Origin of the sequence: Allomuricauda sp. TY007 (assembly GCF_010468565.1) — a bacterium.
Classification (GTDB): domain Bacteria; phylum Bacteroidota; class Bacteroidia; order Flavobacteriales; family Flavobacteriaceae; genus Flagellimonas.
In genome coordinates this window covers 346,029-403,699 of record NZ_WUEG01000004.1, presented here as the reverse complement: position 1 = coordinate 403,699, position 57,671 = coordinate 346,029, and the positions used below count along the sequence as shown (strand labels likewise).

The window sequence follows — 57,671 nt, the reverse complement described above, 5'->3', positions numbered from 1 at the left end:
AAAAATGAGTTTTTTGTTATCGCTCTGTTACAATGTCGTGGGATTGTATTTTGCCGTCACAGGTCAGTTACAGCCCGTTATTGCCGCTATTCTGATGCCGTTGAGCTCTATCAGTATTGTGGTGTTCACCACCTTGGCGACAAATTACCTCGGTAAAGATTTAAAAATTTTAGAAAGCTGATATATGTCATTTTTTGAGGAATACCATCACAGTAGTTTTACCCCTAAATTCAGGCAGGTATGAGTGTTATTTATGTGTTGTTGGCCATAAGCATAACGGTGGCCGTAATCTTTTTTGTAGCCTTTGTTTTCTCGGTAAAAAGCGGACAATACGATGACACCTATACTCCATCGGTAAGAATGTTGTTCGAGGATGAGGTGGTTAAGGACAAGGAAAAATCAAACCCAAATAAAAAGGAAATCAAACAAACTAAAAGTACAAACCAATAAATATGGAAATACAACAGTTCCGTTACGATAACAAAATCGTACAAAAGTTCTTATACGCCACCATTTTATGGGGCGTAGTGGGTATGTCGGTAGGCCTTTTATTGGCCTTTATGTTTTTGTTCCCCAATGTTACAGAGGGCATTTCATGGTTGAGTTTTGGGCGTTTGCGTCCATTGCACACCAACGCCGTGATCTTTGCATTTGTGGGGAACGCCATTTTTGCAGGGGTGTATTACTCCTTGCAACGCTTGCTTAAGGCGCGAATGTTCAGTGATGCCTTGAGCAACATCAACTTCTGGGGCTGGCAATTGATCATTGTCGCCGCAGCGATCACACTTCCATTGGGGTATACCACCACCAAGGAATATGCCGAGTTGGAATGGCCCATAGATATTGCCATTGCAATTGTATGGGTGGTCTTTGGATGGAACATGATCGGTACCATCCTCAAAAGAAGGCAAAGGCACCTGTATGTGGCTATCTGGTTCTACTTGGCCACGTTTGTTACCGTAGCCGTGTTGCACATTTTTAATAGCTTGGAGCTGCCGGTATCTGCGCTGAAGAGCTATTCGGTGTATGCTGGTGTGCAAGATGCTTTGGTACAATGGTGGTACGGTCACAATGCGGTGGCATTCTTTTTGACCACTCCTTTCTTAGGGTTGATGTACTACTTTGTTCCCAAGGCGGCGAACAGGCCCATTTATTCCTACAGATTGTCCATTGTCCACTTTTGGTCGTTGATATTCATTTACATTTGGGCAGGTCCCCACCACTTGTTGTATTCTGCCTTGCCTGATTGGGCACAGAACCTAGGTGTGGTATTCTCCATAATGTTGCTGGCTCCATCTTGGGGAGGTATGATCAACGGATTGTTGACCCTCCGTGGAGTATGGGACAAAGTGCGTACCGATGCTACATTAAAATTTATGGTGGTAGCTATTACGGGGTATGGTATGGCCACCTTCGAAGGCCCCATGCTTTCCCTAAAAAATGTAAACGCCATTGCTCACTTTAGTGACTGGATCATTGCCCACGTTCACGTTGGTGCCTTGGCCTGGAACGGATTCTTGACCTTTGGTATGATCTACTGGTTGGTGCCACGAATGTTCAAAACAAATTTGCACTCCAAAGGATTGGCCAATTTCCACTTCTGGATTGGAACCTTGGGTATTGTATTGTATGCCCTTCCCATGTACGTAGCTGGATTTACACAAGCATTAATGTGGAAAGAATTTAACCCAGATGGTACCTTGGTATACGGTAACTTCTTGGAAACGGTAACCCAAATCATACCAATGTACTGGATGAGGGCCATTGGAGGTTCGTTGTACATCCTAGGTATGTTCGTGTTGCTTTACAATATTGTGATGACCATTAGGGCTGGTAGCAAAGTAGAGGACGAAGCTGCGGAAGCTCCGGCATTGGAACGCGTAGCCAAAAGAAGAGTGGCGGGCGAAACCTTCCACAACTGGTTGGAAAGGAAACCCGTTCAGTTGACCATCTTGGCCACCATCGCTATTTTGATTGGAGGTATTATTCAGATTGTCCCAACCATTTTGGTAAAATCCAACATTCCGACCATTACAAGTGTTAAACCGTATACTCCGCTGGAATTGGAAGGTAGGGACCTTTATATTCGAGAAGGTTGTGTGGGCTGTCACTCACAAATGGTCAGACCGTTCCGTAGTGAGGTGGAACGCTATGGTGAGTATGCCAAGGCAGGAGAATTTGTGTACGACCACCCGTTCCTGTGGGGTAGTAAGCGTACAGGTCCCGACTTGTTGCGCGTTGGAGGCAAATACTCCGATAGTTGGCACTTAAACCACATGTACGATCCTCAAAGTACCTCGGCTGGTTCCATAATGCCTTCTTACGAATGGCTGGTTACGGACGAACACGATCGTAGCGATGTTCAAGCTAAAATGGAAGCTATGGTAAAATTGGGGGTACCATATACTGATGAGGACATTGCCAACGCTCCGCAATCCATGGAAGAGCAAGCGGCCCAAATAGAGAAGAGCCTGTACACAGACCCAGAATTTGAAAAAACCTACGAAGCGGATAAAAAATACGCAGAGGAAAACGGATTGGAATTTGTGGAAATGCGCGATCGCGAAATCGTTGCCTTGATTGCTTATTTGCAACGATTGGGTACCGATATTAAGATTGAAGGAACAGAAGAATAACATAAAAATAATGAACCAAGATTCAGGGGCGAAGACACATAAGATTTCAAAGTCTTGCATCTTGATTCTTGCATCTAAAATCTAACATAACCATGTTGAAATTTGTAAAAGAACATATGGAAACCATAGATGGGATAGCCAACTACCCCATGGTTTCCCTGCTCATCTTCTTTGTCTTTTTCGTTCTCTTGTTTTGGTGGGTATTTACCGCTACCAAGGAACACATAAGGGAGATGTCCGAACTGCCATTGGATAACGATGATCAACAACACAAACTATAACATTATGAGTACTAAAACACCTTGGTGGATACGAGTCCCGGTTTTATTCTTTTTGATCTTAGGATTGATGGAATTTTTTATAGACTCCGGTGACAAACCCGCAATACTTGAATACCCCATCACGCAGTTTTTTATGCTGTTGATATTGATGATCCTTATTGCCATTGAATTGATTTTGGCTTCCATAGAGAACATTATGTTCCAAACCCTGTCAGAAGAAGGCAAGCAACGTTACTTGGAAACCAAAAGCAAGAAATTTGAATGGACTTGGGCCAAAAACCTCATGAAAAAATTGACCAAGAGCCGAGCCATTGAAAAAGAAGGTGAAATTGTCTTGGATCACAATTATGATGGTATCCGCGAGCTGGACAATGTGCTCCCGCCTTGGTGGGTGTACCTTTTCTACGCGACCATTGTTTTTGCAGTTGTTTATTTAGTGCGCTTCCACGTTATTGGAGATTATACACAAGAACAGGAATACGAACAAGAGGTGGCCGCTGCCCAAGCAGCTATTGAAGAATATAAAAGAACTGCCAAAGACTTGGTGGATGCCAGTACGGTGGAGTTCCTTTCGGATGAATCCGACTTGGCCGCAGGAGAGAAAATATTCCAGACCAATTGTGTTGCTTGCCACATGGCCGATGGTGGAGGAGGAATTGGACCAAACCTGACCGATGAGTATTGGATTTTGGGCGGAGGCATCAAAAATGTCTTTACCACAATTTCCGAAGGAGGTCGCGATGGCAAAGGGATGATAGCATGGAAACAAACCTTAAAACCGGTCGAAATGGCCCAGGTGGCCAGTTATATAATTACTTTGGGCGGAACCACACCTGCCAATCCAAAGGAACCTGAAGGGGATATTTGGGTAGACCCAGATGCTCCTGATGAAAATTAAGCAAACCGAACCTGATACGAAAAGCTGTGTCCCAAGAATCATCGGGGCCGGGTTCAGGTTCTGGATAAGTTGCATCAAAACATTTATCCACAAACCACAAATGTGATGGAAGAGAATTTTAGGGATTCCATAGGCACAATTACAGAAGAAGGGAAAAGAAATTGGATTTTCCCCAAGAAACCCAGTGGACGGTATTACAATTACCGAAAGTACGTAAGTTACTTTCTGCTGATTTTCTTGATTGCAGCTCCTTTTGTCAAAATCAATGGGCACCAATTTTTGCTGTTCAATGTGTTGGATCGGCGGTTCAATATATTTGGACTTCCGTTTTGGCCCCAGGATTTTCACTTGATCGTTGTGTCCATGATCATTGGCGTTATTTTCATTGCGCTGTTTACAGTGGCCTACGGGCGTATTTTCTGTGGATGGATGTGTCCACAGACCATATTTTTGGAAATGGTGTTCCGTCGTATCGAATATTGGATAGATGGTGATCGAGGCGCACAGATGCGTTTGGCCAAAGCACCTTGGACGGGGAAAAAAATAAGGAAGAGAGTGTTGAAGTGGATTGTTTTCTTCATCATCTCCTTTTTTATTGCCAATGTGTTCTTGGCATACCTGATTGGAAGTGATCAACTCTTATCATACATTACCGATGGCCCCATGGCACATTTAGGTACCATGATCCCGTTGCTAATTTTCACTGGGGTGTTCTATTTCATCTTTGCTTGGTTTAGGGAACAAGTCTGTATCATTGCCTGCCCATATGGTAGGTTACAAGGTGTGCTATTGGACGATAAATCCATTGTGGTGGCCTATGATCACAAACGTGGCGAAGGTGAAAACGGACGTAAAAAATTCAGGAAAAATGAAGATCGGGAAGCACTGGGACATGGGGATTGTATTGATTGCCTCCAATGCGTGAATGTTTGCCCCACTGGGATAGATATCCGTAACGGAACACAATTGGAATGTGTAAACTGTACCGCTTGTATTGATGAGTGCGATCACATTATGGAAAGTATCAATAAACCCAAAGGGTTGATCAGGTATGCCAGTGAAGATGAGATCACCAATAAGAACAAGTTTAAGTTTACCGCCCGTATGAAAGGTTATACGGCAGTACTTGTTGTGCTAACGGGCGTCCTTATTGGAATGTTGTTTATGCGGAACGAGGTCGAGGCCAATGTATTGCGCCTGCCGGGCCAGTTGTACGAGCGTAAGGCAAACAATATCATCAGTAATGTGTACACCTATAAATTAGTGAACAAGACCACAAAGGATATCGAAAATGTATCTTTTGAACTGATGTCTCACGATGGAGAGATTAAAATGGTCTCGCAAGATACCTTTACCGTTCCTGCGGAAGAGTTGACTGAAGGTACCCTGTTCATCGAAATAAATGCATCGGCATTAAGCGGCGACAAGGATAAGTTGAAGATCGGTGTGTACAGTGGCGATAAGCTCATAGAAACTACGGTGACCCAGTTTTTGGCACCGAGGAGTTATAATTAAAAGGTAGTAAGATGAAAATTAATTGGGGAACTGGAATCGTATTGGCATTTATAGGTTTTATCACCTTCATCCTATACTTTGTCTTTAGGATGAGCACGGATGATAGTGCCAACCACGATTTGGTGACAGAGGAATATTATAAAAAAGAATTGTCCTATCAGCAGGAGATAGATGCATCAAAAAAGGCTACGGAAATGAATGCCAACCTAACGATTGAAAAAACAGATGAAGGCTTGGTGGTCTATTTTCCTGAACGTTTCGACCCCAAAAAAATAAGTGGAACAGTGTCCCTATACAGACCGTCTAACAAGCACTTGGACACAGACTTTCCTATAAGTTTGTCCAACACACATTTGCTCATACCTGACAATCGCTTGGTAGACGGTCGCTGGGACATTTCCATAAACTGGGAATACGAAGGTAATTCCTTTTTACATAAAGAAAAATTAACATACTGACCATGTTGACATCCGCATTGGTACTTGGGCTTTTGGGAAGTCTGCACTGCTTGGGCATGTGCGGGCCAATAGCCTTTATGCTGCCTTTGGACCAAAGCAGCAATGTGAAGAAGACCGCACAATTGTCCATTTATCATTTTGGACGATTGTTGGCCTATGGTATCATTGGTGTTCTATTTGGACTTTTGGGCAAGGGATTGTCCCTTTTCGGAATTCAACAAAAACTGTCCATTGGAATAGGGGTTTTAATGATAGTCCTTGTTCTGATCCCAGGGAAATACCTGAATGGCCATAAGATCTTATCGCCTATTTATTCCTTGATAGGAAAGGTGAAATCCAAACTCGGTGCCGAACTCAAAAAAAAGACACCCGATACCTTTTTGACCATTGGTTTTTTAAACGGTTTTTTGCCCTGCGGCCTGGTTTATATGGCCCTTTTGGGAGCCTTGGCCATGGGAAGTGCCATGGAGGGCGGACTTTACATGATGATATTTGGCCTGGGAACCGTGCCCTTAATGAGCTTGGTGGTATATTCCAAAGGAATGTTCAGCACCTCCATTAAATCTAAAATACAGAAATTGATACCGGTATTTGTGGTCATCATTGGTATATTGTTTATTGTACGTGGGCTGGGATTGGGAATACCCTATGTTTCCCCTAAAGTTGCACCTGCAGATTCAGTATCGGCGACCATTGAATGCCATCAACCCTAAAAATAAAAATCCAAAATGAAAATAACATCAGCGGAAGAAGCGGTAGGAATAGTTAAATCAGGAGACCGGGTCTTTTTCCAAGGAGCGGCCATGACCCCGAACGAATTGATCGATGCGCTTTGTGAGCGTCACAACGAATTGAAGGATGTAGAGATTATTTCCATCCACACCGAAGGGGATGCAAAGTATACCCGAAAACCCTATTGCGAGGCCTTTACCTTGAATGCCTGTTTTGTGGGAGGCAACGTTAGGACCTTTGTAAACACCTATATGGGTGACTATATTCCGGTTTTTTTAAGTGAAATACCATGGTTGTTCGCCGATGAATATTTGCCGCTGGATGTGGCATTTGTGCAAGTTTCGCCACCGGACAAACATGGATATTGTTCCTTGGGAGTATCCGTGGATGTGGCATTGCCAGCGATTCGAACTGCCAAAAAAATTGTGGCACAGATAAATCCACAGGTGCCCAGAACCCATGGTACTGGTATCGTTCATGTGGATGAGATATCTTATGCCATAGAGGTCGATAGGGCCATTCACGAACATAATCCGACCGAAATATCGGAAGTAGAACACCAAATTGGAAAACACGTAGCATCCTTGATTGAGGATGGCGCTACCTTGCAAATGGGAATTGGGAACATACCCAATGCAGTGCTGTCCAACTTGGGAAACCATAAAAACTTGGGGATTCATACCGAAATGTTTTCTGATGGGGTATTGCCCTTGTTGGAAAGTGGTGTTATCAACGGAAAAGAAAAAACGGTTAAGCGAGGTAAAATAGTGGCTTGTTTTGCTGTAGGCTCCCGAAAACTGTATGATTTTATAGATGATAACCCCATTTGTGATTTTAGAGACTCGGGGTATACCAATGATACGGCCAGAATTCGAAGAAACCCTAAAGCAACGGCCATTAACAGTGCCATAGAAATTGATCTCACGGGTCAAGTCTGTGCAGATACCATCGGAGGATACCAATTCTCTGGAGTGGGTGGGCAAATGGACTTTATGAGAGGGGCATCACTTTCTAAAGGTGGAAAGCCCATCATAGCCATGTCGGCCACTACCAAAAAAGGCGTTTCCAAAATAACACCTTTTTTAAAGCAAGGTGCAGGGGTGACCACCACACGAGCCCACATGCACTATGTGGCCACGGAGTATGGTGTGGTGAATCTTTTTGGGAAAAACCTGCAACAGCGGGCCAAAGCCTTAATTTCCATAGCGCATCCAGACCATAGGGAAGAACTGGAAAAGGCGGCTTATGCAAGATTTCACGGTTAAAGATTTATAGGTTTAAATGCCATAAAAAAGGGACAATTTTAAAATTGTCCCTTTTTTTGAATCGCATGAAACCATTCAAAAATGCAATCCGATTAAATTTTAAAGGTTATTACAGGAGCTTCGGAATGGTTGACAATATCCTCGCCTATACTTCCCATGAAAAAGTGGGATAGGCCTCTTCTCCCGTGCGTTGGAATACCGATAAGGTCAGCAGATATTTTCTCGCAGTAATTGATAACGCCTTTTTCGACAGTGTAGTCGTTAAATATTTCCACTCCAATATTTATTTTGGCCTCGTCCAGGAATTTGGAGATTTTTTCAGCGGCATCATTGGTGCTCATAAACTCGTCTCCAGGAGTGTTTATATACACAAGGTGCAACTTGGCCTTTAAAAGCCCTGCCATTTCTTTGGCTTTTTTTAGGGCAGGAACACTCTCTTCCTCAAAATCACAGGCAAATACAAAATGCTTTGGGTTAAAGCCATTTACCTCGTTGCCTTTGATCACCAATACAGGAACATCTGAAGTTCTGACTACACGTTCGGTGTTCGACCCTATAAAAATTTCTTGTAAGCCATCTGCGCCATGTGACCCCATAACAATAAGGTCTGCCTTATGTTTTTCAGCTACTTCGGCTACCTCGCTGAATACTTTATAATGTTTGATTACGGGTATTACCTTTACATCTTTTAAATAAGGTTTGTCCAAAAAGTCGGTAAACCTTTGCTCTCCCAGTTTAATAAGGTGTACTACTTGTTCTTGGGAAATATATCCGGATTCCCCCATAATGGCTGGAGAAAGTTCTAACATATGCAGTACATAGAGTTCTGCCTTGTGCTCTTTTGCTAAAGAAGCTGCGACCCTGAGGGCTTTTTCGGATTGATTGGAAAAATCAACCGGTACGATTATACTTTTCATTTTTATTGTTTTTTAGGTTAAACGGTCATGGAAAATATTCGGGTGTCTGGTTTTTTTCGATGCATTTTAAGATCAAATGCCATGCTAATGTTTCTTACAAAAGGTCTTCCCTTATCGGTTACTTTAATGTTAGGGCTGTTGATCTCGACCAGTCCGTCCGCCTCTAGTTCGGATAAATTGGCCAGAATGCTTTCAAAATCGACTATTTCCTCTTCTTCAGCGTTCCAAGTGGTCTCAAATTGGCACATAATATTAAGGATGTGCCTTCTTAAGATTTCATCCTCTGTATTGAGGATGTGTCCCCTAAAAATAGGAATAACCCCGTGCGAAACCAAATTCTGATATTCTTCCACACTCTTTACATTTTGGGCAAATCCATACCAACTGTCGCTAATACTGGATGCCCCCAAACCAATCATAAGTTTGGTTTTTGAAGCAGTATAGCCCATAAAGTTTCGATGTAGGGAACCATTTTCCAGTGCCTTGTACAAACCGTCCGTTGGCAGGGCGAAATGATCCATGCCAACATCTTTATAACCAGACTCCGTGAGCATTTTTTTGCCCATTTCGTATTGTGCCTTTTTTTCTTCTGAGGTAGGAAGGTCCACATCTTTATAACCACGCTGGCCATTTCCTTTTAACCAAGGCACGTGGGCGTAGCTGTAAAAAGCAATTCTGTCGGGTTTTAGGGCATTGGTTTTATTAATGGTTTCCATTACATTGTCAAGGCTTTGGAAGGGCAATCCATATATAATATCGTGTCCCACAGAGGTATATCCTATCTCCCTTGCCCATTCGGTAACATTTTTCACATTCTCAAAGGGCTGTATCCTATTGATGGCACGTTGAACGGTAAGGTTGTAATCCTGTACACCATAGGAAACCCTCCTGAAGCCTACATCGAATAGGGCCTGTAAATGCTCTTTTGTGGTGTTGTTGGGGTGTCCTTCAAAACTGAACTCAACTTTGTCTGCCTTTTTGCCTAAGCGTACAATTCCATCAATGAGCATTTTTAAATGTTCGGGCGAGAAAAAAGTAGGGGTACCACCGCCCAAATGAAGCTCTTTTATAACAGGTCTGGATCCCAACAGGTCGCAATACAGTTCCCATTCCTTTACTACCGATTTTATATAAGGCAGTTCAACCTCGTGCCTTTTGGTAATGCGCTTGTGGCACCCGCAAAAAGTGCACAGGTTTTCACAAAAGGGCAAGTGTATATATAAACTGATTCCCTCGTCTGGACTTTCCCGATATGCCTTCAGTACGCTGGAATTCCATTTTTTACCGGAGAAAGTCTCCAAATCCCAATATGGAACGGTGGGGTAGCTGGTATATCGTGGCCCGGGAACATTGTATTTCTGAACTAATCCGCACATAATTGTATGTATGATTTCATTATACCCCAAAAGTACCTTGGGCAGATAGCATAAAACATGATAATTGTCAGGATTGGAACATAGAATGGTGAAAAATGAAGTTTAAAGTCTGATAGGTATCATATTTTTCGTTCCCTTGACATAGTACCTTTAAAGGATTCTGATTTTTAATCAATTCAAACCCTATGGGAGAGCATATCGGAAAAAGTACGTTTAGCGAAGTGGAACGGAAATCGTTTGTGCAGCATCTTATTGATGATATATGGGCCTTGGAAAAAATGATGGAAGGCGGATTGATAGAGAACGATATTGTCCGCATCGGTGCAGAACAGGAAATGTGCCTGGTCAATGGCGATTATAGACCTTCTCCAAAATCGTTGGAGATTATCAAAGATGTCAATGATGGCCATTTTACCACCGAATTTGCCACTTACAACATAGAAGCGAACCTCGACCCATATAAGTTGGACAGGGATTGCTTTGCCAATATGGAACGGCAACTGGTTAAATTGTTGGACAAGGTGAAACAAACGGCTGACGAACATGGTGTCAAGATTATTTTGACCGGTATTCTTCCCACCATAAGCAAAGAAGAGCTCGGAATGGATTTTATGACCCCAATCTCGAGGTACTATCGCATAAATGAAGTCTTGAAGGCTTGGAGGGGCGATGATTTTACAGTAAGGATCAAAGGTGCGGATGAGTTGTCCCTTAAGCATGATTCGGTTCTTTTTGAAGCCTGCAATACCAGTTTCCAACTCCATTTGCAGGTTCCCCCCGACGATTTTATCAAAAGTTATAATTGGGTACAGGCCATTTCAGGACCCGTTTTGGGAATATGCTGTAATTCTCCATTGCTCTTAGGGAAAGAGTTGTGGAGAGAGACCCGAACAGCCCTTTTTCAACAAAGTTTGGACGCTCGGGTTTGGACCAAGGCGGTCAAGGAGCAAGTGGCCCGGGTAGGTTTTGGCGAACATTGGCAGAAAAATTCCGTGGCCGAGATCTTTAAACAGGACATTTCCACCCATCGGATTTTGCTTACCAAACCCATTGAAAAAAGCTCGTTGAAACAACTTGAAGAAGGAACCGTGCCAAGATTGGAAGCGTTGAGCCTCTTCAACAGTACGGTATATCGGTGGAACCGCCCATGCTATGGAGTGGGCAACGGAAAACCACATTTACGTATTGAGAACCGCTATATACCTGCAGGCCCTACCGTAATCGATGAAATGGCAAACTTTGCATTTTGGGTGGGACTGATGGCCGGAAGGCCCAAAAAATACGATGATATGCCAAGCTTGATGGATTTTAGAACCGCCAAACTAAACTTTTTAAGGGCAGCAACAAGTGGTAGGCATGCCATGTTTTCTTGGATGGGAAAGGCCATGACAGCGGATAGGATTGTTATGGACGAACTCCTGCCCATCGCTTACAAGGGACTCCGCAAGTTCAATGTTGATGAAATGGATATCACAAGATTACTGGGGGTTATCGAAGCTAGGGCAAAAGGCGGTACAGGTGCAGAATGGCAGATCCATAATTTTAGGGAATTGCAAAAGCAGATGAAGCTGGACAGTGCCATTGTACAATTGACCCGATCAATGTACCAAAACCAGCAGATCAACATCCCTGTGCACCAATGGAAGCCCATTGGGGGGGTGAAGAAGGCCAAGGAATCGTTCCAATGGGTAAGACAGGTCATGTCCACCAAACTCATGAAACTCTACGAAGATGATTATGCCAATTTGGCGTTGGCCATTATGCAATGGAACAATATCCATCATATTCCTGTGGAAAACGGAAAAGGGGAACTCGCTGGGCTGCTTACGTGGAGCCATATCGAAAAGTTCGAAAAACTGGACAAAAAAGAGGTCAGGGTATCGGATATTATGGTGAAAAATGTGGTAACGGTAGAGCCAAGAACAGAAATTGAAACGGCTAAGAAAATGATGGAGAAACACCAAATCGTATGTTTGCCGGTTTGTGTTGGTACCCATATTGTGGGCATTATCAGTAAAGTTGATTTATAATTATGACCTTAGTGCAAAGTATGACATTGGAAAAAAACACTCGATCCAATAGGGTGATCGATCATATTAAAGGCAAGAAAGGAGGCCCCACTGTAGTTTTTTTTGGAGGTGTCCATGGAAATGAGACCGCTGGAGTTTTTGCCCTAAAAAATGTTTTTGGTGAAATCAGGTCCCAAAAAACCCAGGTCAACGGTGAACTGTATGCCATTTCGGGAAATTTGGGCGCCCTGGAAAGTAGACAGCGTTTTCAAGATGAAGACCTGAACAGAATCTGGTTGCCCGAGCGGATAGAGCGGATAGTTATAAATAATGAGATTCATCATAACGAGGAAAACGAACTGAACCAACTTTATCTTTTGGTGCAGGACATCCTTAAAAAGAGCAATCCCCCATTCTATTTTTTGGACCTTCATACCACATCGAGCGACACCTCACCTTTTATAGTCCTCAACGATAGTTTACTGAACCGTAAGTACGCATCGAACTATCCTTTGCCCATAATTTTGGGAATAGAGGAGTACCTAAAAGGCGCATTGTTGAGCTACATTAACGAGCTTGGCTATGTTTCCCTTGGTTTTGAAAGTGGCCGGCATGATGACAATAAGGCCATCAAAAACAGTATTGATTTTATTCGATATTCCTTGACTTTGACGCAATCTTTGGATGCTTCGGGGCGCGAAGTAAAAAGATTGATGGGTGAAATCGCCAAATCGAGCAAGGTTTCCCAAAAGTTCTATGAAATTTATCATCAGCATGATATAGAGCCTGAAAATGATTTTGAAATGTACCCAGGATTTGCCAACTTTCAAATGGTGCCAAAGGGGACAAATTTGGCCCTTGTTGATGGTGTTGCCCTAAAGGCAACCAAAAAACGACAGATTTTTATGCCTTTGTATCAAAAACAGGGCAGGGAAGGATTCTATTTTATTAGACCCATACCCAAAACTTGGTTATGGCTGTCCAAAAAATTGAGAAGGTTCAAAGTAGACCATATTTTAGTGAAATTGCCTGGTGTGGATTGGGAAACGGATAAGAAAGATACCCTGATGGTTGACCAAAGGGTGGCCCGTTTTTTTACCAAATCATTTTTTCACTTGTTGGGTTACAGGGCAAGAAAATTGGATAAAAACCATTTAGTGGCCAAAAATAGGGAAAGTGCTTCAAAACATGAAGAGTACACCAAAACCTTGTGGTTCAATCAATAGAAAGGCCCAAGGATTACCTCGGGCCTCTTTTTTTGGTATGCCTGGTGTTTTTAATTTTGCATTACAAAGTTTATAGGTATGCTATACTTTACACTTACTTTTTTGCCACGTTGTTCGCCTGGCTTTACTTTGGGCAAAGATGCAATAATACGTTCGGCCTCTTTTTCCAACAGCTTATCCGGGCCTCTTTTTTGTATGCCGGTCACCTGACCGTTTGAATCGATTACAAACTGTACGTAGACTTTGCCCGTTATTCCCATTTCCAAAGCCGATGGTGGATAATTGAAAGTAGCTTTGATATGCTCCTGAACTTTTTGGTTAAAACAATTTTTGCGCTCTGTTTGAGTTTGTAGATGCTCGCATCCAGGGAATACAGGAACATATTCAATTACTGCAAAGGGCACTACAATTTCTTCCTCAACTTCTTCCACTTCAACGTCCTCGATTTTTACCACAACATCCTCGATATAGGTTTCTTGACTGCTTTCGGTACTTTCAATTACGGTTTCTTTCACATCTTCCACATCTTCCACAATTTCAATTACATCAGGTGCAGATGGCGGAGGTGGGGGTGGTGCGGTCCTGATTATCTCGGTAATGGGTACATCTTCCTTAAGTTCGTCGGTTACCTGCACAACTTCCGAAACTTTGGATTCCTCTTCATAGAACTTTACTTCAAAGGATTGCCATGTCATGAACAATACCGAAGTAAGTCCTATCATAAAATATAGACCGCTGTTGCGTCCAATTTCTGCGTTTGGGTTCTTTTTTGGTTTCATGACTGCTACTATTTAACTATGTTAAAGGTAGCGTTCTCCAAAATCAGAAAACATGACAATAGTCAGGTTTGAATGGAGGTCGAAACAGTTTTGTTTTCCGAGTAACTGATGTTTGTATTAAGTAGTTGTTCTGGGATATATTTTTTTTGGAGGGATAATGCTTGTAGTGGATTCACCTTTTTCAATAAAAACTGGTTTTTAAACAATTTTCTTCTTTTGGTTTTCCCAGATAAGGGCGGCAGCACCACAAATGGCGGCAGTTTTTCCTTCCATACTGGAGTGTAGGAGCTTTACTTTTCCTTTATACACATCCAAAAGGAACCCGTTAAAGTATTTTTCCAAAGGTGTCATGATCCATTTACCGCTATTGGTGAGCCCTCCCATTAAAATAAATGCTTCGGGCTGGGTAAATGCCGTAAAGTTGGCCAGCGCCTGTGCCATAATTCGAGCTGTATAGTCAAAAGCTTTAAGGGCAATTTCGTCCCCTTCTTCCGCTGCTTGGGTAATGTCCTCCCCGTGGAGGTCGTTATAGGCGATGCTCCTAAACCTACTGTCCACCAAATATTTACTCTGCATGTACATAACGGTTCGCTTTAATCCGGTAGCGGATACATAAGCCTCCAGCCCTCCTTTTACGCCGAGTCCGGTCAACCTGCCATCTCCCATGGTCATGTCCACATGGCCCAATTCGCCTGCAAATCCATCATATCCATCAATAAGTTGGCCATTGGCCACTATCCCGGCTCCAAAGCCGGTACCAAGTGTAATTACAATAAAATCGGTCATATTTTTAGCGCCTCCAAAGAGCATTTCGCCCAATGCGGCGGCACTGGCGTCGTTCATTATACGAATGGGCATGTCCGTATCCATTCTTTGTTTCAGGAGTTTAACCAAGGGAACACTGCCTTTCCATACTAAGTTACTGGCGTTTTCAATAGTGCCGTTTTTGCTGGATGCATTTGGAGCGCCAATACCACAACCTATAATATTGGCATCCTTTCCAAATTGTGCCAAAAGCTCATCGGAAGTAGCTTTTATTTTATCAAGGTAAGCATCCAGATTTGGGAATTCCTTGGTTCTAAAAAAAGTTTTTTCATGACATTTACCAGTTTCATCTACCAATCCGATCTTGGTTTTGGTTCCTCCAATATCTATTCCGATTACTAAATCCATATTTAAAATCACATTGTTTTACGGCTTTTAAATATAACTATTATGGAGGCAATAAAATAACCTCCTTGACTTTTATGACCGCTGATTTTTTGCTAATATCAAGGAAAAGTTGAAAACCCTGACTTCTGTCATGTTTTAGATCATAGAGTGGTTCTACTTTTGGAAACAAGAATTGAAATCAATAAAATAGAATAGGTATGAGCAGTTTAAATAAAATATTAGTTCCGTTTGATTTTTCCGAGGCATCCGTAAACGCCTTGGAGTATGTGGTCAATTTTGTGGGTACAGAGAGAGCTATACATATCTTGGGCCTTTATGTAGGCGTTATGGCCATTAGTGAATCCGATAGTGAAAAATTAAAGAGAGATTTTTTAAAAGTGTTGGATTCTTTCAATGTAACATTAAAGGTCAGCCCCGAATTCACCACCGATACGGGCAAAGTGACCAGCACAATTCTTTCAGCCCAAGAAAAGAGCAAAGCAGATTTGATTATGATGGGCACTATGGGCGATAAAATTACGGACGAAGCCATTACAAACACATCAAAATTGGTATTGGAGGCCAATTGCCCTGTAATATCAATTCCTTATGGAACCGCCATTAAAGAGCCCAAAAACATTGCTTTGGTAATGGGTGGCGAAAAAATTGATGATAAGAACGTTTTGGGAACACTATTGGAAGTTGCCAGAGCATTTGACGCCCGTGTCCATGTGCTTACCATTTATAAGGATTCCGTTTTTGATGAAGAAGCCATCAAAGACTCCAATGAAAATCTGTTGGAATACTATTTGGAACACTTTTATGCCGATCATACCTTCACTAAAAATGAAGATGTGGAACAAGGCATTTTGGATTACATCAACGAAAAAAACATTGATCTGTTAGCCATATTGCCCCGTAACCATGCCGAAAAAAGCTCACCTTCGGAAGGAAGATTGACAAAATTGTTGACCCTGCACTCCGAGATACCGGTATTGGCCCTGGATTAAATCTTTACCTTTGAAGATGCTGTCGCTGCCGATACATTCGCGCCACAGTTTGTCCGAACATCTTTAAGATCCAATAAAAGTGAACGATAACAATAGATTTTATATAGAAAGCCTGGGGGTGCCTCAGTATTCATCTCCGCTTGAGCTCAGTACCGTTAAGGGAGATCGCATATTCAACTTTGTAAGCGAGTCGGATAGATTGGTGTTCGATCCATCCGTACAATATTACAATCAATGTTTAAATGATGGAGAGGCACCTATATGTATGGAAAAAGCAGGCCCAAGACAAAACATCTTTTTTGATGCTAAAAACACCACTGCGGCAATAGTTACCTGTGGTGGTCTTTGCCCGGGAATCAACAATGTAATCCGTGGATTGGTCATGGCCCTGCATTATTTCTATGGCATTAAAAAAATTATTGGAATACCTTACGGATATGAAGGCCTTAACCCAGAGAAAGGGCATGATTTTGTGGAGTTGACACCGGACAAGGTGAAGGATATCCATCAATTTGGAGGCACCTATTTGGGTTCGTCGCGCGGAGCACAAGATGTATCCGTAATGGTGGACACCCTTGAGAAAAACCATGTGGATATGCTATTTGCCATTGGCGGTGATGGAACCTTAAAAGGAGTGAATGCCATAGGTGAAGAAATTGCAAAAAGAAACGGTAAAATCAGTGTAGTGGGAATCCCCAAGACCATAGACAACGATATTGATTTGATTGATGAGTCCTTTGGATTTGAAACCGCTTTTGACGTAGCGAGTCCCATTTTGCGCGACGCCCATAATGAGGCTACAGGAGCCTACAACGGCATTTCCATTATTAAATTAATGGGCAGGGATAGTGGTTTTATTGCAGCCTCGGCCGCTTTGGCCATGCCCGTGGTTAATTTTGTGCTGATTCCGGAAATGGATTTTTCCCTTGAGGGTGAAGAAGGTTTCTTAAAAGTTTTGGAAAAACGCCTACAAGAAAAAAAGCATGCCGTTATTGTGGTGGCAGAAGGTGCGGGACAACAACTTTTTAAAGATAGAAAGATGGTAAAGGATGCATCGGGCAATGTACAGCACGAGGATATCGGTGTTTTCCTAAAGGAAAAAATTATAGAATTCTTCAAAGGAAAAAGGCCAGTGACCATTAAGTACATTGATCCTAGCTATATTGTACGGTGTGCCCCGGCCAATTCCAGGGACAGTGTTTATTGCAGTAGATTGGCATACCACGCCGTGCATGGTGCCATGGCCGGAAAAACCAAGTTTGTGGCCAGTAGGATAAATAACCGTTATGTTTACGTACCCATTACAGAGGTCACAAAAAAGAGAAAAAAAATTGATGTGGAAGGCGAGTTTTGGTTCTCCGTACTCCAAAGCACAGGCCAGCCCTTTTTCTTGGGATAAGAATCGGTTTTTTAACTGACAATTATCATTATATTTTAACTACAACAGTCATAGATTTGAATATAATCAAAACAATAATCATGGAAGTACATGTTCAATATCAAAAGATGAAGACCAGTGAGTCGTTGACCCAATTATTAATGAAAAAACTGGAAAGTTTGGAGCAAAAATACAGTTGGTTGATCAAGGCCAATGTATTGTTTAAAACAGAAAACGATAAAACAGGAGAAGGCAAGATCTGTGAAATTGAGCTGAGTGCCCCGGGACCCAGAATATTTGCCAAATCGGATACCGACGATTTTGAAAAATCCATGTCCCAGACCATTGAGGATTTGAGAAGACAGTTGGAAAAAAGACAGGCTACCTTTGCCACCCGTTAATAGAAATATAAGATCTTTGCTGCGCACAGATTTTTAAAGATTAGGATAATGAAACTCAAATTGATCGGCATAAGTTTACTGCTCCTTATTGGATGCTCTTCAACTAGATTGGTGAGTACTTGGAAAAATCCCGATATAGTGCTATTTGATGCATATCAAGTGCTGGTAGTGGGCATGGTGCAGGACGATAGCGCCCGAATGGAGTTTGAATCCAGGTTTGCCGATGCTTTAAAAAATCAAGGAGTGGATGCTATGCGCAGTATTGATCTTTTTGATGTGGAATTCACCTCTTCCCAAAGATCTGAACAGGAATTGGAGGAAGTGGAACAACAGTTGCTGGACAAAGGGTTCGATGCTATTTTGTTTACCAAGGTCGTAGGCACAGAAAACCGAAGAACGTTTAGGGAACACATTAACGAAGTGGATAAAATGCTTATGAGGTTCAGTACGGATTATTTGGAACATCAAGAAATTTACTATGATCCCGAATACTACGATACTTTTAACATATACCATGCAGAAACCTCCCTATACTGTATATGTGTTGGAAAGGAGATAGAGCTTGTTTGGAGGGGCGAAGTGGACGTTACGGAGCCAACGAATGTCGATAAAGCCATAGATTCCTACGTTAAGTTGGTAACCAAATCAATGGGGGAAGAAGACGTAATTTTTTAAGAGGATAGTCCTATTGCCTCCAAAATTCCCAAAAAGTCCAATGCAATCAAAACGGGTATTGCAATCAATATTACGATCAATACAAAGACCATGATTCGTAAAAAACCTACTATAAGTCTGTTTCCAAAGCTAATTTCATCTGCCATAATAGAGTAATTTTCATCAATTTACGGAATTATTTGCGTATTACCCTTACAGTAAAAACCAATATTCGACTAAAGGATCCATTTATACCACATGCCGTAAACCGATCAATTGGATCTATCCTGTTTTCTGCTGAGCAGTTTTCCCAACTCCTCCAAAGAGATTCCCTTGGTCTCTGGCATCATAAATAGTACCCAGAGCAATTGCAATACCATCATTACGGCAAAAAAGATAAAAATAGGCCAAGGGTTGTCCTTGAAGATGCCTATTTCAGCATCCAAAAAAGTAGGGGTGAGCAAGGTGATCAAAGCAGCGAATACCCAGTGCGTCCCAGTACCCCACGATTGCCCGTAAGACCGGACCTTGTTCGGGAAAATTTCCGAAATAAACACCCAGATCACCGCACCTTGCCCCACGGCATGGGAGGCAATAAAAATCAAAATAAAAGTGAGCAACAACACGGAACTGGCACTTGAATAGAAACACCAGCCCACCATGGCCAAACTCACAATATAGCCAATGGAACCGATATACATTAACTGCTTGCGACCCAGTTTGTCAATAAGGGAGATTCCCACAAAGGTGAAAATCAAATTTATGACCCCGATGGATATGGAACTAAAGAGCGATTCACCGGAAGCGAGACCTGCACGTTCCAAGATTTCTGGAGCGTAGTACAGTACAAAATTGATTCCCGAAAGTTGATTGAAGAAGGCAATCAAAAAAGCCAGTACCAACGATTTGTTATACTTGCCCGAAAACAAACTGTCTTTCTGTTTTTCGGTAGTTTCGACCAAGGCAATCTTGATTTGCTCCAAATGGATGGAAGCCTTGTCTTTTGCAATGCCTAAAAGGGTAATGGATTCCATGACAACGGTATCTGCTCGCTCTTTCATTAAAAGCCATCTAGGGCTGTTCGGGATTTTGAACACCATAATCGTATATATCAGAGCAGGGAGGCCCTCAATGCCCAACATCCAACGCCAAGCTATGCTTTGATCAAAAATTATCCCGATGAGGTAATTGGAAATGAACGCAATCAAAATCCCAAAAACAATATTGAACTGGTACATGGCCGTTAACCTACCACGTGTTTGGGCAGTGGAAATCTCAGAGATATAAACGGGGGCGGCCACCGATGAGGCTCCTACACCGATACCCCCAATAAACCTAAAGAGCGAAAAACTATAAGGTTCGGGAGCAAAAGCCGAACCCATCGCCGATGCAAAATAGAGTACACCTATCCAGAACAGGGTCTTTTTTCTTCCCAAACGGTCGGTTGGTATACCTCCAAAAAGCGAACCCAGAACGGTTCCCCAAAGCGCCATGGACATTATAAAGATGCCGTGGAAAGTAAAAATGGAATCGCCCAAAAACCAGTTGGTGTCCCATATTTCCTTTATGGGTTGGTTGGCACCGGAAATAACAACGGTATCAAACCCAAACAAAAAGCCCGCTAGGGCTGCCGTCAATGAAATTCTAAAAATACGCTTGTCCATATAAAAGGTGAATTTTGCTAAAGCTAACCAAAATTTACATAATCTTGGAAATGTGTTCCATGATCAAATCGGCAGCACCTCTGTTGGAATTGATATAATTGGAGTTGATTGCTCCAATATTTTTAATGGTAACGGGGTTGTTCAAAAGGTCGCTCACCAAATCGCCAAAACTATCTTTGCTCGAAATGGGCAGTATACCACCTTCGTTAACAAGGTCCTCTGCTTCCTTGAAGCCTTCAAATTTTGGCCCGATGATGATGGGTATTCCAAAAACAGCAGGTTCCATGGTGTTGTGGAGTCCCGTGGCAAAACCGCCCCCTACGTAGGCAATGTTGGCATAACTGTATATTTTGGTCAACAGGCCAATGGTGTCCACCACAAGTACATCGAACTCCTTTAAATTTTGATTGCCCATCGTGGAATAAAGTACCGTCCTTTTTTGAAGGGACGAGGTGATTTTCTCAATATGGGCAGGTTTTATTTCGTGAGGGGCGATTACAAATTTCACCTTTTCCTTGCTGTTGTTGATGTAGCTGATGAGTATCTCTTCATCTTCGGGCCAAGTACTGCCCGCTACCAAGCAAAGTTGGTTGTTTTTGAAACGATCCATGAAATCCAATTGATTGTTGCGTTCCAAAATTTCTGAAACCCGGTCCAAACGAGTGTCCCCGCTAATGCTGCTAGTTGTAAATCCGATGGATTCCAATAGCTTTTTGGAGTTTTTATCTTGAACAAAATAATGGTCGAATTTCCCGAGGCTCTTTCGCATAAACCTGCCATAAGGCTTAAAATAAATCTGTCTACCCGAAAAAATGGCCGATACCAAAATAGCGGGAATGTTCCTTTTTTTAAGGTGATACAGATAATTGGGCCAAACCTCGTACTTTACAAAAATGGCCAACTCCGGGTCAACAAGGTCCAAAAAGTGTTGAACCTTGGAATTACTGTCCATAGGCAGATATACCACTACATCAGCAATCGACGTATTCTTTTTTACCTCATAACCAGAAGGTGAAAAAAAGCTCAGGACCAGTTTGTGTTCGGGATACTTGGAGCGTAATCGTTCCAAAATGGGCAGCCCTTGTTCAAATTCGCCCAGCGAAGCCACGTGCATCCAAATAGTTCTGTCTTCGGAATCGAATCTATCCTCAAGTGTGGGAAAAGTTAACTTTCTGCCTTGAACGAACAATTTGATCTTGGCATTGAAAAGAGCGACCACCTTTAGCACGAGCCAAGCTATGTTGATGAGGATGTTGTAAAGAAAACGCAAGGGCATCATTTTTCGCTAAAATACATTCTTTCGGTCAGAGACCATTATAGCATCTTAATTTCTTAATTTTGATCCATTAATTTATTTGGATGAAAAAAATACAGATGGTTGACCTAAAAGGTCAATATGAAGGTATAAAAACCGAGGTCAACGAAGCCATTGCAGAAATCTTGGATTCCTCTGCGTTCATAAACGGACCTCATGTACAGGCTTTTCAAAATGAGTTGCAGGAATATTTGGGCGTAAAACATGTGATTCCCTGTGCCAACGGGACGGATGCTCTTCAAATTTGCATGATGGGGCTCGGGTTGAAACCGGGCGATGAGGTAATTACGGCCGACTTTACTTTTGCCGCAACGGTTGAGGTGATAGGTCTTTTACAATTGACCCCAGTTTTGGTGGATGTGGAACCCGATACTTTTAATATTGATGTGAAGGCCATAGAAAAGGCCATTACACCAAAAACAAAGGCCATTGTGCCCGTACATTTATTTGGGCAGTGCGCCAATATGGATGAGATTATAGCCTTGGCCAAAAAACACAATCTGTATGTAATTGAAGATAATGCGCAGGCCATTGGGGGGTCTTATTTCTCCAAAGATGGTTCCAAACAAAAGGCTGGGACAATTGGACATGTAGGGGCCACTTCTTTCTTTCCGTCCAAAAATTTGGGCTGTTATGGAGATGGCGGAGCCATTTTTACCAACGATGATGATTTGGCACATACCATTCGTGGTATCGTGAACCACGGTATGTACAAAAGATATTATCATGATGTGGTAGGTGTGAATTCCAGGTTGGACTCCATTCAAGCGGCAGTTTTAAGGGCAAAGCTGCCCAAATTGGACTTTTACAACCAGAAACGATGGGAGGCAGCATCAAAATATTCAACGGCATTTAAAGGACAGGAGCATATTGTAGTGCCAAAAATATCATGCGGTTGCGATAGCGAGAAAAGTGTGTGTGATTGCCACGTATTTCACCAATATACATTACGGATTACCAATGGCAAAAGAGATGCACTCGTGCAACATTTAAATGATAACAACGTTCCTTGTGGTGTATATTATCCGGTTCCGTTGCATAAGCAAAAAGCCTATGCGGACGACCGTTACAATGAAGAAGATTTTCCTGTGACCAATCAATTGGTGGAAGAGGTTATTTCGCTCCCCATGCACACGGAGTTGGACGATGAGCAAATTGATTTTATAACCAAGTTGGTTATTGATTTCGTAAACAAATAAAAATGAAAATACTCGTAACAGGCGGTTTGGGCTTTATTGGGTCCCATACCGTTGTTGAATTGCAAAATGAAGGCTTTGAGGTGGTAATTGTCGATAACCTCTCCAATTCTTCCATAAATGTTTTGGACGGTATTGAAGCCATAACGGGCAAAAGACCCATTTTTGAAGAATTTGATCTTCGGCACAAGCCAAAAGTCCAAGATTTCTTTCAAAAGCACGCCGATATCGCAGGGGTAATCCATTTTGCGGCCTCCAAAGCGGTCGGGGAGAGTGTGGCCGAACCATTGTTGTATTATGAGAACAATCTTGGGGTATTGGTCTACATCCTTCAAGAGTTGAAGAAAAAAGAGGGAGCAAACTTTATCTTCAGCAGCTCTTGCACCGTTTATGGACAGGCGGATCAAATGCCCATTACCGAGGCTGCTCCCGTAAAGCCGGCAGAGTCTCCCTACGGGAATACCAAACAGGTGGGCGAAGAGATTATTAGGGATACCTGCAAGGTAAACCCAGAGTTGAAAGCCATTGCATTACGTTATTTCAATCCGATCGGAGCGCACCCATCAGGAAAAATAGGGGAATTGCCCATTGGAGTGCCACAAAATTTGGTGCCCTTTATCACCCAAACAGGTGTGGGATTGCGGGAACAACTTTCGGTCTTTGGAGATGATTATCCCACCGAAGATGGGACTTGCATTAGGGATTATATCCATGTAGTGGATTTGGCGAAGGCACATGTGGCAGCATTGCAACGTCTTTTGGAAGATAAGAACGAAAGCAATTACGAGGTGTTCAACTTGGGTACCGGAAAAGGAAGTTCCGTTTTGGAAGTTATCCATAGCTTTGAGCGCGTTTCTGGAGAAAAGTTGAACTATAAAATAGTTGGTAGAAGGCCAGGGGACGTAATCCAAGCCTATGCGGATACCCAAAAAGCAAATAAAGTTTTGGGGTGGAAGGCAAAGTCCAGCCTTGATGATGCCATGAAATCCGCTTGGGAATGGGAAAAAATCGTAAGAAGTTCAAACTGAAAAAATCCCAAAGCATATTTTGATCGTAAATAGCATATGCTGCCCAACTTTAATACTAGTATGGAGTTGCTGGAAGGTGTCCAGCAACAACAACTCTATCAAAAATTATTGCAACAATTAAAAAAGGATTTTGAATTGGCCAATGTGCCCATCAACATCCCTTTGGATATATCTCCCGAAGAACTCAAAAGTACCATCCACGAAAAAATTTATTATTTGATTGTGGAAAAGTTCCCGGAATATCTCAACCTATTATATGTAGTGGATATCTCCGAGAACGAAGTCAAAAAGATAGTTCCGTCAGATGTCGTTGATATTTCGGCGGAGGTATCTTTTTTACTATTGAAAAGAGAATGGCAAAAAGTATGGTATAAAGCCAAATATAGCCGCTGACCTTAGGTCATACCTTTACGTAAATGCCTCTTTTGTCCATAATATAGCCCACGAGCCAACAAGTCAGCATAATCCAAAGGGCAAATAATAATGAGCCCGTGTATCCACCTGACCAAGATATAAATATGTTGTCGGCAATCCATCTGTATAGGGATTCTCCGTTGAGGTCAATGGCAAAAAGAGTGATTATAAATAACTCCGACAATAAATAAATAAACAAGGTGTTCTTGCCAAAAACTTCAAAAAAGTAGCTCCAACTTTTCGCCTTTTTCATATCCAAGATATAAATAAGCGTAGCGATGGCAAAAAGGTCAATACCGCAAGTGAGCAATACAAAGGAACTCGTCCACAATTTTTTGTTGATGGGCAGAATAAGGTCCCATGCCAAGCCCGCAAATACCAGGGCAAAACCGAACATCATCAATTTGGCGACGGTCTCAAAATTTTGACCGTTGTTTTGGATGAATCGACCAGCCAAGTAACCAATAATCACATTTACAATGGCGGGAAGGGTGCTCAACAATCCCTCGGGATCAAAAGCAATGCCTTCGCCATGGTACATATGGTCGGCTCCGATAAGCCACTCATCCAGTTTAAGAACGGCATTTCCCGATAAGGTAAGGTCGCCAAAACCAATTAAAATAAGATGGTAGCCCACCAAAAAGACAGCGCTCAGCCATATAGCGGTTTTGGCCTTTACAAAGTGAAGGATGATGGAGGCAAACATATAGCACAAGGCAATACGTTGCAAAACCCCGAAAACCCTGGTCTCCGAAAATGGCTTTAACTGTCCGTCATCAAAAAATGGGTACCAGTACATTAAAAAGCCCAAAAGAAAAATGATGGCAGTTCGCTTCAGGACCTTCTTAAAAAATGCAGGGTTGCCCATGCTTTCATACTTTTTCATGCTAAAACTCATGGAATTTCCCACCACAAACAAAAAAGTGGGAAAAACAAGGTCGGTCAATGTAAATCCGTTCCAGTCGGCGTGCAATAATGGAGCAAAAGTAGTGGAACCATTGCCCGGTGAGTTAACAATGATCATCAAGGCGACATCCAGACCCCTGAAAACATCCAAGGAAAGATATCTGTTTTTAAGTTTGGACATGTTTGGTTGGTTTAACTGGGCGTTCAAGTTAAATTATTTTTAGTTTCTACTGTTAATTTCAGTTAAAAATTTCATTTTTATCGCTTTCCTGTTCATTCTGTGATTTAGTTGTAAATTTGAATAAGAAATTAAAGGGAATGCAAGCATATAAATGCTAAAACCCGTATTTTTGACAAAATTTTCCATAAAGTTTTTGGAGAAACATAAAGAATGGACAAATATTCATTTTTAAATGCTGCGCACACTTCGTTTTTTGCGGAGCAATACGAAAAATATCTAACGAATCCCGATACTATAGAGCCCAGTTGGAGGGCTTTTTTTCAAGGATTTGATTTTGGTTTGGAAGGTTCCCTTGAAGATTTGGGGATTGAATCCGATAAAGGGGGAATGGTGGTGCTTTCCAATGGAAGGAAAGTGGAAATGCCCGAAGCCCTTCAAAAGGAGTTTCAGGTTATACGCCTTATTGATGGTTACCGTTCCCGCGGACACCTTTTTACCGAAACAAACCCTGTAAGGGAAAGGAGAAAGTATGTCCCTACCTTGGGTATAGCCAACTTTGGCCTGACCGAAGGGGACTTGGAGACTGTTTTTGATGCTGGAAAAATTCTTGGAATAGGTCCAGCCCCTTTGAAAGAAATTATACGACACCTCGAGAGTATTTATTGTGATGCGATAGGAGTGGAGTATATGTATATCCGTACCCCGGAACGTATTCAATGGATTCAGGATTGGCTCAATAAGAACGACAACCATCCCGATTATAGCCCTGAGGAGAAGAAGAACATCCTTAGAAAATTGAACGAAGCCGTTTCCTTTGAAAGCTTTTTGCATACCAAATATGTGGGGCAAAAACGATTTTCGTTGGAAGGTGGCGAATCTTTGATTCCAGCTTTGGATGTGATTGTTGAAAAAGCGGCGGACAAAGGCGTGAAGCAATTTGTGGTAGGTATGGCCCACCGAGGGCGCTTGAACGTTCTGACCAATATTTTTGGGAAATCGCCAAAGGATATCTTTAGCGAGTTCGATGGTAAGGATTACGAGGAAACCATTTTTGATGGGGACGTAAAATATCACTTGGGATGGACCTCTAAACGTGAGACGGATTCAGGTAAAATGGTCAATATGAACATTGCCCCGAACCCTTCGCACCTGGAAACCGTAAACTCCATTGTTGAAGGTATAGCCAGAGCCAAGCAAGATCGTGATCACAGTGATGAAATCTCTGAAGTACTGCCGATTTTAATCCATGGAGATGCTGCTTTTGCTGCACAGGGAGTGGTGTACGAAGTGATTCAAATGGCCCGTTTGGATGGGTATACCACAGGCGGTACCATCCACATTGTTGTGAACAACCAAATCGGGTTTACCACCAACTATTTGGATGCTAGATCCTCCACCTATTGTACCGATGTTGGGAAAGTCACCCTTTCGCCGGTACTTCATGTAAATGCCGATGATGCCGAAGCTGTGGTGCATGCCACGACCTTTGCGCTGGAATACAGGATGCGATACAAGCGTGATATTTTCTTGGATCTGTTGGGCTATAGAAAGTATGGCCACAATGAAGGTGATGAACCCAAGTTTACACAGCCCTTGTTGTACAAATCCATTTCCAAGCATAAAAACCCGAGGGATATTTACGCAGAGAAATTGATTGCCGAAGGAGTCATCGATGAGAACTACGTAAAAGAGCTCGAAGAAAAATATAAGAACGATCTTGAGGAGGACCTTTTGGATTCCCGCAAAATCGAAAAGACCAGAATAACCCCTTTCATGCAAGATGAATGGGAAGGGTTTGAGCAGGTGACCGAAGAGGTGATGCTGAAACCCATGGATACCACCTACGACCTTAAAAAGTTGGATGAGGTTGCCCAAAGCATTACCAAGCTTCCAGAGGATAAAAAATTCCTGAGAAAATTGGAACGATTGGTGGAAGGCCGCCATAAAATGTATTTTGAGGACAATAAGCTCGATTGGGCCATGGGGGAACTTTTGGCCTATGGGTCATTGATCGAGGAAGGGTACGATGTTCGCATGACGGGCCAAGATGTGGAAAGGGGAACCTTCTCCCACAGGCATGCCGTCATCAAAACGGAAATGCACGAAGAAGAAGTGGTGTTGTTGAACGAAATGGGCGATAACCAAAACGGAAAGTTCCATATCTATAACTCACTGCTATCGGAATACGCCGTAATGGGATTTGATTATGGTTACGCCATGGCAAGCCCTAAGACATTGACCATTTGGGAAGCACAGTTTGGGGATTTCAGTAATGGAGCCCAGATCATAATAGACCAATATTTGTCATCAGCGGAAGACAAATGGAAACTGCAGAACGGCTTGGTCCTTTTGTTGCCACATGGTTACGAAGGTCAGGGAGCGGAACACTCTTCGGCGCGTATGGAACGGTACTTGCAACTTTGTGCCAAGGATAATATGTACGTGGCAGATGTGACCACCCCGGCGAACCTGTTCCACTTGTTCCGTAGACAAATGAAGGCCAAGTTCCGTAAGCCATTGGTGGTATTTACGCCCAAGAGTTTGTTGAGGCACCCTAAAGTAGTGTCCACTAAAGAAGAAATGGCCAACGGTAGTTTTCAAATGGTGATTGATGATGCAGATGCAAAAGCAAGTAAAGTAAAAACATTGGTCTTTTGTACCGGTAAATTCTATTACGATCTTTTGGATAAACGTGAAGAATTGGAGCGGGACGATGTGGCTTTGGTACGTGTGGAACAATTGTTCCCATTACCAGCAAAAGAAATGCGAAGCATCATCAAAAAATACAAGAACGCAGACGATATTGTTTGGGCTCAAGAAGAACCGCGAAACATGGGGGCTTGGAGCCACATGTTGATGCATTTGGACGAAGCCAAACAATTTAGGGTGGCATCCCGTAGGTTCTACGGAGCGCCCGCTGCCGGTAGTGCCGTGCGTTCAAAAAGGCGTCATGCTCAAGTGTTGGACTATGTTTTTGACAAGAGTAAGGATAATATGCAAATAAGATAATACAAGTATAAACTACAATAAAGATGGTTTTAGAAATGAAAGTTCCCTCACCAGGGGAATCCATTACAGAAGTAGAAATCGCCGATTGGTTGGTTGAGGATGGAGATTATGTGGAGAAAGACCAAGCCATAGCCGAGGTGGACTCGGACAAGGCAACATTGGAGCTTCCTGCAGAGGCGAGTGGAATTATTACCCTTAAAGCTGAAGTGGGAGATGCAGTAGCTGTTGGCGAGGTGGTTTGCCTCATTGATACAAGTGCGGAAAAGCCTGAAGGTTCATCTGGTGGTTCCGATAAAAAAGAGGAATCCAAAAAGGAAGAGCCTAAAAAAGAAGCACCTAAGAAAGAGGAGCCTAAAAAGGAAACTTATGCTTCCGGGACTCCATCTCCAGCGGCCAAGAAAATATTGGACGAAAAAGGCATCGAGCCTTCATCCGTTTCCGGTAGTGGGCGTGATGGACGCATCACCAAAGATGATGCTGTAAAAGCTAAGCCATCCATGGGAACCCCAACAGGTGGCAACCGTGGCGAAAGCCGTTCCAAATTGTCCATGTTGCGTAGAAAAGTGGCCGAGCGCTTGGTGTCTGCAAAGAACGAGACCGCGATGCTGACTACCTTCAACGAAGTGGATATGTCCGCCATCTTCGAACTGCGTAAACAGTACAAAGAAGCGTTCAAGGAAAAGCACGGGGTAAGTCTTGGATTTATGTCTTTCTTTACGAAAGCAGTAATTCGTGCCTTGCAAATGTACCCTGCCGTTAACTCCATGATCGATGGTAAGGAAATGATCACCTACGAATTCTGCGATATCAGTATTGCGGTTTCAGGACCAAAAGGTTTGATGGTTCCCGTAATCCGAAATGCGGAGAACCTGACCTTCAGAGGAATTGAATCCGAAGTAAAGCGTTTGGCTATCCGTGCCAGGGAAGGTGAGATAACCGTGGATGAAATGACTGGAGGCACTTTTACCATCACCAACGGGGGTGTATTCGGTTCCATGTTGTCCACTCCGATCATCAACCCACCGCAAAGTGGCATCTTGGGGATGCACAACATTGTGGAGCGTGCCATTGTTAGGGATGGTGCCATTGCCATTGCACCTGTAATGTACGTTGCACTTTCGTATGACCACAGAATTATTGATGGTAAGGAATCCGTAGGATTCTTGGTCGCTGTAAAAGAAGCTTTGGAAAGTCCAGAAGAATTGTTGATGGACGGAAACGTGAAAAAAGCGTTGGAATTATAGAATATTGTTGCCTCAAGAGTGGTCGCTGAGCGTAGTCGAAGCGCAATCCAGAGGTTTTGGAATAAATGCCTTTACTTTTTTAAGTAGAGGCATTTTTTATTGTAATCGATTACGGCTTTACCTTTTTTGAGCACATCAGCGCCAATAATGCCATCTACAGGTAAAGCATTATGCGCTGTCAACGCTTGGTTTACATGGCTGAGGTCGAACAGAACTACTTTTTGCTTTTTCTTTTTCCAGTCCCCGATCTGGATCTTGTTTTTGATGGAGATCAACGTTTCCATTTCCGTGGCGCCTGCTCCAGCAGCTTTAATGTCCGTAGCTTCGGAAGCCATTTCAAAAAACTCGATTTTATCCATCCCCACACAAGTATTGGAAGCTCCAGTGTCCAAAATAAACTTGCCTGTGACCCCATTGATACTGGCCACGAGTTCAAAGTGGTTGGTTTCGGTCAATACCAAAGGTATTGTGATGTAGTCTTTGGATTTGAGAAATTTTTTGAGTGATGCCATAGGGAAATATAATCTTGAAGGGCTTTAATCAGTAACAAAGTTTTGGGACATCTAAGATAAGCCTATTTTTGCGATATGATTATTACAGACACCCATACTCATTTATATAGTGAAGCCTTCGACGAGGATAGAAGTGAAATGATGCAACGAGCAATGGATGCCGGGGTGCAACGCTTTTTTATCCCCGCCATTGATTCAACCTACACCCAATCCATGTTGGATCTTGAGGCCAGCTATCCGGACCATGTGTTTTTGATGATGGGCCTGCACCCAACCCATGTCAAAGAAAATTATAAGGAAGAGCTTGCTCATGTGGAAGAGTGGTTGACCAAGAAAAAGTTCTATGCTGTGGGCGAAATAGGGGTGGACTTGTATTGGGACAAAACCTTTTTGAAAGAGCAACAAGAAGCGTTTGCCTTTCAAATTCAATTGGCAAAAAAGCATCAATTGCCCATTGTGATTCATTGTCGTGATGCCTTTGATGAGGTGTTCGAAGTGTTGGAACAGGAAAAAGACGAGGGCCTTTTCGGGATTTTCCATTGTTTTACAGGAACATTGGAACAGGCCCATCAAGCCTTGTCCTATAATATGAAGTTGGGCATTGGGGGAGTGGCCACCTTCAAAAATGGTAAAATAGATCAGTTTTTGAACCAAATTGACTTGAAACATATTGTTCTGGAAACCGATGCCCCGTATTTGGCGCCGGCACCCTATCGTGGAAAACGGAACGAGAGCTCGTACATCATCAAGGTATTGGAAAAACTATCCTCCATATATAGTATGCCCGAAGAAGAGATTGCAGAAATCACCACGGAAAACTCCAAAGAAATATTCGGAATCTGATCTATGAAAAAGAAAACCAACATACTATTGATCTATACCGGGGGTACCATCGGTATGGTGAAGGATTACAAAACGGGTGCACTCAAGGCGTTCAATTTTGAAGAACTTGTGAAAAATATCCCGGAGCTAAAACAATTGGACTGTAACCTGAGAGGGATTTCATTCGATGAGCCCATTGATTCTTCCAATATGAATCCACATTATTGGTCGGTAATCGCATCCATTATCGAGGAGCACTATGTCGATAATGATGGTTTTGTGGTGCTTCATGGCAGTGATACCATGAGTTATTCCGCATCGGCCTTGAGCTTTATGCTGGAGAATCTGGAAAAGCCCGTCATTTTTACGGGATCACAATTGCCCATTGGGGATTTGCGCACCGATGCCAAGGAGAACTTGATTACCTCCATCGAAATTGCCGCGCTACAGAAAAAAGGGAAACCCGTGTTACAGGAAGTTGGACTGTATTTTGAGTACAAGCTCTATCGTGGCAACAGAACCACCAAAATAAATGCGGAACATTTTGAGGCTTTCGATTCCTTGAACTATCCGCCTTTGGTGGAATCTGGCGTTCATTTAAAGGTACATCATAATTATCTGATCAAAAAAGTGACCAAAAACAAGTCGCTCCAAGTACATAAAAAAATGGACAATCGAGTGGCGATTCTCAAGTTGTTTCCGGGAATCAATCAGAATGTCCTGCAGTCGGTCCTTAATATCCCCGATTTGAAGGCATTGATTTTGGAAACCTACGGTGCAGGGAATGCTCCGATGGACAAATGGTTTTTAGAAGCCATAAAAAAATCGGTGGAAAATGGATTGCACATTATTAATGTGACACAATGCTCTGGAGGGAGTGTTTCCATGGGTCATTATGAGACCAGTGAAAAACTTAAGGCGATGCAACTGGTTAATGGCAAGGATATTACAACGGAGGCTGCCATAACAAAAGCGATGTACCTATTGGGGACAGGGGTTCCCGACAAATTGTTCAAGACAATTTTTGAGACACCACTCCGTGGTGAAATGGTGTAAAATTAACGCTTCAAATTTCTATAACTAATTATTTTTTTGTTTATTGGTCGCCCTAAATGAAACAATAGAGAGGTGGCCGAGTGGTCGAAGGCGCACGCCTGGAAAGTGTGTATACACCAAAAGTGTATCGAGGGTTCGAATCCCTTCCTCTCTGCAAGGTATTTTAGTTTTTCTATTATAAAATTTTTATATCTTTAACATTATTAACTAACTAAATTTAAGTTTAAGTAAAATGAAAAAAATATCCTTTACTCTGGCTGCTGCCGGAATGTTTGTGATGGGAACTACAACTGCATCTGCAGCAATGTTGCAAGAAGAAGCTGAAGCCAGCAAAGGTTTCACCCAGGTATTGAAAGAGCAATTTATCCAAGGGGGACCTGCCTTCATGGGAATTGTATTGCTGTGTTTGATCTTGGGGTTGGCGGTTGCCATCGAAAGAATCATCTATTTGAATTTGGCAACTACAAATTCCACCAAATTGAAGCAACAAGTTGAAGATGCTTTGGCCTCAGGAGGTGTAGAAGCAGCCAAAGAAGTATGTAGAAACACTAAAGGACCTGTTGCGTCTATCTACTACCAAGGTTTGGATAGAGCTGATGAAGGTTTGGAATCAGCTGAAAAAGCTGTTGTTTCCTACGGAGGTGTACAAATGGGCCAGTTGGAGAAAAACGTTTCTTGGTTGTCCCTCTTTATTGCTATTGCTCCCATGCTAGGTTTCATGGGTACGGTAATAGGTATGATCCAGGCCTTCCAGAAAATTGCAGCTGTAGGTAACTTGAGTGCTTCCTTGATTGCGGGAGATATCCAGGTGGCGTTGTTGACAACCGTATTCGGTTTGATCACGGCGATTATCCTTCAGATTTTTTACAACTATATTATTGCTAAAATCGATAGTATCGTAAACGACATGGAAGACAGCTCAATCGCATTGATCGACATGTTGGCTGCCCACAAGAAGTAATTACGAATTAAAAACTATCGAGAATCATGAATAAAATAGTAAAAATATTGCTCATCGTCATCGGATTGGTTGCCGCCGTTCTTTGGTTCTCCCTCCCGTCTGCCGATGATCCAAGTGCCATAAATAGTGGAGCAATGAACTTCATGTTCATTATTATGTACATCTTGTTGGCTATTGCAGTTGTAACTACAGTAGTTTTCGGGTTTGCAAAATTGTTTACCACAAAAGGAAGTATAAAGAAAGCTCTTTTTGCCATTGGTGGATTGGCCATCGTAGTGGCTATATCTTACGGGCTTTCTTCAGATAACATGGCTGTGGTAGAAACAATGTCTGAAAGAGGTATTGAGACTACGGAAGGAACTGTGAAAAACATTGGAATGGGATTGAATGTATTTTTTATCCTTACGCTAATTGCGGTAATTCTAATGATAGTACCAGGTTTGAAAAGAATGTTTGTTAAGTAAAAAGTTGAATTATGCCTAGAAGAAAAGGAGCACCGGAAGTAAATGCCGGTTCCATGGCGGATATCGCTTTCCTCTTGCTTATCTTTTTCTTGGTGACCACCACCATAGAAACGGATGCAGGACTAGATCGTATGTTGCCGCCTGCTGAACCGCCAAATGAAGAACCGCCCGTAATCAAGCAGAAGAACATTTTCACTGTTAATATCAATAGAAATGGGCAACTTTTGGTTGAGGAGAGCTTAATGGATATTAAGGATCTTAGAGAAGCGGCTATCAAATTCCTTGAAAATGGTGCGGACGGAACATGTGATTACTGTAAGGGTAGAAAAGACCCAGCTTCATCAGATAACCCGACAAAGGCCATTATCTCGTTAAAAAACGATCGGGAAACCAAGTACAGCACTTACATTACAGTTCAAAACGAACTGGTAGGTGCTTATAACGAGTTGCGTAATCGTGAAGCACAACGCTTGTACGGCAGGGACTTTACCAAAATGGAAGCAGAATACCTGAATCCAGAGACCCCGTCGAGCGTAAGAGATGACTTGAAAGAGAAAGTGAAGCGTATTCAGGATATGTTCCCACAAAAGCTTTCAGAGGCAGAAACAACAACCAATTAAAAACTATTTAATATGGCTAAGTTTACCAAAAAGAAGGATGGCGATTTGCCAGCGGTATCAACAGCTTCGTTGCCCGATATCGTTTTCATGCTACTGTTCTTCTTTATGACCGTAACCACAATGAAAGATAGTTCGTTAATGGTTGCCAATACCCTTCCCAATGCTTCAGAAATTAAGAAATTGGAAAAGAAGGATCGCGTTATTTACATATATGTAGGAACACCAACGCAAGAATATCAAAAAGTTTTTGGTACCGAACCAAAAATTCAATTGAATGATAAATTTGCCAATGTGGACGAAGTAGGTTCATTTATTTTGGCAGAACGTGCAAAAAAACCGCAAGAACTTCAAAATGTATTGACTACTGCTTTAAAAGTTGATAAGGATGCCAATATGGGTCTTATCACCGATATTAAGCAACAATTGAGAGAAGTAAATGCCCTTAAAGTGAATTATACCACTTATGAAGGGGACGCTTTTAACAATTTACAGTAGGCAATAGCTTAGATTTAGTGGGAAACGCTCCAAATTTTTAATTTGGGGCGTTTTTTGTTTTAAATTGTTACCATGATGCGTATCGTACTTCAATTTATAGGCAATGCTGTTTGTTTATTGTTTGCCATATCCGTTTTGGGCCAAAACGGAATGGATAGCACCATAGTATCCGATAGTCGGTATCTGGAAGATCAGTTTTATATCGGACTTGGCTATAATGTATTGTTGGATACCCCGGACGAAGTGGGCCAACAAAACCTATCTTATAATCTGCAAGCTGGCTTTATAAAGGACATTCCCTTGAACCAAAGAAGGAATTTTGGTGTTGGTTTAGGGCTTGGATATGCTGTGAACTCTTATTATTCAAACGTCGTTTCATCAGAAGAATCCAATACGATTGTTTACCAAGTAATGGAAGGCTCCAATTTTAATAGGAGCAAGTTCGAAACCCATTCCATAGAACTTCCATTGGAACTAAGATGGCGTACATCGACCGCAGAGGAATATAAGTTTTGGCGGATATACGCTGGTGCCAAATTGGGTTATGTGTTCTCGGGTAGGTCAAAATTGGTAACAGATGACGGTAATGATTCATTTTCCAATAATGATATTGAAAAGCTCCAATATGGCCTTATGCTGAACTTTGGTTATAATACCTGGAACATTCATGCCTACTATGCGTTAAATCCATTGCTTAAAGAAGATGCTACGCTTAATGGAAACCATATCGACTTTAGGGTGCTGCGTATTGGATTGATTTTTTATATCCTATAGCCAGTATTTTAGAATAATCAACTGGGAACAACACCCCAGAATAAAACCTATCAACAGTTCATTTTTAGTGTGAGCCTTCAAATATAATCTTGAGGTGGCCACCAGCCCCGTAAAAAGGGTGAACAAGCTTATGGCAATGGTAATGTTGGTCTCAAAATGAATGCTCAATGCTACCATAAAAGTTAAGATGCTTCCCATGCCCAACAGGTGCATACTCGTCTTAAATTTAAAGAACAACAGAATTAAAGTTGCGCTGGTCGCTGTCAGAAGTCCTGTAAAATAGTAAAAAAGTTCGTGTACGTAATTATTGGGGATAACCTTGTACAATATCATTAAAAAGATAATACAGCTTATGTAAAGCGGATATTTGCGTTCCTCTAATGTGGGCAGGAATATGGAACTGATGATACCAAGGTTCTTCAATATCAAGAAAAAGATAATGGGAATGATTACCGTAAGGATAAAAATGGGAAGTATATTTCCGCTCTGGGTTTGCAGGGTACTATAGGGTGCCACCATAAAATAAATCGCCGTACCACCAATTGGTATAAACAATGGGTGGAACACATAGGAGATTATGTTGTATACGTGGCGCATTAAATCTCTTTTCGTAGCCTTGCCACTGGAATGTCTAGTTGTTCCCGATATTTGGCAACGGTCCGCCGGGCTATGGGATACCCTTTTTCTTTTAGAATTTTTGCCAACTTTGCATCGGTCAAGGGCTTTTTTTTCTCCTCATCGCGAATAACGGTCTCCAATATCTTTTTTATTTCCCTAGTGGACACATCTTCCCCTTGTTCGTTCTTCATGGATTCTGAAAAGAAATCCTTGATCAGTTTGGTCCCATACGGTGTATCCACGTATTTGCTGTTGGCGACCCGCGACACGGTGGAAACGTCCATATCTATTTTATCGGCAATATCCTTTAGAATCATGGGGCGCAATTTTCTTTCGTCCCCCGTCATAAAATATTCTTTTTGATATTCCATAATGGTGTTCATGGTGATGAAAAGGGTTTGCTGACGTTGTCTTATGGCATCTATAAACCATTTGGCAGCATCCAACTTTTGTTTGATGAACATGACCGTGTCCTTCTGGGATTTGGATTTTTCCTTGGCATTTTTGTACCCCTCCAGCATATTGCTGTAGTCTTTGGAAACATGAAGTTCCGGGGCATTTCTACCGTTAAGGGTAAGTTCCAGTTCACCATCTACTATTTTTATGGAGAAATCGGGAACAATATGCTCGATCATACGGGTGTTGCCGGAATAGGAACCACCTGGTTTTGGATTGAGTTTTTCTATTTCCGAAATAGCCTCTTTTAGCTGTTCTTCGGAAACATGGTGTTTTTGTATAAGTTTGGAGTAATGCTTTTTGGTAAAATGCTCGAAAGAACGCTCAAGTATATTGATGGCCAGTTCCACAGAAGGCTTTGGCTCCTTGCGCTTCAACTGTATAATCAAGCATTCGTCCAATGAACGGGCAGCAACCCCCGGAGGGTCTAGATCTTGAACGATCTTCAGAACCTGTTTTATTTTATCTTCCTCTACGTAAATGTTCTGTGTAAAGGCAAGGTCGTCCATAATGTCTGGAAGCGGTCTTCGTATGTAACCGCTTTCGTCCACGCTGCCCACCAAAAATTCGGCAATGGCCCACTCCTGATCATCCAAGTAAGTCGTGTTCAACTGATTGATCAAGTATTGGTTGAATGATGTTCCAGCGGCATACGGAACCCTTTTATCCTCATCGTCCGCACTATAATTATTCGCTTGGGTGCGGTAATCGGGAATTTCATCATCACTCAGGTAATCATCAATATTGATTTCTTCGGTGTCAATGTTTTCATTGTCCGCCGAATCATCGTAGGTATCCTCGTAAACATCATCCAAGGTATCGGTTTCCTCCTTGCCACTTTCCAAAGCAGGATTTTCTTCCAGCTCTTGTTTTAACCTTTGTTCAAAAGCCTGCGTTGGCAATTGAATAAGTTTCATGAGCTGAATCTGCTGTGGAGACAGTTTTTGTGAAAGCTTAAACTGTAGATGTTGTTTCAGCATATTGATTGATGATTTACAATCGTAACCTTCTTAAAATAATAAAATCAAATTAAAACTCAGCATTCTGTGGCGTCCTGGGGTAGGGGATTACGTCCCTGATATTGCCCATTCCGGTGGCGAATTGCACCATGCGCTCAAAACCAAGCCCAAAACCACTGTGCACCGCGGTGCCAAATTTTCTCAAATCCAGATACCACCAAAGCTCTTTGGCATCAATATCCAGTTCCTTTATTTTTTGTTCCAGTACATCCAAACGTTCTTCCCTTTGGGAACCTCCAACAATTTCTCCGATACCCGGAAAAAGTACATCCATGGCACGTACGGTTTTCCCATCCTCGTTCAAGCGCATGTAAAATGCCTTGATGTTTGCGGGGTAATCAAACAGGATTACGGGACATTTAAAGTGTTTTTCTACCAAAAAGCGTTCGTGCTCGCTTTGCAAGTCGGCCCCCCATTCGTCAATAGGGAACTGGAACTTTTTCTTTTTGTTCGGCTTACTGTTCTTTAAAATATCAATTGCCTCGGTATAAGAAACCCTTTTGAAATTGTTTTCTACAATGAATTTCAATTTTTCGATCAAAGCCATTTCAGAACGCTCGTTCTGAGGTTTGGACTTTTCTTCATCCAACAAACGTTTTTCCAAAAACTCCAAATCATCTTGGCAATGGTCCAGCACGTATTGGATAATGTATTTGATAAAATCTTCTGCCAAATCCATGTTGGCATCCAAATCATAAAAGGCCATCTCGGGCTCGATCATCCAGAACTCGGCCAAGTGACGTGATGTGTTGGAATTTTCAGCTCTAAAAGTAGGCCCAAAAGTGTACACCTTGCCCAAGCCCATGGCGTAGGTCTCGGCTTCCAACTGACCTGAAACGGTCAGGTTGGTCTCTTTTCCAAAAAAGTCCTCGGAGTAATCCACTTCACCATTGCTATCTAAAGGCGGGTTCTTGGCATCCAAAGTGGATACACGGAACATTTCCCCGGCACCCTCGGCGTCGGAGCCTGTGATGATGGGTGCGTGCATGTAGTAAAAACCATTTTGCTGAAAGTAGCTGTGAACGGCAAAAGAAAGTACCGATCTTACCCGCATTACCGCGGAAAAAGTATTGGTCCGTACCCTAAGATGCGCTTTTTCCCTTAAAAACTCCAACGAGTGTTTTTTGGGTTGAATAGGGTAGGTCTCCGGGTCTGCGGTACCGTGCACGAATATATCCGTAGCTTGGATTTCCACACTTTGCCCTCGGCCTTGGCTTTCTTCCAAAGTCCCTGATATTTTCAGGGCGGCACCTGTTGAAATTTGCTTCAGCAATGCTTCGTCCAAATTTTCAAAATCTACGACACATTGCAGGTTATGTATGGTAGAACCGTCGTTCAATGCAATGAATCGGTTGCTTCTAAATGTTTTTACCCATCCATTTACTTCAACGGAATCTCCTACGGGTTGCTTTTCTAGCAATTCTTTTATGGAATAAGACATCATTCTAAAACTATCGTAATTTAGTTGGTAAAGATAGGTTTTTGATAAAAAACGATGGCAATGGAATAGCCTAATTTATGGCTGTTTCAAACACTATTTGTCCTTGGGATTGTCCTCGTCCTTGGGCAAAATGTCGATTTGAGGTTTTTTGAGCACCTGTTTGTTGGCAATACTTCTTTCCAAGGAGAGGAGAAGTGATGGCAACAAGATCAAGTTGGACAGCATGGCGAACAACAAGGTGGCCGAAACCAATCCCCCCAATGCTTTGGTGCCCCCAAAACTGGAGATGATGAATACCGAGAACCCAAAGAACAAGACTATGGATGTGTAGAACATGCTCACTCCGGTCTCGCGCAAGGCGGCGTACACCGATTTTTTGATGTGCCAACGGTGTGCAGTGAGTTCCTGCCGGTATTTGGCCAAAAAGTGAATGGTATCATCCACCGATATGCCAAATGCGATACTAAATACAAGAATGGTGGATGGTTTTATGGGAACACCCAAGTATCCCATTACACCTGCAGTAATAACTAAAGGCAGTAAGTTGGGTACCAAGGATATGATGACCATTCTAAAGGACCGGAAGAGGTAGGCCATAAATAGCGAAATGAGTCCAATGGCCAATGCAAGGGACAACAACAGGTTTTTGACCAAGTACTTTGTTCCTTTTAGGAACAAGAGGGCTTTTCCGGTCATAAAAACATCGTATCGTTCCGATGGAAATTGCTTTGTGATCGCTTCTTGCAGGTCTTTTTCAATTTCCTCCATACGGTCGATTTTTACATCGCGCATGTAAGTCGTTAAACGGGCTGTTTGTCCCGTACTGTCCACAAAGCTTTGGAGCAGTTCATTGGTTCCATCAGTTGATGACTTTTGAACAGCGTTCATAATGAATGTGTTCTCTTGACTGGTGGGCAGTTGATAGTATTTTGGAATTCCGTTGTAAAAAGCCTGTTTAGAGTATTTTACCAAATCAACTATGGAAATAGGTCGCGATAGTTCTGGAATTTCATCGATTACAGCGCCCAATTGGTCCATTCGTTTAAGTGTGGCAGGCTTTACCACCCCATTTTTGCGTTTGGTGTCCACCACAATTTCCATGGGCATGATACCGTCAAACTCAGCCTCAAAAAATTGGATGTCCTTGTAAAAGTGGCTTTTCTTGGGGAGGTCTTCAATCCTACTTCCAGTGATTCGCATCTGGTAAATCCCGATAATGCTCAATACCAAAACTGCAACTGTGGTAATGTAAACGCCAATCCTGTGGTTTCTTACCATGTTTTCCATCCAGTTCACAAAAATGTCCATCCATTTTTTGTTCAGGTGCTTTAGGTGCTTGGTCTTAGGAAGCGGCATAAAGCTATAAATGATGGGTATAATCAACAGGGAGAGAATAAAAATCCCAATGATGTTGATAGAGGCGACGATACCAAATTCCTTGAGCAGGTCACTGTCCAAAATAATAAAGGTAGCGAAGCCTGATGCGGTGGTAATGTTCGTCATTAAGGTGGCATTGCCAATCTTGGAGATTACCCTTTGTAAGGAAAGTGCTTGATTTCCGTGTTTTTTTACTTCTTGCTGATATTTGTTGATCAGGAAAATACAATTGGGAATACCGATTACAATAATCAATGGCGGAATCAAAGCGGTTAGAATCGTAATTTCGTATTGTAAAAGCCCAAGTATTCCAAAGGCCCACATTACCCCAATGATCACAACGCACATGGATATGAACGTGGCCCTAAAACTTCTAAAGAAAAAGAAAAAGATAATCGAGGTAACAAGTAGGGCACCTACGATAAAAAGCCCGATTTCATCAACAATGGATTTTGTGTTCCATGTACGTACGTAGGGCATACCGGAAATACGTACATCCATGCCGGTCTCTTGCTCAAAATCTTCAACAAGTTCGGCTAGATCATTGAGTATAAACTCGTTTCTAACCGCCGTGTTCATTATATCCTTGTCCAGATAAACAACAGTTTGGATGGTTCCACTTTTGGGATTGTAAACCAAATTATCGTAGAAAGGAAGTTCTGTGAACAAATGGTTGGTAAGGGAATCTATTTCCTGTTTGGTCTTGGGAGGGTCGGCTATTAAAGGCTCCATGGAGAACGTTTGGGTGTCCTTGTCCTTGATGAGCTCTTTTAGATTCTCCAAAGAGATAACGTAGTCAACCTCGGGAAAAGCATCGAGCTGTTTGCTCAAGGTGTTCCATCGGTTAAAGTTTTTTGGGGTAAACAGTGAGGAATCCCTAATGGCCAAAACTATGGCGTTGCCTTCTTCGCCAAATATTTTGGTAAATGCATTGTATTGAATGCTCGCAGGGTGATCGTTGGGCAGAATATTGGCCTCGGTGTTGGAAAACTGCATGTTTTTCCATTGCATGGCCAAGAAAACGGTAAAGCCGACAACCGCTAAAAGAATGAGGATTCTATTGCGGAGTATAATTCTTGCGACCTTTGGCCAAAATCCTTTAGTGAGCTTTGCTACCATCTGGGTTTTGTTGGGCGCAAAGGTAGAAAATGATATGTTGTGTTCCTAGGAAAGGGGCCGCTCAAAATCCAAATTTTACACCTTCATTATTTCAGCCTCTTTTGTGGTCAAGATGGCATCAACCCTATCACTGTACTTGTTGGTTAGTTCTTGCACATCAACTTCGGCGTTTTTTAAAAGGTCTTCGGAAATGTCCAATGCTTTTAATTCCTTGTTGGCTTCTTGCCTGGCACTACGGATACTTACTTTAGCGTCTTCGGCTTCGGCCTTGGCCTGTTTTGTCAGTTGTATTCTCCTTTCCTCTGTTAATGGGGGTACGTTAATGATTACCATTTCACCATTGTTCATGGGATTGAAGCCCAAATTGGCGTTCATGATGGCAGTTTCAATCTCGCCCAGCAGGTTTTTTTCCCAAGGTTGAACGGAGAGCGTTCTTGCATCGGGGGTATTGATGTTGGATACTTGGGAAAGTGGGGTTTGAGAACCGTAGTAATCCACCATTACAGTAGAAAGCATCATAGGACTGGCTTTGCCTGCCCTAATCTTTGTCAATGCCTTTTGCAAGTGCTCAATACTTGCCTCCATACTTTCTTTTGTACTATCAAGAATAAATTTTACTTCTTCGTCCATAACTTTCAAATTTATAAAACTAAAACCAAAGTATATGCCAATTTAAACATTGACCACGGTTCCGATATTTTCTCCAGATACTATTTTCATTAAGTTACCTCGTGTATTCATGTCGAACACCACAATGGGCAGCTCATTTTCCTGACTTAATGTGAACGCTGTCGTATCCATCACTTTAAGTCCTTTGGAAAGTACTTCGTTAAAGGAAATGGAGTCGAATTTAGTGGCGTTTTTGTCTTTTTCGGGATCGGATGTGTAAATACCGTCAACACGGGTACCTTTTAAAATCACATCTGCCTTTATTTCGATGGCTCTCAAAACTGCAGCGGAATCCGTGGTGAAATATGGATTTCCTGTTCCACCGCCAAAAATGACCACTCTTCCTTTTTCCAAATGGCGGATGGCCCTTCTTCGGATAAAGGGCTCGGCGACCTCATTTATTTTGATGGCCGATTGCAGCCTTGTCTGAACTCCTTTTATCTCTAGGGCGCTTTGCAATGCCAAACCATTGATTACCGTGGCCAACATGCCCATGTGGTCTCCTTGTACGCGATCCATGCCTTGGCTGGCTCCTGCGAGGCCCCTAAAAATGTTTCCTCCACCAATTACGATGGCCACTTCAACACCTTTATCGATTACAGATTTTATTTCTTCGGCATATTCATCCAACCGGTTGGCATCAATGCCATATTGTTGTTCGCCCATTAAGGCTTCTCCACTTAATTTTAATAAAATTCTTTTGTAATGCATTGAGAGTTTCTTGAAGTCCGGACAAAAATAATCAAAATTATTTATGGGAAATGAAGAATTTCGGGTTTGATATGGACATAAAAAAACCGCTTCCAGACAGAAGCGGTTTTTGAATTTATTGTTGTGGTGAATTAGCCCAATGCTACTCTTGAAAAACTGGTAACTTCCAAGCTGGAGTCCACCGACTTAACGTATTGGGCAACACTTTGTTTGCTATCCTTAATGAAAGCTTGGTTCACCAAAGTGTTGTCTTTAAAGAAACGTTGTAATTTGCCTTGGGCAATTTTGTCCAACATTTCCTCTGGTTTGCCTTCTTCGCGCAATTGATCTTTCGCAATCTCGATTTCTTTGTCGATGATGGATTGATCAACACCTTCCTCGTTAAGGGCAACCGGGTTCATTGCGGCAGCTTGCATAGCTACATCTTTTGCAGCTTCTGCAGCGCCATCAACATTGGCGGACAAACCTACCAAGGTTGCAATTTTATTACCCGCGTGGATATAAGATCCAACGAAAGGAGCATTTAATCTTTCAAAGCTTCCGATTTCGATTTTTTCACCGATAACGCCGGTTTGCTCTGTCAATTTATCGGCAACGGTCATTCCATCAAAAGAGGCAGCTAGGAAATCGTCTTTGCTATCGAAACCAAGTGCCAAATCGGCTAAATCGTTTGCAAGTTTTACAAAGCTATCGTTCTTGGCAACAAAGTCAGTTTCGCAGTTCAAGGAGATAACAACACCTTGTGTACTATCGCTATTTACTTTTGCGATGGCTGCACCTTCTGAAGATTCCCTGTCAGCTCTTTTTGCTGCAACTTTTTGACCTTTTTTTCTAAGGATCTCAATTGCTTGGTCGAAATCACCTTCGGCTTCGACCAAAGCTTTTTTACAATCCATCATTCCAGCTCCAGTGGCCTTTCTTAATTTATTTACTTCTGCGGCGGTAATCTTTGCCATTTTCTTTTCTTTTTTAAATTTTACGTAAAGTAAAACACTGTAAAAGTGTTTTTGTTTAGGACAATGTTAAATCAGCAGGTTTATTCAACGCCACCTTTTACGTTGTCTTGCCATTCTTTAAGTTCGTCCCATTTTCCATCGGCAGCCATTTTAGCTTGTTTTGGCCAAGATGTTGGATCCAAGTGGGCTAAAGTTGAGCTGGCCTCGGTCAAGATTTCCTTAACTTTTTCGGCATCGGCATCGGCTAGGTCGGCGTAAGTTTTTACTCCGCTGGCTACAAGAGCTTCGGCAGCTTTTGGTCCAATACCTTCAATTTTGGTAAGGTCGTCCGGTTTTGCCTCTTCTTTTGCTTCTTTTTTGGGAGCTTCGGCCTCAGCTTTTTTGGCTGGTTTTTCCTCAGCGGCTTTTTCTTCCTTTTTTGGAGCGGCCTCAGCTTTTTTCTCTTCTTTCTTAGAATCTTCTTCTTTGTCTTTTCCGCTGTTTTTCTCGCTCTTGCGCTCTTCCAAACCTTCGGCAACAGCACTTGTTACAGATTCCATGATCGCTTCGATGGATTTACCTGCATCGTCATTGGACGGGATGGCGTAATCAACATCGCGAGGGTCTGAGTTGGTATCTACCATGGCAAAAATCGGGATGTTCAATTTTTGGGCTTCTTTTACAGCGATGTGCTCGCGCATGGTATCAACAATGAAAAGTGCGCCTGGCAAACGGGTCATATCTGCGATAGAACCCAAGTTTTTGTCCAACTTGGCACGCAAACGGTCAACCTGCAATCTCTCTTTTTTGGAAAGGGTGTTGAATGTACCATCTTTTTTCATGCGGTCGATTGCTGCCATTTTCTTAACAGCTTTACGAATGGTCACAAAGTTGGTCAACATACCACCAGGCCATCTTTCGGTGATGTAAGGCATGTTTACTTTGGATACTTTGTCCGCGACAATGTCCTTTGCTTGTTTTTTTGTGGCTACAAATAGGATTTTTCTTCCTGAGGATGCAATTTTTTTAAGGGCTTCGTTGGCTTCCTCAAGTTTTGCAACTGTTTTGTAGAGATTGATTACGTGGATTCCGTTACGCTCCATGTAGATGTAGGGAGCCATGTTCGGATTCCACTTTCTTGTTAGGTGTCCAAAATGCACACCTGCTTCCAGTAAGTCTTTAACTTCAATTTTACTTGCCATTTTTTGTACTTAGTTTACGTTCCGTTGTAAGTAGCAATGCACTGGTGGTCACAAAATTTTGTTCGCCCAGCCCATTTAGATGCTAAACTAGTTTCCAAAAAGTTGAATTGTTAATCCCTTTTGGAACAACGACAACTTGGTTAAAAATTTAACCCTGAAATATTTGCACTTTCAGGGTTTTCAATGAACTTATATATAGTTGAATGCCAAAGGCATCCAGAAAATATTAACGTTTGGAGAATTGGAATTTCTTACGGGCTTTCTTCTGACCGAATTTCTTTCTTTCCACCATTCTTGGGTCTCTTGTTAGCAACCCTTCTGGCTTAAGAACAGCTCTGTTCTCTGCGTCTATTTCGCACATTGCTCTGGACAAAGCCAAACGAACAGCTTCTGCCTGACCTGTTATACCACCTCCGAAAACATTTACTTTTACGTCGTAATTGCCATCGGTTTCAGTTAAAGTGAAAGGTTGTCTCACTTTGTACTGCAATGTACCTGTGGTAAAGTAATCGTTAAGGTCTCTTTTGTTTACCGTGATGTTCCCAGATCCTTCGGAAACATATACTCTGGCCACGGCGGTTTTTCTTCTACCTATCTTATGAACCACTTCCATTATTTGTAGTCGTTTAAGTTAATAGCTTTTGGTTTTTGCGCTTCTTGTCCGTGCTCAGCACCGGCATATACCTTTAAGTTTCTGAACAAGTCAGCCCCAAGTTTATTCTTTGGTAGCATCCCTTTTACGGAATTTTCAATGATTCGCTCAGGATGTTTTTCCAATACTTCTTTCGCGGTAGCGGAACGTTGACCACCCGGGTATCCGGTATATCTTTGATATTCCTTCTCATCCCATTTGTTACCGGACATGTCGATTTTTTCAGCATTGATGACAATAACGTTGTCTCCACAATCAACATGAGGGGTAAAGTTGGTCTTATATTTCCCTCTAAGTATTTTGGCTACTTTAGACGCCAATCTTCCTAAGGTCTGTCCTTCAGCATCAACCAATAACCATTGCTTGTCAACAGTAGATTTATTGGCGGAAATAGTTTTATAACTTAATGTGTCCACTTCTCGAATATTATTGATTTAAATAACCTATCCCGATTAACGGGCTGCAAATGTACAATTATTAGATTGAATTACAAACGGTTGGTCTGGAATATTTTTTTACTTTTTTCAAAATCAAACTTAAGACATAAAAAACGCCCGTAAGGATAGGTTTGTAAAATGTTAAAAAAAGTTAAAAAGAATTAGAACTGTAACTCTCCAAATTTTCTGTGGTCTTTATTCTATCAATCAAAAAACGAACACGTGAGAAACGCAGCTCTGGTTTTACTGACCCTTTTATTTATCTATTCCGCCCAAGCACAAGATTCCACCGAAGTCATCATCAAAAAAAAATATACCACCAAAGCCTTGGGCGAATATGCTGCCCCTACCATTAATGGTATTTTAGAGGATGAAGCATGGAACTTGGTAGAATGGGGCGGGGATTATATAGAATGGCAACCCGATGAAAACACTCCCCCGACCCATCAGACCAAATTTAAAATCTTGTATGATAGCAAGAATCTATATATAGGTGTACGCTGTTACGATTCCGAACCCGATAAAATTGTGAAGCGTTTATCCCGAAGGGACGGATTTGATGGGGACTGGGTAGAGTTCAATATAGACAGTTATTTTGATAAACGTACTGCCTTCTCCTTTACGATTACTGCTGCAGGGGTAAAGGGTGATGAGTTTATATCAAACAATGGAAATAATTGGGACGAAAGTTGGAACCCTATTTGGTATGCCAAAACCAATGTTGATGATAAGGGTTGGACAGCGGAGATGCGCATCCCATTGAGCCAATTGAAGTTTGGAAATGCCGATGAACAGGTTTGGGGCCTGCAGTCCACACGCCGCTTTTTTAGGAACGAGGAGCGTTCCCTTTGGCAAAGAAAACCTGTGGACCAGCCTGGTTGGGTAAGCGAGTTTGGTGAATTGCACGGGCTAAAGAACATTCAGCCACAAAAACAGTTGGAGATTCAACCTTACACAGTTGCAAAGACCGAAACCTACGAGGCCGAGGAAGGCAACCCTTTTAGGGATGGAAGTGAAAGCAATATCACTGCCGGACTCGATGCCAAGATAGGGATTACCAATGACCTCACTTTGGATTTGACCGTCAACCCTGATTTTGGTCAAGTGGATGCAGACCCTTCGGCAATTGCGTTGGATGGATTCCAGATATTTTTTCAGGAACGACGTCCGTTTTTTGTGGAGAACAAGAACATTTTCGATTTTAGGGTTTCACAATCCGAAGCAGGAAACACATTTGGTTCGGACAATATTTTTTATTCGCGAAGGATAGGTAGAAGTCCGCAAGGGTATCCAGACACCGTAGATGGCGAGTTTGTGGACCAACCCGATAACACCCCAATTATTGGAGCGGCCAAGTTCAGTGGAAAGACCAAGGATGGATGGGCCATCGGTGTGCTTGAAAGTGTGACCGCCCAACGGACCGCGACTATAATAAATGATGAAGGGGATACCCGAAAGGAAATGGTAGAGCCATTGACCAATTATTTTGTGGGCAGGCTGCAAAAGGATTTCAATCAAAGGAACTCTTATATTGGCGGTATTTTTACGGCTACCAACCGCGAACAAATCCCAGAACAACTCAATTTTTTGCACGATGTTGCGTACACTGGCGGACTGGATTTTAAACATCAATGGGCCAATCGGGATTGGTATGTTGGTGGAAATATAAATATGAGCCATGTTCGAGGCAGTGAGGAGGCCATAACAAACACTCAACAATCCATTACGCACTTGTTCAATAGGGTGGGCGCGGACCATGTTGCCGTGGATACTACAAGGACATCCTTAACTGGTACAGGTGGGAATGTTCAAATCGGAAAGGTGGGCAATGGCCATTGGAAGTTTGAATCGGGTGCTACATGGCGTTCGCCTGAACTCGAACTTAACGATATCGGATTTCAGCGGCAGGCCGACGATGTTCGACATTATACTTGGATAGGCTACCAAACCTTAAAGCCGGACAGTACGTTTAGACGTGTGGGCATCAATTATAACCATTGGACAGCATGGGATTTTCAAGGCAATCATAATTATTTGCAATTCAACGCCAATAGCTGGCAAAACTGGAAAAATAATTACCAATCCAACATCGGGTTCAATATAGCCCCGATTGAGTATTCCAATTTCGCTTTGCGGGGCGGCCCTAGGTTAAGGCAGTCTCCATGGGTAAGCTTTTGGAACAACATCAGCACCGATTACCGGAAAAAATTACGCTTTTCGTTTTATCATAATGGACGAAGAGCTTTGGACAATTCCATAAAGAACTATTATATGGAAGGAGGATTTGTGTATCAGCCCATAAATGCCTTGCGGGTTTCCGTTTTCCCTTCTTTGGATATAAATCACGATAAACTACAATTCATTGATAATTTTGATGATGTTAACGGAACTCAACGGTATCTTAACGGAAAGATTGACCAGCACACGTTGAGCATGTCGGTTCGATTGAACTACACCATCAACCCCAACCTGACCATTCAGTATTGGGGACAACCTTTTATTTCAAGAGGGAGGTATTCCAATTTTAAACACATCACCGATCCCGTGGCCAAGGTCTTTGAGGACAGATTTATACAATATTCGGCGGAACAAACCACTTTGTCGGATGGCACCTACGCCATTGATGAAGATTTGGATGGTGTTACCGATTTTAGTTTTGATAACCCTGATTTTTCCTTTGTACAGTTTCGTTCCAATTTGGTGATTCGATGGGAGTATATTCCAGGTTCGGAAATATTCTTGGTATGGTCACAAGATGTGTCAAGGGACGGAGACCCTATTGCAGGTCTACTGCCTAGTCTAGGTGACAATATTTTTGGTCAAAAACCACAGAATATCTTTTTGTTGAAAGCTACTTATAGGTTTGTGCTTTAAGTGTCATTACTGCTTTCGCAGGAATGACATTTAATCGTTTGTAATTTTTTGAAGTGCTTTTACCAAAGCCTCATTTGCCTCAGCATCACCTATGGTGATTCTAACCTTGCCAGGTGCTCCAAATTGTGAAACAGGTCGCACCATTATGCCTTCCTCCATCATTTTGTCCGTAAATTCCATTTCGGGCAACGGTGGGTCAATGATAAAAAAGTTGGCTTGACTTGGCCAATAGGTGATACCCAGTTCATCAAATGCCTTTGCAATGTATTTTCTGCCTTCCAAAACAGTTTTTACTGTTTCCTCAATGAATTCGGTATCGTTCAAAGCCCCAATGGCCGCCTCAATGGAAGTCAACGGTAGTAAAAAAGGTTTGTGGATCAAGCGAACATAGTTGGCAATGGTTGCCGTGGTGTACCCATACCCGATACGCTGCCCTGCCAAACCATAGGTTTTGGAAAAACTGTTCAGTCCAACCACATTGTGACCTTCCAATACATAAGGCAATGCGGTAACGTAATCTTCTGCATCGGCAAAGTGGCGGTAGACCTCATCAAACACCACCACAATGTTTTTGGGCACACGGTACATAAAATCGTCCATTACGGATTTAGGAATGTATGTTCCCGTAGGATTATTGGGGCTGGTTAAAAATATGATTTTGGTCTTCTCGGTGATGGCATTCAAAATACCTTCCACATCCAACTCGTAGTTAGGGGCCAAGAGCGGAATGTCAACTTGTTTGGCACCATACCATCTGGAAAAAACAGCGTAGGGGAGGAAGCAAGGGTTGGAAAAAATCACTTCGTCCCCTTCGTTGATAAAAGCCCGAAGAATAATGTCGATAACCTCCGAACCACTATTGCCGCACAGAAACTGGTCGGCACTCAACTGGCCGTTAAAATCTTGGACCAAGGCTTCGCGCAGACGAATATCGGTCTGGTCTGGGTAGATATCAATCTTGTCCAAAGCAACTTTCATTGCAGCAACGGCCTTGGGCGATGCGCCCAATGGATTTTCGTTGGAGGACAGCTTGTATATTTTTTTATCGGTCGGGGGAATGTTTTTTCCACCTTTATATACTTCTTTGGGCACCAAATGGGCCTTGAAAGTGGATGTTATGTCTTTTTTCATTATGAATACATTCGCATGTCTGTCAGTTATGATGTTGGATTTATTTTATTCTTTTTCTTAAATCAGCTATTTCATTTTTTAAATCTGACTTTGCTCTTAATTTCCATTTGGCTAGTTTCTTTTCGTCCTGAGATTTAGATTTTTTTTTGTTTAGTATTGGCGGTACAGGTGGGTATGTTGCTGAAATGTTATTTTCAGGACTTTCAAAACTACGAGTTAGTCCACAAGTGTTAATGGTAATTAGTTTTTCAGAGTTTAAATTTCCATAAATTAGCCACTTTCCCTTCTTATCAATTATTGGGCTACAATACTTGTCATAAATTCCATTGTAGATTTTTCCTTTTTCCTCTCCCTTGAAAGATTCTATAATTTTTACCTGAAAAGTGTTGTTGTTGAGGTCAATTTTTAAAACTTTTCCAATGAGAACAAATTCAGAGTTTTCAAATTCATAGTCCTGTAGAGCCTTTAAATTTTTTGGAGTCTTGCATGTGCAAGCATTTACTTTGGCCGAAGTCAAAGTTAAAATCAGAAATAGTATGTATATAGAGTATTTCATCTCAACTAGTTATTAAATTTTAAAAGGATGCTATTTTGATAAACCCTCCGCAAACAACAAATAAGCCATTGCCTTTTCCGTATCACCTTCTTCCAATAGCTTTTTGGCCAGAGTGTGCAGTTCGGTTCTGGAGGTATTTTCTATTCCTTCGTTGGCTACTATGATTTTAACATCCTCGGGAGAAGGTAATTGTTCCAAATTTCCCAAACGGCCCAAATTGTTCCCTGTGAGCACATCGCTTTCTCTAATACCTTTCGGCAAGGCATCAACCCCAATACCATGGGTGCGGATAGGTTTTGGAATCTCGAACAAGGATTCTTTAATGGCCCGGATATACCAATTGCCGCCCATACGTCCCACCAAGTCCAACTTTTCGGTGTCCAATATATCATCTGTAAGGTACTCATCGTTGATATGAATCATGTCCACTTGGGCAATGATCAAGTTTCCCGCTCCTGGGGTTTGGGCAATCTCCACTACTTCCAAAACTGTACATTCGAACGAAACGGGAGCCTCGCCTACTCGCGGTGGCTTCACTTTCACGCTGGGCACTTGGGTAAAACCAGCTTTCACGAATTCGTTCACCCCCTTATCATAGGCCGTGCTGGAGAGCGACATCTGTTCCGCCATTTTGTGGTTTACGACATTAATGACCACTTCAGGCACTTCCACAACATTTTGATGGGTATGTTTCAGGGAATTGTCCCTGCCGCTTCGAGCCGGGGAAAACACCATTACGGGCGGATTGGAACTGAATACATTAAAAAAGCTGAACGGACTTAGGTTCACATTGCCTTCTGCATCCACCGTGCTGGCAAAGCAAATCGGTCGCGGAGCCACTGCGGTCGATAAAATACTGTACAGTTCGGGTTGCGGTATGGTGGTTGGGTCTATGGTTTTGATCATGTATTTTGATTTTCTGTCATTCCTGCGAAGGCAGGAATCTCTATTCGTTTTCAGTTAAGGGGACTTCGACTGCGCTCAGCTACCAAAATCATTTAGCGGGCAGCACTTTAGTGGTCACTTCGCCAAATCCGACTCTAATATCGCCATTTTGAGCGTAACCTCGCATAGTCACCGTATCACCATCTTCTATAAATTTTCGTTCGGTTCCATCTTTCAGTTTGATGGGGTTGTTACCTCCCCAGGATAATTCAAGCATGGAGCCAAAGCTGTTTTCTTCTTTACCTGAAATAGTTCCCGAAGCCATCATGTCACCAATATTGATGTTACATCCGTTTACAGTATGGTGTGCCAATTGTTGGGCCATATTCCAGTACATATATTTAAAGTTGCTAAAGCAAATAGTGGTTTCTTCACCTTGTTCTGGAGTGATACCGACTTCTAGATTGATGTCATAATTTTTTTTACCCTCAAACTTTAAATAGGGTAAAACCTCGGGTTCTTGTTTGGGCCCTGCTAGTTTGAAGGGCTCCAAGGCTTCCAAAGTAACGACCCAAGGCGAAATGGATGAAGCGAAATTCTTCGCCAAGAACGGCCCAAGCGGGACATACTCCCATTTTTGGATATCTCTGGCAGACCAATCGTTGAACAATATCAAACCAAAAATATAATTTTCAGCCTCCTTGGTAGAGATGGATTCGCCCAATTGGGTCTCCTTACCGCAGATAAAGCCCATTTCCAATTCAAAATCCAAACGTTCTGTTGGACCAAAAACGGGGAGCTCAGCACCATTGGGCAATGTCTGTCCTTTGGGACGATGAATGGGCTGCCCGCTTACGATAATAGAACTTGCCCTGCCATGGTAGCCCACAGGAATGTGCTTCCAATTGGGCAAAAGGGCATTTTCAGGGTCGCGGAACATTTTGCCCACATTGGTGGCGTGTTCCAGACTCGAATAAAAATCGGTATAGTCCCCAACCGCTACGGGCATGTGCATTTGAGCCTCGGACTGCTTCACGAAGAGTTCTGGCCTACCTGCCAAAACCGATTCATCATCTTTTAGCCAATACTGAATCTTTTTGCGTACCCGTGTAGTGATTTCTTTACCAAGCGAAATAAAATCATTCAAGGTATCTTTTTCCAACAAGGCCGTGTTAAAGTCGAACACATCCAATTCGGCCACGGCGGCCAAATCCAAAATATGGTCTCCGATGGCGACTCCTACGCGTGGGCTTCGGTTCTGCGTGGAAAAAATCCCGAAGGGAATATTGTGAATCGAAAAATCTGAGTTTTCGGGTATTTCTATGATCATATATGGTTTTATATGTCATTCCCGTTAAAAAGGGAATCTAATATGTCATTTCGAACGAATGTGAGAAATCTCAATCTTAGATTTCTCAATCGCTATGCTCATTTCGAAATGACGTTTAAAACTATCAATTTTACTCCAACCACGATTTATAATACTTGCCATCATCAATTTTGAGAGCGTTCTCTGTAACCTGTAAAGGTTTGAAAGTGTCAATCATCACTGCCAACTCCTCCGTGCCCTTTTTACCGATACTTGCTTCATAAGTGCCAGGGTGCGGCCCATGTGGAATACCCGCTGGATGCAATGAAATATAGCCTGGTCCTATCCCTGTACGGCTCATAAAATCACCATCCACGTAGTACAGCACTTCATCCGAATCAATATTGGAATGATTGTAAGGTGCAGGAATGGATTTTGGATGGTAATCATATAACCTTGGGCAGAACGAACACACCACAAAAGCACCTGTCTCAAAAGTTTGGTGAACAGGTGGCGGTTGGTGTACGCGCCCTGTTATCGGTTCAAAGTTATGGATGGAAAATCCGTATGGGAAGTTGTAACCGTCCCAACCCACTACATCAAAAGGATGTGTGGCATAGACCAATTGGTGCAACATGCCCTGCTTTTTGATTTTCATCAAAAATTCTCCTTTTTCATCAAAGGTCTCAAGGTCCTGTGGCAATTTGTAGTCGCGCTCACAAAAAGGGGAGTGCTCCAATAGCTGCCCAAACCAGTTACGATAGCGTTTTGGGGTATAAATGGGATGGAAGGATTCGGCATAAAGTATGCGGTTGTCCTCTGTATCAAATTCGATTTGATAGATCATCCCTCTGGGAATAATGAGGTAATCCCCATATTCAAACGGAATGTTCCCCAAAAAGGTTTTGAGCGTTCCCGACCCTTTGTGGATGAAGAGCATTTCGTCCGCATCCGCATTCTTATAGAAATAGTCCGTAACGGATTTTCGGGGTGCGGCCAAACCTACATGAACGTCGTTGTTGACCAAAAGTGGTTCGCGCGATTCCAAAAAATCATCTTTTGGGGCTACGTCAAAACCGATGAACTTGCGGCTGGTAATATTCTTCTCCACGGCAATTTTTGGGCTCACGTCCAAGGCTTTTCCTATTTCCTTGACCTGTGTGGGTCTGTGAATGTGATAGGAAAGCGAGGACATCCCATCAAAACCGATAGTACCGAAAAGCTGCTCATAATAAAGCCCGCCATCGGGTTTCTCGAATTGGGTGTGCCGCTTCTGCGGAATTTTCCCGAGTTTATGGTATATAGGCATTTTTATCAGTTTTGAGTTTAAAGTTATGAGTTATGAGTCTGGAATTCAATAACCCATAACTCATCACTCTTAACTATGTTTAATGCAATGTGCCACGAAGCTCTTGCTCGCGCTCTATGGCCTCGAACAATGCTTTAAAGTTACCTTTTCCAAATGATTGTGCGCCCTTTCTTTGGATAATTTCGAAGAACATCGTTGGTCTTGGTTCCACGGGCTTGGTAAAGATTTGTAGCAGATACCCTTCGTCATCACGGTCTACAAGGATCCCCAATTCTTTCAACGGGGCAATGTCCTCGTCAATTTCACCTACACGGTCGGTAACCGCATCGTAATAGGTGGCAGGAACACGTAGGAATTCCACGCCACGACTTCTTAAATCGCGAACAGTTTTAATGATGTCATCTGTGGCCACGGCAATGTGCTGCACGCCCTCGTCTTCATAAAAATCCAAATATTCTTCTACCTGGGATTTTTTCTGGCCCTCGGCGGGTTCATTGATAGGGAATTTGATCCTTCCGTTTCCATTGCTCATTACCTTGCTCATTAAAGCAGTGTATTCGGTGGATATATCCTTGTCATCAAAAGAAAGAATGTTCTTGAATCCCAACACATCTTCATAAAACTTTACCCAATGGTTCATTTTGTTCCATCCTACGTTACCTACCATGTGGTCCACAAATTTTAAGCCTGTAGGTTCAGGATTGTAGTCGGGTGTTTCCCATTTTTTATAGCCAGGAAGAAAAGTTCCATTGTAATCTTTGCGTTCTACAAAAATGTGAACTGTTTCACCATAGGTGTAAATTCCGGCACGGACTACCTTTCCATCTTTATCCTCTTCTACCTTGGGTTCCATATACGATTTTGCTCCACGCTCCATGGCATTGTTGTATGCTACTGTCGCATCATCCACCCAAAGGGCCACCACTTTTACGCCATCCCCGTGTTTGTCGATGTGCTTTCCGATTTCCGTTCCGCTCTTCAAAGGGGAAGTCAGTACCAAACGGATTTTATCTTGCACCACCACATAACTTTCGCGGTCTTGGAGACCGGTTTCCAAACCAGCTTGCGCGTAGGATTGAAAGCCAAAGGCAGTTTTGTAGTAGTGTGCCGCTTGTTTGGAATTCCCTACGTAAAGTTCCACGTAGTCGGTACCGTTTATCGGCATAAAATCCTCTGATGTATTTGCTCCTTTTGGAAGTGTTGATGTTTCCATGATTCGTTTATATTTTTATTGTTCAGTTTTATTTTGTTGCATTAACAACAAAAATAATAATTTTTGAACACGAAAACGATTTCACCTACTCAATTTTGAGTTAAAATTTTTGACGCTCGTTGTCAATGGCAGTTGTGAAAATTGGAATCCCTATTTTTGTGGCTATTCTTTAAAACATGCTCAGTCGTATAGATGAAATACAGGGGATGGGGTTCCACTTGGATTTGGTACTCCGTAAGATTCAAAAAGCATATCTACGCAAGTTTGATGAACTCGGCGTGGATACGACCATAGAGCAATGGGTGATTCTCTATCAAATCCATCAAATGGGTGAAGATGCCAGTCAAAGGGACATTGTCAACGAGAATTTTCGTAATCGGGCGACAATCTCGCGGGTAATCGGAGGCTTGGAGCGTAAAGGTTGGATTTCCAAAACCCGTTTTGATGGGGATCAAAAGCGTTTTAAATTGGAATTGACCCCAAAAGGACAAGAAATCTTGGATATTACCCTGCCAAGTGCTTTAGCATTAAGGAGACTTGCCGTGAAAGATGTCGATGCTTCAGATTTTGAAACCTTTCTAAGGGTCTTGGACCAAATCGGGGAGAACTACGAAGAAAACTAATCCCAATGGTCAAAGGTCAATTTGGCTATAGTGACCAGACCAATCAATAGAATTAAAATTAAACTGATTTTTCTAAATTTTTCCTGAGGGATGTAATTGAGTATTTTTTTGCCCAAATACGTGCCAATCAATCCAATGGCAAACAAAAACGGCAAATAGGTCAGTTCTTGTTTACCAATATATCCATTGCCGTAGTATACAAAGGTCCGAGAGAAATCAATCATAAAATCGATAAAAGCTGAAGTAGCAATAAAGGCACTCTTCTCCAAATTAAATGCCGCCATGGTAAGACCCCGGATGGCACCCCCTGTACCCAGGAGTCCTGCGGAAAAGCCTGATAAAGACCCCCCGATAATAGAGTTTTTTTTGTTAGGAAGGACAATGATTTCACTTTTGATAAGAAACAGCAAACTGAAAACGACCAAAAAGGCGCCCAACACGATTTCGAGGGCACCACTGTTGACCATTTTAGAAAGAAATCCTCCCAGAATTACAAAGAGGACGGAAGGTACTCCGATGTAGAGCAATAGTTTTTTGTCCAGCCCTTTTTTGAACAGGAAAATCTTACTAACGTTACTGGATAGGTGGAAAATGGCCGTCATGCCCAGTACGGAATAGAAGTCAAAGTAAAAGTTGCCCAAGGGAACAAAAAACACCGACGAGCCAAAGCCTCCAATGGTTCCGATGATTTCGGCAACCAGGGCAAGCAATAAAAAAATATAGTCCACTTTCATACACAGGAAAGATACTGCTGTAAGTTGTATAAAGGTTAATTTTATGTCATATTAACCTAAAAAATATTAAAAACTATATTTTGTGTTAATAGAGCATATAAACTGGATAATCTATTGGACGCGAGGTCGGGAAAACCACCGCAACTTTGTACCTGTATAACTTTAGATATACAATTGCTATGAAAAAGATGAATATTTATCCAACGATATGGTCAACAGCAGTTTACACCCCGAGTGTAATGGCAGACTGGTATGGCTCCGATACAAAGGGAGCGGAATTGATCTTGAAGAATGAGGCAGCTACCTCGCTCAATGTTTCAGAAATGTCGCTCAACATTACCAAGTTCTCCGCATTGGACGAACAAGGCAATGAACACTTTATAATAGATTTTCCTGGGCAGAACCCGGTTACCCTAAAAGGAATTGCTTCTGGTAATTTTATACGTTCCAAAAGCGTACTTTCTTTACCCGATGGTAGATACACTGCATTGCGATTTTATATGGCGGGATGGGGCAACCAGTTTGTCTACCAAGATGGGGTGACCGAATCCGCCAACTCATTTAACCGTCTGGATTTTCAAATTGAGGATGGTTTTACGGTGGAGAAGGGCAATGCCCCCGAAGTTAAATTGTGGTTTGACTTTGCTCCCTACCAGTGGAAGCGACACTTTAAACCGCTTACGGATTTGTTTATTGGGAGCAAAAGTCAAAAACCACGATTGGCCAATAGTTTTGGCAATTGATCATTATGCTATGAAAAGGAATGAAAAAGGCACCGATTCGGTGCCTTTTTTAGTTTGATATAAGTTCAAAATTATTGATTTCCTTCTTCATCATAGCCTGCGGAACGCTTCCATCGCACGGGGGCATCAGGTTCCGGCTTTATTATAAATTCTTGGGTTTCCAAGAGCTTCAATGCTTCTTGTACGGCACGTTCCAATTGGGGGTCTTTTCCAGCAACTACCTCCTTTGGTGCTTGAATCACTTCGATGTCCGGGGAAATCCCTTTTCCTTCCACATCCCATTCGCCATCATTGTTGTAAAAGCCGCCTC

The 57,671-nt window shown here is 42.3% G+C and carries 57 protein-coding genes and 1 tRNA gene (2 of these 58 cut by a window edge); 31 read left to right on the top strand and 27 right to left on the bottom strand.

Features of this window, described 5'->3' with window-relative positions; all coding sequences use genetic code 11:
- From GO009_RS06675 to GO009_RS06635, 9 genes are all read left to right on the top strand, one after another.
- Positions 1-181: the 3' portion of a heavy metal translocating P-type ATPase metal-binding domain-containing protein gene (locus tag GO009_RS06675; protein WP_163625433.1), read on the top strand. The gene continues 2,204 nt to the left of window position 1, outside the view; only the last 181 of its 2,385 coding nucleotides appear in the window; its start codon lies beyond the left edge, outside the window; it ends in the stop codon at positions 179-181.
- A 59-nt stretch (positions 182-240) separates the two neighbouring features.
- Positions 241-450, top strand: coding sequence for a cbb3-type cytochrome oxidase assembly protein CcoS (gene ccoS, locus GO009_RS06670; protein WP_014033097.1), 210 nt, complete (start codon positions 241-243; stop codon positions 448-450).
- 2 nt (positions 451-452) lie between these two features.
- Entirely contained in the window at positions 453-2,636 is a 2,184-nt protein-coding gene (gene ccoN / locus GO009_RS06665; protein ID WP_163625432.1) for a cytochrome-c oxidase, cbb3-type subunit I, read from the top strand.
- 92 nt (positions 2,637-2,728) lie between these two features.
- Complete coding sequence (locus GO009_RS06660; RefSeq protein WP_014033099.1) at positions 2,729-2,917, top strand: hypothetical protein; 189 nt, start codon at positions 2,729-2,731, stop codon at positions 2,915-2,917.
- Between the two features lie 4 nt (positions 2,918-2,921).
- Complete coding sequence (locus GO009_RS06655; protein WP_163625431.1) at positions 2,922-3,815, top strand: cbb3-type cytochrome c oxidase N-terminal domain-containing protein; 894 nt, start codon at positions 2,922-2,924, stop codon at positions 3,813-3,815.
- A 105-nt stretch (positions 3,816-3,920) separates the two neighbouring features.
- Complete coding sequence (gene ccoG, locus GO009_RS06650; protein ID WP_163625430.1) at positions 3,921-5,330, top strand: cytochrome c oxidase accessory protein CcoG; 1,410 nt, start codon at positions 3,921-3,923, stop codon at positions 5,328-5,330.
- A gap of 11 nt (positions 5,331-5,341) precedes the next feature.
- Positions 5,342-5,788 carry a FixH family protein gene (locus GO009_RS06645; protein WP_163625429.1) on the top strand — a complete coding sequence of 149 codons (447 nt, stop codon included), beginning with the start codon at positions 5,342-5,344 and terminating at the stop codon, positions 5,786-5,788.
- A 2-nt stretch (positions 5,789-5,790) separates the two neighbouring features.
- Positions 5,791-6,501 (top strand): sulfite exporter TauE/SafE family protein, encoded by a 711-nt coding sequence (locus GO009_RS06640; RefSeq protein ID WP_163625428.1) that lies wholly within the window; start codon positions 5,791-5,793, stop codon positions 6,499-6,501.
- Between the two features lie 15 nt (positions 6,502-6,516).
- Positions 6,517-7,785 (top strand): acetyl-CoA hydrolase/transferase family protein, encoded by a 1,269-nt coding sequence (locus tag GO009_RS06635; protein ID WP_163625427.1) that lies wholly within the window; start codon positions 6,517-6,519, stop codon positions 7,783-7,785.
- A gap of 92 nt (positions 7,786-7,877) precedes the next feature.
- Here GO009_RS06635 and GO009_RS06630 read toward each other — a convergent pair whose 3' ends face one another.
- A complete protein-coding gene (locus tag GO009_RS06630) occupies positions 7,878-8,702 on the bottom strand; it encodes a universal stress protein (RefSeq protein ID WP_163625426.1) in 825 nt (274 codons plus the stop codon).
- 17 nt (positions 8,703-8,719) lie between these two features.
- Entirely contained in the window at positions 8,720-10,078 is a 1,359-nt protein-coding gene (gene hemN / locus GO009_RS06625; protein WP_163625425.1) for an oxygen-independent coproporphyrinogen III oxidase, read from the bottom strand.
- 185 nt (positions 10,079-10,263) lie between these two features.
- Between hemN and GO009_RS06620 the strand changes: the two genes are divergently transcribed.
- Together GO009_RS06620 and GO009_RS06615 are read left to right on the top strand one after the other, a co-directional pair.
- The gene (locus tag GO009_RS06620) at positions 10,264-12,108 is read left to right on the top strand and encodes a CBS domain-containing protein (protein WP_163625424.1); all 1,845 of its coding nucleotides are present in this window, start codon (positions 10,264-10,266) and stop codon (positions 12,106-12,108) included.
- Positions 12,109-12,128: 20 nt separating this feature from the next.
- Positions 12,129-13,313: a succinylglutamate desuccinylase/aspartoacylase family protein gene (locus GO009_RS06615; protein WP_163625423.1), complete on the top strand. Its 1,185-nt coding sequence runs from the start codon at positions 12,129-12,131 to the stop codon at positions 13,311-13,313.
- A 50-nt stretch (positions 13,314-13,363) separates the two neighbouring features.
- Here the strand turns inward: GO009_RS06615 and GO009_RS06610 are convergent, their stop codons facing one another.
- Both GO009_RS06610 and GO009_RS06605 read right to left on the bottom strand, forming a co-directional pair.
- Positions 13,364-14,092, bottom strand: a complete 729-nt coding sequence (locus GO009_RS06610) for an energy transducer TonB (RefSeq protein ID WP_163625422.1) — start codon at positions 14,090-14,092, stop codon at positions 13,364-13,366.
- A 198-nt stretch (positions 14,093-14,290) separates the two neighbouring features.
- The gene (locus GO009_RS06605; RefSeq protein WP_163625421.1) at positions 14,291-15,265 is read right to left on the bottom strand and encodes an ROK family protein; all 975 of its coding nucleotides are present in this window, start codon (positions 15,263-15,265) and stop codon (positions 14,291-14,293) included.
- Positions 15,266-15,462: 197 nt separating this feature from the next.
- Between GO009_RS06605 and GO009_RS06600 the strand changes: the two genes are divergently transcribed.
- The 4 genes from GO009_RS06600 to GO009_RS06585 all read left to right on the top strand — a co-directional run bounded on the left by GO009_RS06600 (position 15,463) and on the right by GO009_RS06585 (position 18,708).
- Positions 15,463-16,254: a universal stress protein gene (locus tag GO009_RS06600; protein WP_163625420.1), complete on the top strand. Its 792-nt coding sequence runs from the start codon at positions 15,463-15,465 to the stop codon at positions 16,252-16,254.
- 79 nt (positions 16,255-16,333) lie between these two features.
- A complete protein-coding gene (locus GO009_RS06595; protein WP_163625419.1) occupies positions 16,334-17,653 on the top strand; it encodes an ATP-dependent 6-phosphofructokinase in 1,320 nt (439 codons plus the stop codon).
- An 80-nt stretch (positions 17,654-17,733) separates the two neighbouring features.
- On the top strand, positions 17,734-18,033 hold the full coding sequence (locus GO009_RS06590; protein WP_163625418.1) for an HPF/RaiA family ribosome-associated protein: 300 nt from the start codon (positions 17,734-17,736) through the stop codon (positions 18,031-18,033).
- A gap of 48 nt (positions 18,034-18,081) precedes the next feature.
- Positions 18,082-18,708: a hypothetical protein gene (locus GO009_RS06585; RefSeq protein WP_163625417.1), complete on the top strand. Its 627-nt coding sequence runs from the start codon at positions 18,082-18,084 to the stop codon at positions 18,706-18,708.
- On the opposite strand, the gene GO009_RS17505 is transcribed toward GO009_RS06585, so the two are convergent.
- The 3 genes from GO009_RS17505 to GO009_RS06575 all read right to left on the bottom strand — a co-directional run bounded on the left by GO009_RS17505 (position 18,705) and on the right by GO009_RS06575 (position 21,627).
- Positions 18,705-18,854 carry a hypothetical protein gene (locus GO009_RS17505; protein WP_014033115.1) on the bottom strand — a complete coding sequence of 50 codons (150 nt, stop codon included), beginning with the start codon at positions 18,852-18,854 and terminating at the stop codon, positions 18,705-18,707. The two genes, GO009_RS06585 and GO009_RS17505, sit on opposite strands and share 4 nt — an antisense overlap.
- A gap of 105 nt (positions 18,855-18,959) precedes the next feature.
- A complete protein-coding gene (locus GO009_RS06580) occupies positions 18,960-20,351 on the bottom strand; it encodes a sugar porter family MFS transporter (RefSeq protein ID WP_163625416.1) in 1,392 nt (463 codons plus the stop codon).
- 34 nt (positions 20,352-20,385) lie between these two features.
- Positions 20,386-21,627, bottom strand: coding sequence for a 3-deoxy-D-manno-octulosonic acid transferase (locus GO009_RS06575; RefSeq protein ID WP_163625415.1), 1,242 nt, complete (start codon positions 21,625-21,627; stop codon positions 20,386-20,388).
- Between the two features lie 83 nt (positions 21,628-21,710).
- Here GO009_RS06575 and GO009_RS06570 point away from each other — a divergent pair, with 83 nt between their 5' ends.
- The 3 genes from GO009_RS06570 to GO009_RS06560 are packed head-to-tail and all read left to right on the top strand — an operon-like array spanning position 21,711 to position 24,283.
- Entirely contained in the window at positions 21,711-22,865 is a 1,155-nt protein-coding gene (locus GO009_RS06570; protein ID WP_163625414.1) for a DegT/DnrJ/EryC1/StrS aminotransferase family protein, read from the top strand.
- Between the two features lie 2 nt (positions 22,866-22,867).
- Complete coding sequence (gene galE, locus GO009_RS06565) at positions 22,868-23,890, top strand: UDP-glucose 4-epimerase GalE (protein WP_163625413.1); 1,023 nt, start codon at positions 22,868-22,870, stop codon at positions 23,888-23,890.
- A gap of 60 nt (positions 23,891-23,950) precedes the next feature.
- Complete coding sequence (locus tag GO009_RS06560; protein WP_239057399.1) at positions 23,951-24,283, top strand: hypothetical protein; 333 nt, start codon at positions 23,951-23,953, stop codon at positions 24,281-24,283.
- Positions 24,284-24,290: 7 nt separating this feature from the next.
- Here GO009_RS06560 and GO009_RS06555 read toward each other — a convergent pair whose 3' ends face one another.
- Positions 24,291-25,391 (bottom strand): acyltransferase family protein, encoded by a 1,101-nt coding sequence (locus GO009_RS06555; RefSeq protein WP_163625411.1) that lies wholly within the window; start codon positions 25,389-25,391, stop codon positions 24,291-24,293.
- A 210-nt stretch (positions 25,392-25,601) separates the two neighbouring features.
- Between GO009_RS06555 and GO009_RS06550 the strand changes: the two genes are divergently transcribed.
- Both GO009_RS06550 and odhB read left to right on the top strand, forming a co-directional pair.
- On the top strand, positions 25,602-28,400 hold the full coding sequence (locus GO009_RS06550; RefSeq protein ID WP_163625410.1) for a 2-oxoglutarate dehydrogenase E1 component: 2,799 nt from the start codon (positions 25,602-25,604) through the stop codon (positions 28,398-28,400).
- A gap of 23 nt (positions 28,401-28,423) precedes the next feature.
- Positions 28,424-29,644: a 2-oxoglutarate dehydrogenase complex dihydrolipoyllysine-residue succinyltransferase gene (gene odhB / locus GO009_RS06545; RefSeq protein WP_163625409.1), complete on the top strand. Its 1,221-nt coding sequence runs from the start codon at positions 28,424-28,426 to the stop codon at positions 29,642-29,644.
- 71 nt (positions 29,645-29,715) lie between these two features.
- Here the strand turns inward: odhB and GO009_RS06540 are convergent, their stop codons facing one another.
- A complete protein-coding gene (locus tag GO009_RS06540) occupies positions 29,716-30,156 on the bottom strand; it encodes a retropepsin-like aspartic protease (RefSeq protein WP_163625408.1) in 441 nt (146 codons plus the stop codon).
- A gap of 75 nt (positions 30,157-30,231) precedes the next feature.
- Between GO009_RS06540 and GO009_RS06535 the strand changes: the two genes are divergently transcribed.
- From GO009_RS06535 to GO009_RS06500, 8 genes are all read left to right on the top strand, one after another.
- Positions 30,232-30,999: a TatD family hydrolase gene (locus GO009_RS06535; RefSeq protein ID WP_163625407.1), complete on the top strand. Its 768-nt coding sequence runs from the start codon at positions 30,232-30,234 to the stop codon at positions 30,997-30,999.
- Between the two features lie 3 nt (positions 31,000-31,002).
- Positions 31,003-32,034 (top strand): asparaginase, encoded by a 1,032-nt coding sequence (locus GO009_RS06530; protein WP_163625406.1) that lies wholly within the window; start codon positions 31,003-31,005, stop codon positions 32,032-32,034.
- A gap of 66 nt (positions 32,035-32,100) precedes the next feature.
- Positions 32,101-32,188, top strand: a tRNA-Ser gene (locus GO009_RS06525).
- A gap of 78 nt (positions 32,189-32,266) precedes the next feature.
- Entirely contained in the window at positions 32,267-32,995 is a 729-nt protein-coding gene (locus GO009_RS06520) for a MotA/TolQ/ExbB proton channel family protein (protein ID WP_127142235.1), read from the top strand.
- A gap of 26 nt (positions 32,996-33,021) precedes the next feature.
- Positions 33,022-33,459, top strand: coding sequence for a hypothetical protein (locus GO009_RS06515; RefSeq protein WP_163625405.1), 438 nt, complete (start codon positions 33,022-33,024; stop codon positions 33,457-33,459).
- 11 nt (positions 33,460-33,470) lie between these two features.
- Entirely contained in the window at positions 33,471-34,079 is a 609-nt protein-coding gene (locus GO009_RS06510; RefSeq protein ID WP_163625404.1) for a biopolymer transporter ExbD, read from the top strand.
- Between the two features lie 12 nt (positions 34,080-34,091).
- On the top strand, positions 34,092-34,574 hold the full coding sequence (locus GO009_RS06505; RefSeq protein ID WP_127142238.1) for a biopolymer transporter ExbD: 483 nt from the start codon (positions 34,092-34,094) through the stop codon (positions 34,572-34,574).
- Between the two features lie 72 nt (positions 34,575-34,646).
- The gene (locus GO009_RS06500) at positions 34,647-35,348 is read left to right on the top strand and encodes a porin family protein (RefSeq protein WP_163625403.1); all 702 of its coding nucleotides are present in this window, start codon (positions 34,647-34,649) and stop codon (positions 35,346-35,348) included.
- Here the strand turns inward: GO009_RS06500 and GO009_RS06495 are convergent.
- The 10 genes from GO009_RS06495 to rplM form a co-directional block, all read right to left on the bottom strand.
- Positions 35,343-35,945, bottom strand: a complete 603-nt coding sequence (locus GO009_RS06495) for a hypothetical protein (protein WP_163625402.1) — start codon at positions 35,943-35,945, stop codon at positions 35,343-35,345. The two genes, GO009_RS06500 and GO009_RS06495, sit on opposite strands and share 6 nt — an antisense overlap.
- Positions 35,945-37,402 carry an RNA polymerase factor sigma-54 gene (rpoN, locus tag GO009_RS06490; protein WP_163625401.1) on the bottom strand — a complete coding sequence of 486 codons (1,458 nt, stop codon included), beginning with the start codon at positions 37,400-37,402 and terminating at the stop codon, positions 35,945-35,947. Before rpoN ends, GO009_RS06495 begins: the two co-directional genes overlap by 1 nt.
- A gap of 49 nt (positions 37,403-37,451) precedes the next feature.
- Complete coding sequence (gene asnS / locus GO009_RS06485) at positions 37,452-38,885, bottom strand: asparagine--tRNA ligase (protein WP_163625400.1); 1,434 nt, start codon at positions 38,883-38,885, stop codon at positions 37,452-37,454.
- A 90-nt stretch (positions 38,886-38,975) separates the two neighbouring features.
- A complete protein-coding gene (locus GO009_RS06480) occupies positions 38,976-41,378 on the bottom strand; it encodes an RND family transporter (RefSeq protein ID WP_163625399.1) in 2,403 nt (800 codons plus the stop codon).
- Between the two features lie 75 nt (positions 41,379-41,453).
- The gene (gene frr / locus GO009_RS06475; RefSeq protein WP_163625398.1) at positions 41,454-42,008 is read right to left on the bottom strand and encodes a ribosome recycling factor; all 555 of its coding nucleotides are present in this window, start codon (positions 42,006-42,008) and stop codon (positions 41,454-41,456) included.
- A gap of 42 nt (positions 42,009-42,050) precedes the next feature.
- On the bottom strand, positions 42,051-42,758 hold the full coding sequence (gene pyrH / locus GO009_RS06470) for a UMP kinase (RefSeq protein WP_014033137.1): 708 nt from the start codon (positions 42,756-42,758) through the stop codon (positions 42,051-42,053).
- Between the two features lie 131 nt (positions 42,759-42,889).
- A complete protein-coding gene (gene tsf / locus GO009_RS06465) occupies positions 42,890-43,714 on the bottom strand; it encodes a translation elongation factor Ts (RefSeq protein ID WP_163625397.1) in 825 nt (274 codons plus the stop codon).
- An 80-nt stretch (positions 43,715-43,794) separates the two neighbouring features.
- Positions 43,795-44,895: a 30S ribosomal protein S2 gene (gene rpsB / locus GO009_RS06460; RefSeq protein WP_163625396.1), complete on the bottom strand. Its 1,101-nt coding sequence runs from the start codon at positions 44,893-44,895 to the stop codon at positions 43,795-43,797.
- 226 nt (positions 44,896-45,121) lie between these two features.
- Positions 45,122-45,508, bottom strand: a complete 387-nt coding sequence (rpsI, locus tag GO009_RS06455) for a 30S ribosomal protein S9 (RefSeq protein ID WP_100817171.1) — start codon at positions 45,506-45,508, stop codon at positions 45,122-45,124.
- Positions 45,508-45,963, bottom strand: coding sequence for a 50S ribosomal protein L13 (gene rplM / locus GO009_RS06450; RefSeq protein WP_163625395.1), 456 nt, complete (start codon positions 45,961-45,963; stop codon positions 45,508-45,510). The genes rpsI and rplM overlap by 1 nt, the downstream gene beginning before the upstream one ends.
- Positions 45,964-46,206: 243 nt before the next feature.
- Here rplM and GO009_RS06445 point away from each other — a divergent pair, with 243 nt between their 5' ends.
- On the top strand, positions 46,207-48,858 hold the full coding sequence (locus GO009_RS06445) for a DUF5916 domain-containing protein (protein ID WP_163625394.1): 2,652 nt from the start codon (positions 46,207-46,209) through the stop codon (positions 48,856-48,858).
- Positions 48,859-48,888: 30 nt separating this feature from the next.
- Here the strand turns inward: GO009_RS06445 and GO009_RS06440 are convergent, their stop codons facing one another.
- The 6 genes from GO009_RS06440 to hppD form a co-directional block, all read right to left on the bottom strand.
- The gene (locus GO009_RS06440) at positions 48,889-49,989 is read right to left on the bottom strand and encodes a histidinol-phosphate transaminase (protein WP_163625393.1); all 1,101 of its coding nucleotides are present in this window, start codon (positions 49,987-49,989) and stop codon (positions 48,889-48,891) included.
- A 40-nt stretch (positions 49,990-50,029) separates the two neighbouring features.
- Complete coding sequence (locus GO009_RS06435; protein ID WP_163625392.1) at positions 50,030-50,545, bottom strand: hypothetical protein; 516 nt, start codon at positions 50,543-50,545, stop codon at positions 50,030-50,032.
- Positions 50,546-50,575: 30 nt separating this feature from the next.
- Positions 50,576-51,451, bottom strand: coding sequence for a flavin reductase family protein (locus GO009_RS06430; protein ID WP_163625391.1), 876 nt, complete (start codon positions 51,449-51,451; stop codon positions 50,576-50,578).
- Positions 51,452-51,539: 88 nt separating this feature from the next.
- Positions 51,540-52,760, bottom strand: a complete 1,221-nt coding sequence (gene fahA, locus GO009_RS06425; protein WP_163625390.1) for a fumarylacetoacetase — start codon at positions 52,758-52,760, stop codon at positions 51,540-51,542.
- Between the two features lie 130 nt (positions 52,761-52,890).
- The gene (locus GO009_RS06420) at positions 52,891-54,048 is read right to left on the bottom strand and encodes a homogentisate 1,2-dioxygenase (RefSeq protein WP_163625389.1); all 1,158 of its coding nucleotides are present in this window, start codon (positions 54,046-54,048) and stop codon (positions 52,891-52,893) included.
- Between the two features lie 79 nt (positions 54,049-54,127).
- Positions 54,128-55,261, bottom strand: a complete 1,134-nt coding sequence (gene hppD, locus GO009_RS06415) for a 4-hydroxyphenylpyruvate dioxygenase (protein WP_163625388.1) — start codon at positions 55,259-55,261, stop codon at positions 54,128-54,130.
- Positions 55,262-55,437: 176 nt separating this feature from the next.
- Here hppD and GO009_RS06410 point away from each other — a divergent pair, with 176 nt between their 5' ends.
- Positions 55,438-55,884, top strand: a complete 447-nt coding sequence (locus GO009_RS06410; RefSeq protein ID WP_163625387.1) for a MarR family winged helix-turn-helix transcriptional regulator — start codon at positions 55,438-55,440, stop codon at positions 55,882-55,884.
- On the opposite strand, the gene GO009_RS06405 is transcribed toward GO009_RS06410, so the two are convergent.
- Complete coding sequence (locus GO009_RS06405) at positions 55,881-56,618, bottom strand: sulfite exporter TauE/SafE family protein (RefSeq protein ID WP_163625386.1); 738 nt, start codon at positions 56,616-56,618, stop codon at positions 55,881-55,883. The two genes, GO009_RS06410 and GO009_RS06405, sit on opposite strands and share 4 nt — an antisense overlap.
- Positions 56,619-56,797: 179 nt before the next feature.
- Here GO009_RS06405 and GO009_RS06400 point away from each other — a divergent pair, with 179 nt between their 5' ends.
- Positions 56,798-57,361 carry a hypothetical protein gene (locus GO009_RS06400; RefSeq protein ID WP_163625385.1) on the top strand — a complete coding sequence of 188 codons (564 nt, stop codon included), beginning with the start codon at positions 56,798-56,800 and terminating at the stop codon, positions 57,359-57,361.
- A gap of 71 nt (positions 57,362-57,432) precedes the next feature.
- Here GO009_RS06400 and GO009_RS06395 read toward each other — a convergent pair whose 3' ends face one another.
- A protein-coding gene (locus tag GO009_RS06395) for a S41 family peptidase (protein WP_163625384.1) crosses the window boundary here: on the bottom strand, positions 57,433-57,671 show its 3' end. It continues 3,037 nt past the right edge of the window; only the last 239 of its 3,276 coding nucleotides appear in the window; its start codon lies off the right edge, out of view; its stop codon occupies positions 57,433-57,435.

What these genes read in the sequence shown, in the direction of transcription:
- ccoS (WP_014033097.1), top strand. Translation starts at nt 241, where the DNA reads ATGAGTGTTATTTATGTGTTGTTGGCCATAAGCATAACGGTGGCCGTA.
- ccoN (WP_163625432.1), top strand. Translation starts at nt 453, where the DNA reads ATGGAAATACAACAGTTCCGTTACGATAACAAAATCGTACAAAAGTTC.
- GO009_RS06660 (WP_014033099.1), top strand. Translation starts at nt 2,729, where the DNA reads ATGTTGAAATTTGTAAAAGAACATATGGAAACCATAGATGGGATAGCC.
- GO009_RS06655 (WP_163625431.1), top strand. Translation starts at nt 2,922, where the DNA reads ATGAGTACTAAAACACCTTGGTGGATACGAGTCCCGGTTTTATTCTTT.
- ccoG (WP_163625430.1), top strand. Translation starts at nt 3,921, where the DNA reads ATGGAAGAGAATTTTAGGGATTCCATAGGCACAATTACAGAAGAAGGG.
- GO009_RS06645 (WP_163625429.1), top strand. Translation starts at nt 5,342, where the DNA reads ATGAAAATTAATTGGGGAACTGGAATCGTATTGGCATTTATAGGTTTT.
- GO009_RS06640 (WP_163625428.1), top strand. Translation starts at nt 5,791, where the DNA reads ATGTTGACATCCGCATTGGTACTTGGGCTTTTGGGAAGTCTGCACTGC.
- GO009_RS06635 (WP_163625427.1), top strand. Translation starts at nt 6,517, where the DNA reads ATGAAAATAACATCAGCGGAAGAAGCGGTAGGAATAGTTAAATCAGGA.
- GO009_RS06630 (WP_163625426.1), bottom strand. Translation starts at nt 8,702, where the DNA reads ATGAAAAGTATAATCGTACCGGTTGATTTTTCCAATCAATCCGAAAAA.
- hemN (WP_163625425.1), bottom strand. Translation starts at nt 10,078, where the DNA reads ATGTGCGGATTAGTTCAGAAATACAATGTTCCCGGGCCACGATATACC.
- GO009_RS06620 (WP_163625424.1), top strand. Translation starts at nt 10,264, where the DNA reads ATGGGAGAGCATATCGGAAAAAGTACGTTTAGCGAAGTGGAACGGAAA.
- GO009_RS06615 (WP_163625423.1), top strand. Translation starts at nt 12,129, where the DNA reads ATGACATTGGAAAAAAACACTCGATCCAATAGGGTGATCGATCATATT.
- GO009_RS06610 (WP_163625422.1), bottom strand. Translation starts at nt 14,092, where the DNA reads ATGAAACCAAAAAAGAACCCAAACGCAGAAATTGGACGCAACAGCGGT.
- GO009_RS06605 (WP_163625421.1), bottom strand. Translation starts at nt 15,265, where the DNA reads ATGGATTTAGTAATCGGAATAGATATTGGAGGAACCAAAACCAAGATC.
- GO009_RS06600 (WP_163625420.1), top strand. Translation starts at nt 15,463, where the DNA reads ATGAGCAGTTTAAATAAAATATTAGTTCCGTTTGATTTTTCCGAGGCA.
- GO009_RS06590 (WP_163625418.1), top strand. Translation starts at nt 17,734, where the DNA reads ATGGAAGTACATGTTCAATATCAAAAGATGAAGACCAGTGAGTCGTTG.
- GO009_RS06585 (WP_163625417.1), top strand. Translation starts at nt 18,082, where the DNA reads ATGAAACTCAAATTGATCGGCATAAGTTTACTGCTCCTTATTGGATGC.
- GO009_RS17505 (WP_014033115.1), bottom strand. Translation starts at nt 18,854, where the DNA reads ATGGCAGATGAAATTAGCTTTGGAAACAGACTTATAGTAGGTTTTTTA.
- GO009_RS06580 (WP_163625416.1), bottom strand. Translation starts at nt 20,351, where the DNA reads ATGGACAAGCGTATTTTTAGAATTTCATTGACGGCAGCCCTAGCGGGC.
- GO009_RS06575 (WP_163625415.1), bottom strand. Translation starts at nt 21,627, where the DNA reads ATGCCCTTGCGTTTTCTTTACAACATCCTCATCAACATAGCTTGGCTC.
- GO009_RS06570 (WP_163625414.1), top strand. Translation starts at nt 21,711, where the DNA reads ATGAAAAAAATACAGATGGTTGACCTAAAAGGTCAATATGAAGGTATA.
- galE (WP_163625413.1), top strand. Translation starts at nt 22,868, where the DNA reads ATGAAAATACTCGTAACAGGCGGTTTGGGCTTTATTGGGTCCCATACC.
- GO009_RS06560 (WP_239057399.1), top strand. Translation starts at nt 23,951, where the DNA reads ATGGAGTTGCTGGAAGGTGTCCAGCAACAACAACTCTATCAAAAATTA.
- GO009_RS06555 (WP_163625411.1), bottom strand. Translation starts at nt 25,391, where the DNA reads ATGTCCAAACTTAAAAACAGATATCTTTCCTTGGATGTTTTCAGGGGT.
- GO009_RS06550 (WP_163625410.1), top strand. Translation starts at nt 25,602, where the DNA reads ATGGACAAATATTCATTTTTAAATGCTGCGCACACTTCGTTTTTTGCG.
- odhB (WP_163625409.1), top strand. Translation starts at nt 28,424, where the DNA reads ATGGTTTTAGAAATGAAAGTTCCCTCACCAGGGGAATCCATTACAGAA.
- GO009_RS06540 (WP_163625408.1), bottom strand. Translation starts at nt 30,156, where the DNA reads ATGGCATCACTCAAAAAATTTCTCAAATCCAAAGACTACATCACAATA.
- GO009_RS06535 (WP_163625407.1), top strand. Translation starts at nt 30,232, where the DNA reads ATGATTATTACAGACACCCATACTCATTTATATAGTGAAGCCTTCGAC.
- GO009_RS06530 (WP_163625406.1), top strand. Translation starts at nt 31,003, where the DNA reads ATGAAAAAGAAAACCAACATACTATTGATCTATACCGGGGGTACCATC.
- GO009_RS06520 (WP_127142235.1), top strand. Translation starts at nt 32,267, where the DNA reads ATGAAAAAAATATCCTTTACTCTGGCTGCTGCCGGAATGTTTGTGATG.
- GO009_RS06515 (WP_163625405.1), top strand. Translation starts at nt 33,022, where the DNA reads ATGAATAAAATAGTAAAAATATTGCTCATCGTCATCGGATTGGTTGCC.
- GO009_RS06510 (WP_163625404.1), top strand. Translation starts at nt 33,471, where the DNA reads ATGCCTAGAAGAAAAGGAGCACCGGAAGTAAATGCCGGTTCCATGGCG.
- GO009_RS06505 (WP_127142238.1), top strand. Translation starts at nt 34,092, where the DNA reads ATGGCTAAGTTTACCAAAAAGAAGGATGGCGATTTGCCAGCGGTATCA.
- GO009_RS06500 (WP_163625403.1), top strand. Translation starts at nt 34,647, where the DNA reads ATGATGCGTATCGTACTTCAATTTATAGGCAATGCTGTTTGTTTATTG.
- GO009_RS06495 (WP_163625402.1), bottom strand. Translation starts at nt 35,945, where the DNA reads ATGCGCCACGTATACAACATAATCTCCTATGTGTTCCACCCATTGTTT.
- rpoN (WP_163625401.1), bottom strand. Translation starts at nt 37,402, where the DNA reads ATGCTGAAACAACATCTACAGTTTAAGCTTTCACAAAAACTGTCTCCA.
- asnS (WP_163625400.1), bottom strand. Translation starts at nt 38,885, where the DNA reads ATGATGTCTTATTCCATAAAAGAATTGCTAGAAAAGCAACCCGTAGGA.
- GO009_RS06480 (WP_163625399.1), bottom strand. Translation starts at nt 41,378, where the DNA reads ATGGTAGCAAAGCTCACTAAAGGATTTTGGCCAAAGGTCGCAAGAATT.
- frr (WP_163625398.1), bottom strand. Translation starts at nt 42,008, where the DNA reads ATGGACGAAGAAGTAAAATTTATTCTTGATAGTACAAAAGAAAGTATG.
- pyrH (WP_014033137.1), bottom strand. Translation starts at nt 42,758, where the DNA reads ATGCATTACAAAAGAATTTTATTAAAATTAAGTGGAGAAGCCTTAATG.
- tsf (WP_163625397.1), bottom strand. Translation starts at nt 43,714, where the DNA reads ATGGCAAAGATTACCGCCGCAGAAGTAAATAAATTAAGAAAGGCCACT.
- rpsB (WP_163625396.1), bottom strand. Translation starts at nt 44,895, where the DNA reads ATGGCAAGTAAAATTGAAGTTAAAGACTTACTGGAAGCAGGTGTGCAT.
- rpsI (WP_100817171.1), bottom strand. Translation starts at nt 45,508, where the DNA reads ATGGAAGTGGTTCATAAGATAGGTAGAAGAAAAACCGCCGTGGCCAGA.
- GO009_RS06440 (WP_163625393.1), bottom strand. Translation starts at nt 49,989, where the DNA reads ATGAAAAAAGACATAACATCCACTTTCAAGGCCCATTTGGTGCCCAAA.
- GO009_RS06435 (WP_163625392.1), bottom strand. Translation starts at nt 50,545, where the DNA reads ATGAAATACTCTATATACATACTATTTCTGATTTTAACTTTGACTTCG.
- GO009_RS06430 (WP_163625391.1), bottom strand. Translation starts at nt 51,451, where the DNA reads ATGATCAAAACCATAGACCCAACCACCATACCGCAACCCGAACTGTAC.
- fahA (WP_163625390.1), bottom strand. Translation starts at nt 52,760, where the DNA reads ATGATCATAGAAATACCCGAAAACTCAGATTTTTCGATTCACAATATT.
- GO009_RS06420 (WP_163625389.1), bottom strand. Translation starts at nt 54,048, where the DNA reads ATGCCTATATACCATAAACTCGGGAAAATTCCGCAGAAGCGGCACACC.
- hppD (WP_163625388.1), bottom strand. Translation starts at nt 55,261, where the DNA reads ATGGAAACATCAACACTTCCAAAAGGAGCAAATACATCAGAGGATTTT.
- GO009_RS06410 (WP_163625387.1), top strand. Translation starts at nt 55,438, where the DNA reads ATGCTCAGTCGTATAGATGAAATACAGGGGATGGGGTTCCACTTGGAT.
- GO009_RS06405 (WP_163625386.1), bottom strand. Translation starts at nt 56,618, where the DNA reads ATGAAAGTGGACTATATTTTTTTATTGCTTGCCCTGGTTGCCGAAATC.
- GO009_RS06400 (WP_163625385.1), top strand. Translation starts at nt 56,798, where the DNA reads ATGAAAAAGATGAATATTTATCCAACGATATGGTCAACAGCAGTTTAC.